The 55,377-nt window shown below is 72.2% G+C and carries 54 protein-coding genes, 6 tRNA genes and 1 pseudogene (2 of these 61 cut by a window edge); 42 read left to right on the top strand and 19 right to left on the bottom strand.

Annotated elements, in window-relative coordinates; translation table 11 throughout:
• From Sfulv_RS04265 to Sfulv_RS04210, 12 genes are all read left to right on the top strand, one after another.
• Positions 1–262, top strand: partial view of an aldehyde dehydrogenase family protein gene (locus Sfulv_RS04265; protein WP_173317575.1) — the 3' end only. The gene continues 1,352 nt to the left of window position 1, outside the view; only the last 262 of its 1,614 coding nucleotides appear in the window; the start codon falls outside the window, past its left edge; the stop codon is at positions 260–262.
• Between the two features lie 77 nt (positions 263–339).
• Positions 340–1,476: an acyl-CoA dehydrogenase family protein gene (locus Sfulv_RS04260; protein WP_173311550.1), complete on the top strand. Its 1,137-nt coding sequence runs from the start codon at positions 340–342 to the stop codon at positions 1,474–1,476.
• Between the two features lie 8 nt (positions 1,477–1,484).
• Positions 1,485–2,783, top strand: coding sequence for an aspartate aminotransferase family protein (locus Sfulv_RS04255; RefSeq protein ID WP_256668806.1), 1,299 nt, complete (start codon positions 1,485–1,487; stop codon positions 2,781–2,783).
• Positions 2,770–3,285, top strand: a complete 516-nt coding sequence (locus Sfulv_RS04250) for an SRPBCC family protein (RefSeq protein WP_173311544.1) — start codon at positions 2,770–2,772, stop codon at positions 3,283–3,285. The genes Sfulv_RS04255 and Sfulv_RS04250 overlap by 14 nt, the downstream gene beginning before the upstream one ends.
• Positions 3,285–3,770, top strand: a complete 486-nt coding sequence (locus Sfulv_RS04245) for a hypothetical protein (protein ID WP_173311541.1) — start codon at positions 3,285–3,287, stop codon at positions 3,768–3,770. The genes Sfulv_RS04250 and Sfulv_RS04245 overlap by 1 nt, the downstream gene beginning before the upstream one ends.
• The gene (locus tag Sfulv_RS04240) at positions 3,767–3,952 is read left to right on the top strand and encodes a flavin reductase family protein (protein WP_173311539.1); all 186 of its coding nucleotides are present in this window, start codon (positions 3,767–3,769) and stop codon (positions 3,950–3,952) included. The genes Sfulv_RS04245 and Sfulv_RS04240 overlap by 4 nt, the downstream gene beginning before the upstream one ends.
• A complete protein-coding gene (locus Sfulv_RS04235) occupies positions 3,940–4,338 on the top strand; it encodes a flavin reductase (RefSeq protein WP_173311536.1) in 399 nt (132 codons plus the stop codon). The genes Sfulv_RS04240 and Sfulv_RS04235 overlap by 13 nt, the downstream gene beginning before the upstream one ends.
• A complete protein-coding gene (locus tag Sfulv_RS04230) occupies positions 4,338–5,312 on the top strand; it encodes a VlmB-like protein (RefSeq protein ID WP_173311533.1) in 975 nt (324 codons plus the stop codon). The genes Sfulv_RS04235 and Sfulv_RS04230 overlap by 1 nt, the downstream gene beginning before the upstream one ends.
• Positions 5,309–6,388, top strand: a complete 1,080-nt coding sequence (locus tag Sfulv_RS04225; protein WP_173311530.1) for a fatty acid desaturase family protein — start codon at positions 5,309–5,311, stop codon at positions 6,386–6,388. Before Sfulv_RS04230 ends, Sfulv_RS04225 begins: the two co-directional genes overlap by 4 nt.
• The gene (locus Sfulv_RS04220) at positions 6,385–7,389 is read left to right on the top strand and encodes a beta-ketoacyl-ACP synthase III (protein WP_173311527.1); all 1,005 of its coding nucleotides are present in this window, start codon (positions 6,385–6,387) and stop codon (positions 7,387–7,389) included. Before Sfulv_RS04225 ends, Sfulv_RS04220 begins: the two co-directional genes overlap by 4 nt.
• 65 nt (positions 7,390–7,454) lie before the next feature.
• Entirely contained in the window at positions 7,455–7,694 is a 240-nt protein-coding gene (locus Sfulv_RS04215) for an acyl carrier protein (protein WP_173311524.1), read from the top strand.
• The gene (locus tag Sfulv_RS04210; protein ID WP_173311521.1) at positions 7,694–8,932 is read left to right on the top strand and encodes a beta-ketoacyl-[acyl-carrier-protein] synthase family protein; all 1,239 of its coding nucleotides are present in this window, start codon (positions 7,694–7,696) and stop codon (positions 8,930–8,932) included. The genes Sfulv_RS04215 and Sfulv_RS04210 overlap by 1 nt, the downstream gene beginning before the upstream one ends.
• 234 nt (positions 8,933–9,166) lie before the next feature.
• On the opposite strand, the gene Sfulv_RS04205 is transcribed toward Sfulv_RS04210, so the two are convergent.
• The 6 genes from Sfulv_RS04205 to Sfulv_RS04180 all read right to left on the bottom strand — a co-directional run bounded on the left by Sfulv_RS04205 (position 9,167) and on the right by Sfulv_RS04180 (position 14,182).
• Positions 9,167–10,279 (bottom strand): ferritin-like domain-containing protein, encoded by a 1,113-nt coding sequence (locus Sfulv_RS04205; protein ID WP_173311518.1) that lies wholly within the window; start codon positions 10,277–10,279, stop codon positions 9,167–9,169.
• 34 nt (positions 10,280–10,313) lie between these two features.
• Positions 10,314–11,255: a diacylglycerol/lipid kinase family protein gene (locus Sfulv_RS04200; protein ID WP_218578033.1), complete on the bottom strand. Its 942-nt coding sequence runs from the start codon at positions 11,253–11,255 to the stop codon at positions 10,314–10,316.
• 44 nt (positions 11,256–11,299) lie between these two features.
• Positions 11,300–11,390: transfer RNA gene (locus tag Sfulv_RS04195), tRNA-Arg, on the bottom strand.
• Between the two features lie 483 nt (positions 11,391–11,873).
• The gene (locus Sfulv_RS04190) at positions 11,874–12,731 is read right to left on the bottom strand and encodes a 3-hydroxybutyryl-CoA dehydrogenase (protein ID WP_173311515.1); all 858 of its coding nucleotides are present in this window, start codon (positions 12,729–12,731) and stop codon (positions 11,874–11,876) included.
• Positions 12,732–12,946: 215 nt separating this feature from the next.
• Positions 12,947–13,150: a DUF1918 domain-containing protein gene (locus Sfulv_RS04185; RefSeq protein WP_173311512.1), complete on the bottom strand. Its 204-nt coding sequence runs from the start codon at positions 13,148–13,150 to the stop codon at positions 12,947–12,949.
• Positions 13,151–13,192: 42 nt separating this feature from the next.
• A complete protein-coding gene (locus Sfulv_RS04180) occupies positions 13,193–14,182 on the bottom strand; it encodes a DMT family transporter (protein WP_173311509.1) in 990 nt (329 codons plus the stop codon).
• Between Sfulv_RS04180 and Sfulv_RS04175 the strand changes: the two genes are divergently transcribed.
• The 8 genes from Sfulv_RS04175 (at position 14,181) to Sfulv_RS04140 (ending at position 22,681) form a co-directional block, all read left to right on the top strand.
• Complete coding sequence (locus Sfulv_RS04175) at positions 14,181–15,656, top strand: aminotransferase-like domain-containing protein (protein WP_173311507.1); 1,476 nt, start codon at positions 14,181–14,183, stop codon at positions 15,654–15,656. The genes Sfulv_RS04180 and Sfulv_RS04175 overlap by 2 nt on opposite strands.
• Positions 15,657–15,764: 108 nt before the next feature.
• A complete protein-coding gene (locus tag Sfulv_RS04170) occupies positions 15,765–16,340 on the top strand; it encodes a histidine phosphatase family protein (RefSeq protein WP_173311504.1) in 576 nt (191 codons plus the stop codon).
• Positions 16,341–16,435: 95 nt separating this feature from the next.
• On the top strand, positions 16,436–17,587 hold the full coding sequence (locus tag Sfulv_RS04165) for a serine hydrolase domain-containing protein (protein WP_173311501.1): 1,152 nt from the start codon (positions 16,436–16,438) through the stop codon (positions 17,585–17,587).
• A gap of 254 nt (positions 17,588–17,841) precedes the next feature.
• Positions 17,842–18,870 carry an N-acetyl-gamma-glutamyl-phosphate reductase gene (argC, locus tag Sfulv_RS04160; protein WP_173311498.1) on the top strand — a complete coding sequence of 343 codons (1,029 nt, stop codon included), beginning with the start codon at positions 17,842–17,844 and terminating at the stop codon, positions 18,868–18,870.
• A complete protein-coding gene (gene argJ / locus Sfulv_RS04155) occupies positions 18,867–20,021 on the top strand; it encodes a bifunctional glutamate N-acetyltransferase/amino-acid acetyltransferase ArgJ (RefSeq protein ID WP_173311495.1) in 1,155 nt (384 codons plus the stop codon). The genes argC and argJ overlap by 4 nt, the downstream gene beginning before the upstream one ends.
• Entirely contained in the window at positions 20,018–20,935 is a 918-nt protein-coding gene (argB, locus tag Sfulv_RS04150; protein ID WP_173311492.1) for an acetylglutamate kinase, read from the top strand. The genes argJ and argB overlap by 4 nt, the downstream gene beginning before the upstream one ends.
• Complete coding sequence (locus tag Sfulv_RS04145) at positions 20,932–22,128, top strand: acetylornithine transaminase (protein WP_173311489.1); 1,197 nt, start codon at positions 20,932–20,934, stop codon at positions 22,126–22,128. Before argB ends, Sfulv_RS04145 begins: the two co-directional genes overlap by 4 nt.
• A 22-nt stretch (positions 22,129–22,150) precedes the next feature.
• Complete coding sequence (locus tag Sfulv_RS04140; protein WP_173311487.1) at positions 22,151–22,681, top strand: arginine repressor; 531 nt, start codon at positions 22,151–22,153, stop codon at positions 22,679–22,681.
• Between the two features lie 9 nt (positions 22,682–22,690).
• Here Sfulv_RS04140 and Sfulv_RS04135 read toward each other — a convergent pair whose 3' ends face one another.
• The 3 genes from Sfulv_RS04135 to Sfulv_RS04125 form a co-directional block, all read right to left on the bottom strand.
• Complete coding sequence (locus tag Sfulv_RS04135) at positions 22,691–23,392, bottom strand: L,D-transpeptidase family protein (protein ID WP_173311484.1); 702 nt, start codon at positions 23,390–23,392, stop codon at positions 22,691–22,693.
• Positions 23,393–23,456: 64 nt separating this feature from the next.
• Complete coding sequence (locus Sfulv_RS04130) at positions 23,457–24,056, bottom strand: pyridoxamine 5'-phosphate oxidase family protein (protein WP_173311481.1); 600 nt, start codon at positions 24,054–24,056, stop codon at positions 23,457–23,459.
• Positions 24,057–24,063: 7 nt separating this feature from the next.
• Positions 24,064–25,344: a hypothetical protein gene (locus tag Sfulv_RS04125; protein ID WP_173311478.1), complete on the bottom strand. Its 1,281-nt coding sequence runs from the start codon at positions 25,342–25,344 to the stop codon at positions 24,064–24,066.
• A gap of 169 nt (positions 25,345–25,513) precedes the next feature.
• Between Sfulv_RS04125 and Sfulv_RS04120 the strand changes: the two genes are divergently transcribed.
• The 3 genes from Sfulv_RS04120 (at position 25,514) to Sfulv_RS04110 (ending at position 29,287) form a co-directional block, all read left to right on the top strand.
• Positions 25,514–26,707 (top strand): argininosuccinate synthase, encoded by a 1,194-nt coding sequence (locus Sfulv_RS04120; protein WP_173311474.1) that lies wholly within the window; start codon positions 25,514–25,516, stop codon positions 26,705–26,707.
• Positions 26,708–26,795: 88 nt separating this feature from the next.
• A complete protein-coding gene (argH, locus tag Sfulv_RS04115; RefSeq protein ID WP_173311471.1) occupies positions 26,796–28,223 on the top strand; it encodes an argininosuccinate lyase in 1,428 nt (475 codons plus the stop codon).
• 92 nt (positions 28,224–28,315) lie between these two features.
• Positions 28,316–29,287 (top strand): aldo/keto reductase, encoded by a 972-nt coding sequence (locus Sfulv_RS04110; RefSeq protein WP_173311468.1) that lies wholly within the window; start codon positions 28,316–28,318, stop codon positions 29,285–29,287.
• Between the two features lie 128 nt (positions 29,288–29,415).
• Here Sfulv_RS04110 and Sfulv_RS04105 read toward each other — a convergent pair whose 3' ends face one another.
• Positions 29,416–29,994 (bottom strand): dienelactone hydrolase family protein, encoded by a 579-nt coding sequence (locus tag Sfulv_RS04105; RefSeq protein WP_173311465.1) that lies wholly within the window; start codon positions 29,992–29,994, stop codon positions 29,416–29,418.
• A gap of 158 nt (positions 29,995–30,152) precedes the next feature.
• On the opposite strand from Sfulv_RS04105, the gene Sfulv_RS04100 reads away from it, so the two are divergent.
• Both Sfulv_RS04100 and Sfulv_RS04095 read left to right on the top strand, forming a co-directional pair.
• A complete protein-coding gene (locus tag Sfulv_RS04100; RefSeq protein ID WP_173311462.1) occupies positions 30,153–30,704 on the top strand; it encodes a TetR/AcrR family transcriptional regulator in 552 nt (183 codons plus the stop codon).
• Positions 30,701–32,245, top strand: coding sequence for an MFS transporter (locus Sfulv_RS04095; RefSeq protein WP_173311459.1), 1,545 nt, complete (start codon positions 30,701–30,703; stop codon positions 32,243–32,245). The genes Sfulv_RS04100 and Sfulv_RS04095 overlap by 4 nt, the downstream gene beginning before the upstream one ends.
• Before the next feature lie 76 nt (positions 32,246–32,321).
• On the opposite strand, the gene Sfulv_RS04090 is transcribed toward Sfulv_RS04095, so the two are convergent.
• Positions 32,322–32,993 carry a lysophospholipid acyltransferase family protein gene (locus tag Sfulv_RS04090; protein WP_173311456.1) on the bottom strand — a complete coding sequence of 224 codons (672 nt, stop codon included), beginning with the start codon at positions 32,991–32,993 and terminating at the stop codon, positions 32,322–32,324.
• A 232-nt stretch (positions 32,994–33,225) separates the two neighbouring features.
• Between Sfulv_RS04090 and Sfulv_RS04085 the strand changes: the two genes are divergently transcribed.
• The 3 genes from Sfulv_RS04085 (at position 33,226) to Sfulv_RS04075 (ending at position 35,592) form a co-directional block, all read left to right on the top strand.
• Positions 33,226–34,386, top strand: a complete 1,161-nt coding sequence (locus Sfulv_RS04085) for a glycerophosphodiester phosphodiesterase (RefSeq protein WP_173311453.1) — start codon at positions 33,226–33,228, stop codon at positions 34,384–34,386.
• A gap of 119 nt (positions 34,387–34,505) precedes the next feature.
• On the top strand, positions 34,506–35,045 hold the full coding sequence (locus Sfulv_RS04080) for an RNA polymerase sigma factor (RefSeq protein WP_173311450.1): 540 nt from the start codon (positions 34,506–34,508) through the stop codon (positions 35,043–35,045).
• A 46-nt stretch (positions 35,046–35,091) separates the two neighbouring features.
• The gene (locus Sfulv_RS04075) at positions 35,092–35,592 is read left to right on the top strand and encodes a GNAT family N-acetyltransferase (RefSeq protein ID WP_173311447.1); all 501 of its coding nucleotides are present in this window, start codon (positions 35,092–35,094) and stop codon (positions 35,590–35,592) included.
• Between the two features lie 21 nt (positions 35,593–35,613).
• On the opposite strand, the gene Sfulv_RS04070 is transcribed toward Sfulv_RS04075, so the two are convergent.
• Positions 35,614–36,045, bottom strand: a complete 432-nt coding sequence (locus Sfulv_RS04070; RefSeq protein ID WP_173311445.1) for a hypothetical protein — start codon at positions 36,043–36,045, stop codon at positions 35,614–35,616.
• Positions 36,046–36,047: 2 nt separating this feature from the next.
• On the bottom strand, positions 36,048–36,407 hold the full coding sequence (locus tag Sfulv_RS04065) for a hypothetical protein (protein WP_173311442.1): 360 nt from the start codon (positions 36,405–36,407) through the stop codon (positions 36,048–36,050).
• Between the two features lie 578 nt (positions 36,408–36,985).
• Here Sfulv_RS04065 and Sfulv_RS04060 point away from each other — a divergent pair.
• The 8 genes and pseudogenes from Sfulv_RS04060 to Sfulv_RS04025 all read left to right on the top strand — a co-directional run bounded on the left by Sfulv_RS04060 (position 36,986) and on the right by Sfulv_RS04025 (position 48,267).
• A pseudogene (locus tag Sfulv_RS04060) lies at positions 36,986–38,046 on the top strand (methionine ABC transporter ATP-binding protein).
• The gene (locus Sfulv_RS04055) at positions 38,043–38,714 is read left to right on the top strand and encodes a methionine ABC transporter permease (RefSeq protein ID WP_173311439.1); all 672 of its coding nucleotides are present in this window, start codon (positions 38,043–38,045) and stop codon (positions 38,712–38,714) included. The pseudogene Sfulv_RS04060 and the gene Sfulv_RS04055 overlap by 4 nt, the downstream one beginning before the upstream one ends.
• Positions 38,715–38,786: 72 nt before the next feature.
• Positions 38,787–39,653: a MetQ/NlpA family ABC transporter substrate-binding protein gene (locus Sfulv_RS04050; protein WP_173311436.1), complete on the top strand. Its 867-nt coding sequence runs from the start codon at positions 38,787–38,789 to the stop codon at positions 39,651–39,653.
• A gap of 102 nt (positions 39,654–39,755) precedes the next feature.
• Positions 39,756–40,442, top strand: a complete 687-nt coding sequence (locus tag Sfulv_RS04045; protein WP_173311433.1) for a GNAT family N-acetyltransferase — start codon at positions 39,756–39,758, stop codon at positions 40,440–40,442.
• Positions 40,443–40,549: 107 nt separating this feature from the next.
• A complete protein-coding gene (gene cbiE, locus Sfulv_RS04040; protein WP_173311430.1) occupies positions 40,550–41,788 on the top strand; it encodes a precorrin-6y C5,15-methyltransferase (decarboxylating) subunit CbiE in 1,239 nt (412 codons plus the stop codon).
• Positions 41,789–42,583: 795 nt separating this feature from the next.
• A complete protein-coding gene (gene cobT, locus Sfulv_RS04035) occupies positions 42,584–45,802 on the top strand; it encodes a nicotinate-nucleotide--dimethylbenzimidazole phosphoribosyltransferase (RefSeq protein WP_443098603.1) in 3,219 nt (1,072 codons plus the stop codon).
• 326 nt (positions 45,803–46,128) lie between these two features.
• Complete coding sequence (gene cobA, locus Sfulv_RS04030) at positions 46,129–47,382, top strand: uroporphyrinogen-III C-methyltransferase (RefSeq protein ID WP_173311427.1); 1,254 nt, start codon at positions 46,129–46,131, stop codon at positions 47,380–47,382.
• A gap of 66 nt (positions 47,383–47,448) precedes the next feature.
• Entirely contained in the window at positions 47,449–48,267 is an 819-nt protein-coding gene (locus Sfulv_RS04025; RefSeq protein ID WP_173311424.1) for a TrmH family RNA methyltransferase, read from the top strand.
• A 10-nt stretch (positions 48,268–48,277) separates the two neighbouring features.
• On the opposite strand, the gene Sfulv_RS04020 is transcribed toward Sfulv_RS04025, so the two are convergent.
• Positions 48,278–49,618 carry a serine/threonine-protein kinase gene (locus Sfulv_RS04020; protein ID WP_246352998.1) on the bottom strand — a complete coding sequence of 447 codons (1,341 nt, stop codon included), beginning with the start codon at positions 49,616–49,618 and terminating at the stop codon, positions 48,278–48,280.
• A 590-nt stretch (positions 49,619–50,208) separates the two neighbouring features.
• On the opposite strand from Sfulv_RS04020, the gene Sfulv_RS04015 reads away from it, so the two are divergent.
• From Sfulv_RS04015 to Sfulv_RS04005, 3 genes are all read left to right on the top strand, one after another.
• Positions 50,209–50,415: a hypothetical protein gene (locus Sfulv_RS04015; RefSeq protein WP_173311422.1), complete on the top strand. Its 207-nt coding sequence runs from the start codon at positions 50,209–50,211 to the stop codon at positions 50,413–50,415.
• Between the two features lie 233 nt (positions 50,416–50,648).
• Positions 50,649–51,635 carry a phosphotransferase family protein gene (locus Sfulv_RS04010; protein WP_173311419.1) on the top strand — a complete coding sequence of 329 codons (987 nt, stop codon included), beginning with the start codon at positions 50,649–50,651 and terminating at the stop codon, positions 51,633–51,635.
• Between the two features lie 64 nt (positions 51,636–51,699).
• Complete coding sequence (locus Sfulv_RS04005) at positions 51,700–52,002, top strand: TFIIB-type zinc ribbon-containing protein (protein ID WP_173311416.1); 303 nt, start codon at positions 51,700–51,702, stop codon at positions 52,000–52,002.
• A 110-nt stretch (positions 52,003–52,112) separates the two neighbouring features.
• On the opposite strand, the gene Sfulv_RS04000 is transcribed toward Sfulv_RS04005, so the two are convergent.
• The 5 genes from Sfulv_RS04000 to Sfulv_RS03980 all read right to left on the bottom strand — a co-directional run bounded on the left by Sfulv_RS04000 (position 52,113) and on the right by Sfulv_RS03980 (position 52,558).
• Positions 52,113–52,187 (bottom strand) — tRNA-Val (locus Sfulv_RS04000).
• 23 nt (positions 52,188–52,210) lie between these two features.
• A tRNA-Val gene (locus Sfulv_RS03995) sits at positions 52,211–52,282 on the bottom strand.
• Between the two features lie 19 nt (positions 52,283–52,301).
• Positions 52,302–52,373 (bottom strand) — tRNA-Val (locus tag Sfulv_RS03990).
• Between the two features lies 1 nt (position 52,374).
• A tRNA-Cys gene (locus Sfulv_RS03985) sits at positions 52,375–52,448 on the bottom strand.
• Between the two features lie 37 nt (positions 52,449–52,485).
• Positions 52,486–52,558 (bottom strand) — tRNA-Gly (locus Sfulv_RS03980).
• Positions 52,559–52,721: 163 nt separating this feature from the next.
• Between Sfulv_RS03980 and Sfulv_RS03975 the strand changes: the two genes are divergently transcribed.
• The 3 genes in view from Sfulv_RS03975 to Sfulv_RS03965 are tightly spaced (at most 49 nt apart) and all read left to right on the top strand, a layout consistent with a single transcriptional unit that may run on beyond the window.
• A complete protein-coding gene (locus Sfulv_RS03975; RefSeq protein ID WP_173317569.1) occupies positions 52,722–53,759 on the top strand; it encodes a chorismate-binding protein in 1,038 nt (345 codons plus the stop codon).
• Complete coding sequence (locus tag Sfulv_RS03970) at positions 53,756–54,577, top strand: aminotransferase class IV (RefSeq protein WP_173311413.1); 822 nt, start codon at positions 53,756–53,758, stop codon at positions 54,575–54,577. The genes Sfulv_RS03975 and Sfulv_RS03970 overlap by 4 nt, the downstream gene beginning before the upstream one ends.
• 49 nt (positions 54,578–54,626) lie before the next feature.
• On the top strand, positions 54,627–55,377 hold the 5' portion of the coding sequence (locus tag Sfulv_RS03965) for a GNAT family N-acetyltransferase (RefSeq protein WP_173311410.1). It continues 86 nt past the right edge of the window; 751 of the gene's 837 nt are visible here — the first part of the coding sequence; the start codon lies at positions 54,627–54,629; the stop codon falls past the right edge of the window.

The following is a 55,377-nucleotide window of genomic DNA, read 5'->3' as shown; positions in this document are numbered from 1 at the left end:
GGCGAAGGACGCCTGGGTCGTCGACACCTTCGTCGCCCGTGTCCGCACCGGCGGCCTGTTGAAGGTGAACGACTCGCACATCGGCTTCCTGCCCTATCTGCCCACGCACGGCGGGACGGGCCTGACCGGAGGGGTCTTCGGCGAGGCCAACTACCCCATCCTGCGGACCTCGCACCTCCAGGGCGTGAGCATCAGCACCGGGTCCCGGCCCAGGGACGCGGTCTTCGGTGCCTGGCAGACGCTGATCAACGAGCGCCACTGAAGGGCGGCCCTTCCGGGGGACCGGGGCCGGACCGGGCCCCGGGGTCCGCACAGAGATGTTCCCAAGGAGACGACGTCATGCGCTCAATGAACACGGCCCGGCGCACCTGCGAGAAATACCTGCCCGGCCTGCTGGGCAAGCTCGAAGAGGTGCCACTGGCCGACCTGGAGAAGCCGGGCAGCCCGGCCATCGGCCTCTTCCGCTCGCACGGGGGCCCGGGGCTCGTCATCCCCTGCGCGTACTCGGGAAGCGGCGCCACGCCCCTGGAGGCCGTCGCCGTCACCATCGCGCTGGGCGCCACCGCCCCCTCCCTCGCGGTGGCCACCACCATGCACCACTTCTCGGTGGCCACACTCTTCTCGCTCGCCGACAGCCTGCAGAGCGGCGGAGTCGAGTGGGCCCTGCTCGAAGGCATCGTCGAGCAGCGGCTGCTGGTCGCCTCGGGATTCGCCGAGGGCCGCCCGGGCCGGGGCATCCTCAGCCCCACCGTCCAGGCGCGGCCCGCCGAGAAGGGCTACTTCATCAGCGGGTCCAAGAAGCCCTGCAGCCTCTCCGGTTCGATGGACCTGCTCACCGCGAGCGCCGCCCTGCCGAACGCGGACGGCACCACCGACATGGCGGTACTCCTGGTGCCCCGGCAGGCGGAGGGCCTGACGGTGGAACCGTTCTGGTCGAGCTGGGCCCTGGCCGGCGCCGAGAGCGACGAGGTGCGGCTGGAGGACGTCTTCGTCGACGAGCAGCAGGTCATGCGCACCGAACTCGGCGACGCAGGCGAACTGGACGAGCTCCAGACGGTCGGCTTCATCTGGTTCGAACTGCTCATCACCGCCTGTTACGTCGGCATGGCCGGAGCGCTGGTCGAACGGGTCGTCGAGGGCCGCCGCGGCACGGACACCGAACGCGCCGAACTCCTCGCCCGCTACGAGACGGCCACCCTCCTCACCGAGGGCACGGCCCGCATGATCATGGACGGTTCGGTCGGCAACGAGGGCCTGGGCCGGGCCCTGGTCGCGCGGTACGGGGCGCAGGACGCGATCCGGGACGCCGTGGGCCGCGCGGTGGAGCTCCTCGGCGGGATGGCCTTCATCGGCTCCGGCGACGTCGCTTATCTGGCGGCCGCCTCACACGGCCTCTCCTTCCACCCGCCGTCCCGTTCCACCTTCACCGAGCCCTTCATCGAACACACCGATGGCCGGCCGCTGCGTCTGGCATGAGGAGCGTCGTGACCACTGTCCTGCCCGCACAGACACCCGGCCGTGAAGAGATCGGCCGGCTGTACCGCACTCGCCTGAGCAAAGGGCGTGCCACTCTCGGCGAACTCCTCGGCGGCGAACTGGAGACCGAGTCCCAGGGTGCCTGGGTGACCACCGCGTCCGGCCGTCGGCTGCTCAACTGCGGCGGCTACGGCGTCCTCCTGATGGGCGCGCGCCACCCCACCGTCGTACGGCACGTCGTCGAGCAGTTGCACCGCAACCCGGTGGCGACCCGGGTTCTGCTCGAACCGCAGGCGGCGCTGGCCGCCGACGCACTGGTGGCCAAGGCCCCGCCGGGGCTCGACCGGGTGCACTTCGCCTGCTCGGGCGCCGAGGCCGTGGAGACGGCCATCAAGATCGCCCGCACCCGGGGCAAGGACCGGCTGATCGCCACCCACGGCGGCTACCACGGCAAGACCATGGGCGCGCTCAGCCTCACCGGCAAGGCGCTGTTCCAGGAGCCGTTCCGTCCGCTGCTCCCCGGCACCGCCCACGTGCCCTACGGCGACGCGGAGGCCCTGGCCGAGCAGCTCGAAGCGGCATCCGGCCGGGCCTGTGTGGTGATCGAGCCGGTGCAGGGCGAGGCGGGTGTGGTCATCCCGCCCCCCGGTTACCTGCGGACGGTCCAGGAGCTGTGCCGCACCCACGACGCGCTCTTCGTGCTGGACGAGATCCAGACCGGGCTCGGCCGCCTCGGCGCCTGGTGGGGTGCGGACGAGCAACAGCTGACCCCGGACGTGCTGCTCAGCGGCAAGGGCCTGGGCGGCGGCATCATGCCGGTCTCCGCGGTCATCGCGCGGGCGGAGGTCTTCGCAGCCTTCGACCGGGACCCCTACCTGCACACCTCGACCTTTTCCGGCATGCCCCTGGCGATGGCCGCCGTACGCGGCGCGATCGAGGCCATCGAGGAGGAGGACCTGATCACCCGGGCCCGCGACCTGGGCGCCGAGATCCTCGACGGCCTGCGCCGGATCGCCCAGGAGACCTTCGGCGACCTCGTACGGGAGGTACGGGGCCGGGGACTGCTTCTGGGCATCGAGTTCACCGAACCGGGGCCGGCCGGAGACCTGCTGGTCGAGCTGATCCAGCAGGACGTGGTGGCCAACCACTCGCTCAACTCCCATCTGGTGCTGCGCTTCACCCCGCCCGCCGTCCTCTCGCCCGCCGAGGTGCAGTTCCTCCTCGCGGCGTTCGAACGTGCCTGCCGTGTGCAGGCAGCCCGGTATGTCCCGACTTCCGAAGGTGGCACCGCCCATGCGTGGCGTTGACGTGACCATCGGCGTGCCCGGTATCGCTCCGCACGCCGTATACGACCGGGTGACGGAGTTCGCCCGCTATCCCGATTACGCGCCGGTGGTCCGCTCGGTCACCGTCCACGGCATCAGCGGGGTGGAGGAGACCAGCGCCTGGGAGGTGTACTTCCGCAACGGCATCCTGCGCTGGACCGAGTCGGACCACTTCGACCATCAGGCCCTCACCGTCACCTTCGCCCAGCTCGACGGGGACTTCGAGTCGTTCGACGGTGTCTGGAGGGTCTCCTCCGACGGTGACGAGGTACGGGTCGTCTTCCGCGCGGAGTTCGACTTCGGCATCCCCAGCCTCGCCGGCATCCTGGAACCGGTCGCCGAGCGGGTCATCAAGGAGACCATCGCCCGGGTGGTGCTCGGTCTCTTCCCCACGGGTTCGGTGCTGGGCGACGAGGCGCTGGCCCGCGCGGTCGCCGCCGCCGCGCCGGCCGTGCCCGCGGCTCCCGTGGCACAGGTCGGCTGATGGACACCAAGAACCTGTTCATGACGCCGGTGACCGCACGGCTCGTCCGGGCGGAGTACGGGCTTGGTCTCGTCGTCGCCGCGGTCGCGTTCCTGACCCACCTCGGAGAGGTCCGGTGGCTGCCCGCCATCGCACTGTTCCTGTACATCGACCTGATCGGCTACATCCCGGGCGCGATCCAGTACCGGCGCCACAAGGGCGAGCTCAGCAAGACCTACTACATCCTCTACAACGTGATGCACTCCCTGGTGGTCCAGGGGCTCGTGATCCTGGCATGGATCTGGCTCTGGGGTTTCGAGTGGGCGCTGCTCGCGATTCCCATCCACCTCTTCGGGGACCGGGCGCTGTTCGGGAACTACCTCAAGCCGTTCGGCGTGCGCTTCGAACCCGAGATCCACCAGGCGTACCGCCGCTTCCGCAGCGACTTCGAGGCCGCGGAGACGGCCGGCGGGCACGGCGCCAAGAGGCTGGGAGCGATGACATGACCCTGGCCACGCGACGTCCGCCCGCGTCTGCCCCGGCGACAGCCGAGGCCGCCGTCATCAACACGATGCGCCACTTCGTCACCGGGGTGACGGTGCTCACCTGCGGAGTGGGTGACGAGGCCGAGGGTGTGACGGTCAGCACCTTCGGGACCGTCCCGGGGAACCCCCGATGGTCTGCGTGATGCTGCGGGCCGGCAGCCGCGGCCTGCGGGCCGTAGCCGGCAGCGGGGTCTTCGTCGCCAACAGCCTCGCGGCCGGGCAGGAGCCGCTGGCCCGGCACTTCGCCCGCCGCACCCGCCCCAGCGGACTGGGCCAGCTGCCCCCGGAAGCATGGCTCGGCGTCCGCGCCGACGAGGTGCCCCGGATCAGTGGCGCCGTGGCCTGGCTGGAGTGCAGCCCGGAACTCACCGTCCCGGTCGGCGACCACGAGCTGGTGGTCGCACGGGTCGTCGCCGCCGTGCACCGCGGCGGCGCCCCGCTGGTCAATTTCGCCGACGAGCTGCACGCAGGCCCGTCCGCGTCCGCGTCCACCTTCCGCCACGCGGGAAGGGATGGAGAGGAAACCTGATGACGACACCGACGACCGCGACGCCGGGCATCCCCGCCGAGGCCGACTGGGAGCGGGCCCCCTCGCTCCTGGACGGTGCGGAGAGCCTCGAACTCACCCCGGCCGACTGCAATCTGCGGTACTGGCTGAACGCCGTTCCGCACGGGACCCTGCGCGGCAACCTCCTCGGCCACGCGCCGGACGTCCGGCCGCTGGACGTGGTCAGGAGGCCCGGCCCGCTCAACGACGCGCTCACCCGGGAGCTCGCCTACCGCTCGGTCGCCGAGGAGAAGGCAACCCGGGCGATCGGCTATCTGACCGCGCTGGCGCCGGACAACGACACCCTGGAGTTCTACGCGACCCAGCTGATCGACGAGGCGCGCCACGCCATGGTGTTCCGCAGCCACCTGCTCGAACTCGGCGTCCCCGAGGAGGAGTTGTTCAGTACGGTGGCCCGCCTCGCCGCCACCGACGAGGAACAGATCCTCGTCCCCCTGGAGAATCTCGGACTGCGCCTGCTGCGCGACGAGCGGGACTTCATCGGCGGCGTCCTGGTCCTGACCGTTCTCGTCGAGGGCGTCCTGGCACCGGCCGCCGAACTCAGCGAACGCAAGTGGCGGGTCTTCGACCCGGCGGCCGCCGACATCGAACGGGGCGCCGGCATCGACGAGATCCGTCACCTGACGGTCGGCAGCGCCATCGTCCGCGACCACCTGCGCGCCAACCCGCACGACCGGCCCCGCCTCCTGGAGCTGATCCGGGAGGGATACGCCCTGTGGGACAAGCTGCCGACGACCGAACAGCTGATGGGCCGCGAGGAGATCTTCCAGCAGGGCGTCGAGCAGCACCGGGACCTGCTGGGCGACTACGAGATCTGGCCCGGCCGGCGTCTGGCGGACACCACCGCCCAGGAGCGGCTGGAGACCGGACACGAGTGGGCCACGCGCATGCAGCGGTCCCGGCTCACCCACATGGGTCTCGAGGAGGCGATATGAGCGCCCTGGACAGGACCTCCGGCCCCGCGTCGGCCGAGGAGGCGGAGACCGCCAGCCTTCAGGAGGTCACCCGGCTGGTGCGGCAGGCCGGGCTCATGGACGCACAGCCCGTCTACTACACGCTGAAGATCATCGCGAATCTGGTGCTCCTCGCCGCCGGCTGGACCCTCTTCGCACTGATCGGCGACAGCTGGTGGCAGCTGGCCGTCGGCGTCTACCTCGCGGTCTGCTTCGGCCAGACGGACCTGGTCGGACACGACGCCGGGCACCGCCAGATCTTCCGCACCCGCAAGGCCGGCGACGTGATCGGCTACCTCCACGGCAACCTGCTCACGGGGGTCAGCTTCGGGTGGTGGGTCAGCCACCACACCAAGCACCACAACCACCCCAACCACCTCTCGCTGGATCCGGACGTCCTGCGCCGGCAGGTGATCTTCGACGCGAAGGACCGGACGAAGCGGACCGGCACCGTCGGCCGGTTCATCGTGCGCCACCAGGCGTGGATGTTCTACGTACTGATCCTGATGGAAGGGCTGCGCCTGCACGCCGCGGGATACGTGGCGGCACGCAAGGGCGCCCTGAAGCGCTATGTCGCCATGGACCTGGGTCTGCTGACGCTGCACCTGGCGGTCTACCTGACCGTGGTCTTCACAGTCCTCCCGGCAGGCATGGGCATCGCCTTCGTCGCAGTCCACCAGGGTGTCTTCGGCTTCTACATGGGGCTGATGTTCGCGCCCAACCACAAGGGGCTGCCCGTGCGCGACGGCGAGGAGGAGGAACTGGACTGGCTCACCCGGCAGGTGATCACCTCCCGCAACCTGGTCCCCAACCGCGTCACGGACTTCTTCTACGGCGGGCTCAACTACCAGATCGAGCACCACCTGTTCCCGTCCATGCCCCGCAGGAACCTGCGCCGCGCCCAGCCGCTGGTGAAGGACTACCTGGTGCGCAACGGCCTGCCGTACGCGGAGGAACGGCTGCTGCGGTCCTACCTGAACGTGGCCGACTACCTCGGCGACGTCAGCCAGGAGGTGGCCACGCTGGAGCGTGCGGAGCCGGCCCGGGGAACCCGTTGAGCGCCGGCGCCGCGGTGCTCTGCGGCCTCGGCACCTGGCTGCCGCCGAACGCCGTCACCAACGACGACCTCGCCCGGGAGCTGGACACCTCCGACGAGTGGATCCGCAGCCGTACGGGCATCGGGACGCGTTACGTCGCTGACCCGTCCACAGCCACCTCGGACCTCGCTGTGGAGGCCGGCCGGCGCGCGCTGAAGTCCGCCGGGACCGAATCAGTGGATGCCGTGGTGCTGGCCACCACCACTCCGGACCGCCTCTGCCCGGCCACCGCGCCACTGGTGGCGGCTCAGCTGGGCCTGGGAACCGTGGCCGCCTTCGACGTGGGGGCGGTCTGCACCGGCTTCCTGTACGCCCTGGCCGCCGGGGCCGGACTGATCGCCGCCGGCACGTCGGACAGCGTGCTGGTCATCGGGGCGGACATGTACTCCGGCATCCTCGACCCGGCCGACCGCTCGACCCGGGCGATCTTCGGCGACGGTGCCGGTGCCGTGGTCCTGCGGTCCGGGGACGCCGGCGAACCCGGCGCCCTCGGCAGGCCGGTGCTCGGCAGCGACGGCACCGGGAGCGACCTGATCAGCGTCCGCTCGGGCGGCTCGCGCGAACCGCTGCGCGCACACACCGCGGACGAGGCGGACCCGTACTTCCGGATGGCGGGCAAAGCCGTCTTCCGCAACGCCGTGGAACGCATGGCCGAGGTTTCGCTGACCGCGGCGCAGCGGGCCGGCTGGGAGATCGGCGACATCGACCGGCTCATCGCCCACCAGGCCAACCTGCGAATCCTGCACGCCACCGCGGACCGGATGCGGCTGCCGCGCCATCGGTGCCCCGTCCACCTCGATCGGGTCGGCAACACGGCGGCCGCCTCCATCCCCCTGGCCCTCTCGCACGCCGTGACCACGGGCGAGCTGCTCCCCGGCCACCGCACCGTGCTCACCGCCTTCGGCGGCGGTCTCACCTGGGGCGCCTGCACCCTCCGCTGGCCCGCGCTCACCCCCGCATGACCCCGCGAGTCCCACCCGCCGGCCGTTACTCCCTCCCACCCACCCCACCCGTTGAGGAGCATCACATGAGCAGCACGTACGACCGTCTTGTGGGCCTGCTGGCCAAGAGCTTCGGCATCGAGCCCGACGAGGTCGCACCGGAGGACACCTTCGAGAGCCTGGAACTGGACTCGCTCGCGCTCGTGGAACTGACTCTCGTGGCGCAGGAGGAGTTCGGCATCAGTCTCACCGACGACGACCTGCACGCGAAGAGTTCCCTGACCGAGGCAGCCGGTGTACTCGACGCCAAGCAGGTGACCGTCTGATGAGCGCGGGCGACGGTCGGTTCGATGCGGCGGTCACAGGCATCGGCATGGTGACCCCCGCCGGCGTCGGCACCGCCGCGTCCTGGGAGCGGATCAAGGCCGGGGACGGCACCGCCGCGCAGCCGGTGCCCGCGCTGGCCGGCATCCCGGCCGACTTCGGCTGCTGGATCCCCGACTTCGACCCGGCCGCCGTCGTCGGCAAGCGCAAGGCATGGCGGCTGGACCGCAGCAGTCAGTTCGCGGTCGCCGCGGCGGCCGAGGCGCTGGCCGACGCCGGCCTCGACCCGGCCGGCTGGGACGGCGCCCGGGTGGGCGTGGTGCTCGGAAGCGGCATCGGCGGGGCCGCGTCCTGGGAGAAGCAGCACCACGTCCTCCTGGGACAGGGCTCGGAGAAGGTCTCCGCCATGTTGATCCCGATGCTCGCGATCAACATGTCGGCCGGATACATCGCCATGGAGTTCGGGGCCCGCGGACCGAACTTCGTGACGGCCACAGCCTGCGCGTCAGGCGCCACCGCCGTGGGCACAGCACGCGAACTGCTGCGCTCCGGGCGGTGCGACGTGGTGATCACGGGCGGCACCGAGGCATGTCTGATCCCCTCGATCATCTCCGGCTTCCAGCAGATGGGCGCACTCTCCTCGCGCCGCGGTGACCCCAAGGCGGCCTCCCGGCCGTTCGACGTGGACCGCGACGGCTTCGTGCCCGCCGAGGGCGCCGCCGTCCTGATCCTGGAACGCCCCGAGAGCGCGCGGGCCCGCGGCGCACGTATCCGCGCGCACATCAGCGGCTACGGGGCGTCGGCCGACGCCTACAGCGCGACCGCGCCGGAACCCAGCGGCGCCGGCGCGGAGCTGGCGCTGCGTGCGGCCCTCGACGACGCGGCAGCCGATCCGCACGCGGTCGACCACGTCAACGCGCACGGCACCTCCACCCCGCTCAACGATCTGATGGAGGCGAGGCTGATCCGCCGAGTCCTCGGGGACGGGCCCGCGGTGACCTCCGTGAAGGGGGTGACCGGCCACTCGCTGGGCGCCGCGGGCGCGATCGAGATCGCGGTGGCGGCCCTCACGGTGGAACACGGGCTCATCCCACCGACCGCGAACCTGGACAGCCAGGACCCGGAGATCGAACTGGACGTCGTCGCCAAGGCGGCACGCCCCGCCGACGTCGAGGTGGCCGTCAGCCACTCCTTCGGATTCGGCGGCCAGAACGCCGTGGTGGTGCTCACCCGTGCATAGACCGCGGGCCCCTGGGCCGGACCCCCTGGACCGGGTCCGCTGAACGGCCCCAGGAACCGGGCAGGCCGCCGCACGTCTCCCACGTGCGGCGGCCTCTTGGCGGGGCGTACACCGGCGCAGAAAGCGGCGGGGTCTACATCCGGCGCAGACAGCAGACAGCGGACAGCAACTGCCGGGCCACACCCCCTCGTGGGGTCCGGTCCGGCAGTTGCTGTCCGCGCCGCGGCGGGTGGCTCAGCCCTCGTCCGCGAGGAGCCGGCCATGGGTGATGGCGTGATGAACCTCGCTCTGCCGCGCCGCCAGTTCGCGGCGCTCGGCGTCCATCGCCTCCGCCTGGGCCTCGTCGTCCTCCATGAGCTTGACCAGGTCGTGGTCGGCCAACTGGAGCACGCCCATGGCCTCGTACGCCTGCCGCACCTTCGGACCCCATAGCCCGATGTCCTTGACGCAGGGCACGATCCGGGTGAACAGACGCGAGCGGAAAGCCTGCATCCGGGGACCCCGGTTCATGTACTCCATGCACTCCTTCATGTCGTAGCCGAGCGTCTCCCACACCTCCTGCATGCGCAGCCGGTCACGCATCAGATAACAGCCCTCGACGATGAAGTCCTCGCGCTCCGCGAGCTCCTGGCTGGTCAGTTCCTTGTAGTAGTCGCGCAGGGCGATGCGCCCGAAAGCCACGTGCCGTGCCTCGTCCTGCATGATGTAGGACAGGATCTGCTTCGGCAGCGGCTTGTCCGTCTTGTCGCGCAGGATGCCGAAAGCGGCGAGGGCGAGCCCCTCGATGAGCACCTGCATACCGAGGTACGGCATGTCCCAGCGCGAGTCGTTCAGCGCCTCACCCAGCAGGGCCTTCAGATGCGGGCTGATCGGATACGTCATGCCGATCTTGTCGTGCACGAAGCGCGTGAACAGCTCCGCGTGGCGCGCCTCGTCCATGACCTGGGTCGCCGCGTAGAACTTCGAGTCGATGTCAGGTACCGACTCGACGATCCGCGCGGCGCAGATCATCGCGCCCTGCTCGCCGTGGAGGAACTGGCTGAACTCCCAGGAGGCCATGTGCCGCCGCAGTTCCCGCTTCTCCCGCTGGTTCAGCCGGGAGTACTGCCGGGAGCCGTACAGGGCGAGGGTGTTCTCCGGGGTGCCCAGGACGTCACAGGGGTCGACCTCCAGGGACCAGTCGATGCGCTTCGTGCTGTCCCACTGCTTGTCCTTGCCCTTTTGGTAGAGGTTGAGCAGATTCTCCCGGTCGGTGTCGTACTCCCAGGTGAAGGTGTTCCGCCCCTGCATGGGGAAGGACCAGGCGATGCTGGTGTCCGAATCCGGGGCATCGACGGTTCCACTCATGAGCAGTGTCCTTACATGGTAGGGAAGGGTGGTCCTACACGGTCACGAAGGGCTCAGGCGGGGAGAGGACCGGCAGCACCGCCGGAAGTACGTCCAGCGTGTAGCGCGTGCGTCCGCGCTGGACCTCGCCGTCCCGTTCGAAGGTGAGGGGGGCGCCGTCGGTGCGCTCGATCTCGATGCGCCGGCCGCGCCGGTAGATGACCTCGGGCCGTTCGAGATGGCGCCCGTCCCGGGTCAGTCCCGGCAGCTCTCGCAGATCGAGGCCGTCGGTGACCACGCAGACGTCGAGCAGGCCGTCGTCCAGCACGGAGTGCGGCAGCAGGAGGAACCCGCCACCCCGGTAGCGGCCGCCGCCGACGTTGGCGAGGACGACTCCGCCGTCGTGGATCACCTCGCCGTCCACGATGACCCTGGCCGGATGCGGTGCGAAGCCGCGCAGCGTGGCGGCGACCGCCTCCTGGTAACGGGCGCGCCCGGTGAGGTGGGTGAGCCCCGCAGCCGTCTCCAGCGCCTCGGCGACGAGACCGGAACAGGCGCCCAGCAGCACGGTGTCCCGCGTCTCCAGGACGCGCGCCATGTCCACGTTCCTGATCCGCGGCCGCCGGGTAGCGAGGGCGGTGGTGAGCGACTCGAGCCAGGGACGGTCCTGCCAGATCTCCTTGTAGAAGGAGTTGCCGGTACCGGCCGGAACGCAGAGCAGGGCCGGGCGGCCGTTCGCCGGCTCCGCCGCGGCCACGAGCCCGTCCGCCACCTCGCTCACGGTGCCGTCGCCGCCGACCGCGAGAATCGCGTCGGCGCCGTCCCGCGCGGCTTCAACGGCGAGAGTACGGGCATGGCCCGGATACGCGGTGTGCACCACGCTCAGCTCCCCGACCAGCGCCTGACATGCCTCGGTGACGGCCGCGAGCGGCACTGAGGCCGCGCTTCCCGCCCGGCCATTCGCCACGATCACCGCGGTGCGTGCCCAATGGCTCATGCGTCGGTTCCTGTTCGCGTCGACGGGCGTTGCCGGTACGGAGGCGGAGAGAGCAGGATTCGAACCTGCGTGGGGCGTGAACCCCAGGCCGGAGACGAGCTCCGGCCCCCACTGGGCCGCTGTGGGTATCTCTCCTCGCCGGCCTCTTCGGCCGACGTGCAGACCATGACACCCGCCGCTTGCAGGGCGCTGAAACGCCCGTCTCAGCCCCGCGGGCCCACGGCGCGCGCCCCGTCGAGGCTGCCGCCGAACCGGCACCGCCCGCCACGTCGACGGCCTCCCACCGGGCCGACGTCCGCGCGGACCGTCCCAGGCACCTGCCGCAGGCTCGAACGCCATGACCTGCCGTCCGTATGGTCATCACGCCTGCGTACGCCCACCTCCGGAGGCCGAACGGACACGGCAGGCAAGCGAGTTGTCGCTGTGACTGGCGGAGGGGCAGACATCGGGGCCGCTACGGCACGCGGGTTGCGCGCGGCCGGTTGCCATGTGCTCCGATCAGACAGAACATCACTCAGCAGTACGACCAGGCGCCATGCGGCACGAACGCTCACGGTCTCGTGACGCATGGGTCCGGCGGGCCCGGCGGCGTGAGCGCCGGGCCCGCCGGTAGGACGGTCAGTACGGGTAGAAACCCGAGCCCGTCTTGCGGCCGAGCCGGCCCGCGTCGACCATCCGCTGGAGCAGCGGGGGAGCGGCGTACAGCGGCTCCTTGTACTCGGCGTACATGGAGTCGGCGACCGAGGCCACGGTGTCCAGGCCGATCAGGTCGGCGAGCTTGAGCGGGCCCATCGGGTGGGCGCAGCCCATCTCCATGCCGTTGTCGATGTCCTCGCGGCTGGCGATGCCCGACTCGAACATCCGGATCGCCGAGAGCAGGTACGGGATCAGCAGGGCGTTCACGACGAAGCCGGAGCGGTCCTGCGCGCGGATCGGGTGCTTGCCCAGGACGTCCTGGACCAGCGCCTCGGCGCGCTTTATGGTCTCGTCGGACGTCGTCAGCGCGGGGATCAGCTCGACGAGCTTCTGCACCGGTGCCGGGTTGAAGAAGTGGATGCCGATGACCTGGTCGGGGCGCGAGGTCGCGACCGCCAGCTTCACGAGCGGGATCGAGGAGGTGTTGGAGGCGAGGATCGCGTCCTGCCGGGTCACCACCTGGTCGAGCACCTGGAAGATCTCGCTCTTGACCTGCTCGTTCTCCACGACGGCCTCGATGACGAGATCGCGGTCGGCGAACTCCCCGAGGTCGGTGGTGAAGCTGAGGCGGCCGAGGGTCTCGTCGCGCTCGGCCACGGTGATCTTGCCGCGTTCGGCGGCCTTCGAGAGGGAGTTGTGCAGCCGGGTGCGGCCGATCTCCAGCGCCTCGCCGGTGGTCTCGGCCACCATGACCTGAAGGCCGCTGCGGGCGCACACCTCCGCGATGCCTGCGCCCATCTGGCCACAGCCCACCACTCCGACGCGTGCAATGTCGGCCATAGAGTCCGTCACCTCGTGCCTTTCGCTGATCCCTGAGTCGCAGGTTCCCGTCCGGTCCGGTGCCCGCCTCGACCCCACGACGTTACTCCGCGAGCCGTCGGCGGTGACCCGGGGGTGGTACGGCCGGCTTCCGGGCGTGATGCCCGCCACGCGCGGGGTGCGCCCGACATGGGCCGGGGGCCCCGCGCGGAGGTCCCCGGCGTCCGGCCCCCGTCCTACCGCCGGTCGTCGCGCGCGGGCGTGTGCCGCACCACGCAGTCCGGTCCGGGAGACTTGACCGACTCGTGTCCGTCGTCGTGGCGCACCCGGTACGGAGGAGCGCCCCCGGCACCGAGCACCTCGATGATCTCCGCGACCCTGTCGTGCTGTCCCACGGTCCTGCCGTGCATCAGCAGCCGGTCGCCGGTGTGTGCCTCCATCGGGAGTGACCTCCTCACGGGTGGTGGTCCCTGTCGACAAGTCTATGACCGGCGAGCGGCCGCGACCCCTGCGCGCTGGGTGACCGCGATGCAGACGAGCACGGCCACCGCGGCCACCGGAGCGGCCGGCGGGATGTCCTCGCCGAGCAGCAGCACCGACCACGCGAGGGTCAGCAGCGGCTGCGCCAGCTGGAGCTGGCTGGCCCGTGCCACCCCGATCCCGGCCATGCCCCGGTACCAGACGTACAGGCCGAGGAAAGTGGAGCCCGCGGCTACCCAGAGCAGACCGATGACGCCGTGGGCCGTCAGCCGCACCGGTTCGAAGGGCAGCGCGATCGCGGCGCCCGCCACCGCGAGCGGCAGGGCGAGGATCAGGGCCCAGCCGATCACCTGCCAGCCCGGCATGGCCCGGGCCAGCCTGCCGCCCTCGGTGTATCCCGCGGCGCACACGAGCAGAGCGCCGAACAGGTAGAGGTCACCCGCGGAGAGGGCCCCGCCGCTCTGCCGCACGGTGAACGCGATCACCACGGCGGCGCCCGCGAGCGCCGCCGCCCAGAACGCGCGCGGCGGGCGCGAGCCGGTGCGCAGGGAGGAGAACACCGCCGTGGTCAGCGGCAGCAGGCCGACCACCACGGCCGCGTGTGAGGTCGTCGTGGTCCGCAGCGCCAGCGTGGTCAGCAGGGGGAAGCCCACCACCACACCGCCCGCGACGACGGCGAGGCCGGCCCAGTGGCGGCGCTCTGGCAACGGCACCCGGCCCGCCAGGAGCACACCACCGGCGATGGCCGCGGCGAGCAGACTGCGCAGGGCCACCAGCGACCAGGGGCCGAAGCTCTCCAGGCCCCAGGCCGTGGAGGGAAAGGTCAGGGAGAAGGCGACCACGCCGAGTACGGCGAGCAGCGTTCCACCGCCCCCGGAGGGCGCCTGCGCGGCTGTGGACCGGGTTCCGCTGACGGCTCCGGCGGAACGGTCGGACGCAGGGGCCGTGACTGCTATCGCTGAGTGGTGAGTAGCGCTATTCTCTGTTGTCATGCATCAGCGTAGCAGTGTGGCAGAGCTGGCAGAATCCCTCCGCGGCGAACTCGACCGCTACTCTCCTGGTGAGAAGCTGCCATCGAGCCGCGCTCTGGTGGAGCGCTTCAGGGCAAGCCCGGTGACCGTCTCCCGGGCCATCGCGCAGCTCGCCGCCGAAGGGCTGGTCGTCACGCGGCCCGGTGCCGGGGCCTTCCGGGCGCAGCCCCGTACCGCCGCCGGTCCGCCGGGTGACACCTCCTGGCAGGAGGTGTCCCTCAGTGCCGACGGCGGCCCCGAGGTGGTGCCGCGCACCGTGGACGCCTCCGGTGTGCTGGTCACACTCGCCGCTCCCTCGCCCGGCGTCATCGAGTTCAACGGCGGCTACCTCCACCACTCGCTCCAGCCCGAGCGCGCGATGGCCGCGGCACTGGCCCGCGCCGGGCGCCGCCCGGGGGCCTGGGGCCGCCCGCCCACGGACGGGCTCCCCGAGCTGCGGGCCTGGTTCGCGCGGGAGATCGGCCCCGCCGTGACCGCCGCCGACGTACTGATCACCGCGGGCGGCCAGAGCGCCCTGTCCACCGCCCTGCGCGCGCTCGCCCCGCCGGGCGCCCCCGTCCTCGTCGAGTCACCCACCTACCCGGGCATGCTCGCGGCGGCCCGCGCCACCGGGCTGCGGCCGGTGCCGGTGCCGGGCGACGCGGACGGTGTACGGCCCGATCTGCTGGCCGCCGCGTTCCGGGCGACGGGCGCCCGGGTGTTCGTCTGCCAGCCGCTGTTCCAGAACCCGACCGGCACCGTCCTCGCCCCCGACCGCCGGGCCGAGGTCGTCCGGATCGCACGGGAGGCGGGTGCCTTCGTCGTCGAGGACGACTTCGCCAGGCGCCTCGCCCACGACGACGCGGGCCCGCTGCCCGAACCGCTCATGGCGCAGGATGAGGACGGCGTCGTCGTCCACGTCTGCTCCCTCACCAAGGCCACCTCGCCGAGTCTCCGCGTCGGTGCCCTCGCCGCGCGCGGACCCGTGCTGGAGCGCCTGCGCGCCATCCAGGTCGTCGACAGCTTCTTCGTGCCCCGGCCGCTCCAGGAGGCCGCGCTCGAACTGGTCGGCTCCCCGTCGTGGAGCCGCCATCTGCGCACAGTCGCCACCGCGTTGAAGGACCGTCGCACCGCGATGACCGCCGTGCTCCGGCGCGAACTCCCCGCACTCACCCTGCCGCTCGTCCCTTCCGGCGGCGGAAGCCTCTGGCTCGCGCTGCCCGATGGCTGGACCGGCGCCGAGGAGTCGGCCGTGGTCTCGGCCGCGCTGCGCGCGGGCGTCGCCGTCGCGCCCGGCCGCCCGTACTTCTGCGCCGAGGCACCGGCGGGCCGCATCCGGCTGAGTTTCGCCGCGGTCGGCGGACCCGCGGAGATCGCCGAGGGCGTACGTCGGCTGCGTACCGCCTGCGACGCACTCGGCGGTGGGCCGGACGGGGGTTCGCGCCCGCCGGTATGAGCCGACCGCCGGCGCTTCCGTCAAGAGGCGCCCGGCCCGTCCCGCCCCTTCCGACCGGCCCGGTCCGTCCCCTTGACCGCCGTGGCGTTCGGCTCCACGATCGCGGCCATGAGTGTTCGAGTCTCTCTGGTGGCTGCGGCGCGCAGCTCCGCCCTGCTCGCCGAGCGCTTCGACGACGACCGGCCGCTCGACCACGCCGGCTGGCACGAGATCCAGCTCGTCGCCCACACGCTCCTGCCCCTCGGCGCCGCCGAACTGCGCTACTGCTCACCCACCCCGCGCAGCCGCGCCACCGCCGACGCGCTCGGCTTCGCGCCGATGGCGCAGCCCGCGCTGCGCGAGTGCGACATGGGCCGCTGGCGGGGCTGGACCCTGGCCGAGGTCACGGCCCGCGAACCGGCCGCGGTGGACACCTGGCTCTGCGATCCGCGCTCCGCCCCGCACGGCGGCGAGCCCTTGCTGGCCTTCATCTCCCGGATAGGGGGCTGGCTCGACACCCGGCCCGCCTGCGACGGGCTCATCCTCGCGGTCGCCGAGCCCTCGGTGGTGCGCGCCGCGCTCATCTACGCGCTGAGGGCGCCGCCCGCCTCGTACTGGAACGTCGACGTACGGCCGCTGTCCACGGTCACGCTCACCGGCGGGCGGGGCCGCTGGAGTCTGAGCCTGGAATCGGCGTCCCGCTGAGCGGAAGTGGGTACGCCTCTTCCGGCCGGTCCGACCAGTCGGTATGTTGCCGCTCACCGGAGCCACCAGGCTGTGCGCGAGACGAGGAGCCCGACGTGCCGCAGATCCACGGTCACTGCCACGACAGATTCGCCGCGGTGCGCGCCGCCTTCGAGGAGAACTTCGCGGAGCGCGAGGAGCTGGGTGCGGCCGTCACCGTCCTCGTCGACGGCGTCGCGGTGGCCGACCTGTGGGGTGGCTGGGCCGACTCCGCCCGTACCCGCCCCTGGGAGCGGGACACCCTGGTCAACGTGTGGTCCACGACCAAGGGCCCGACCGCCCTGTGCGCGCACATCCTCGTCGACCGGGGCCTGCTCGACCTCGACGCGCCCGTAGCCGCGTACTGGCCCGAGTTCGCCGCGGCCGGCAAGGGGTCCGTCCGCGTACGGGACCTGCTCTCGCACCGCGCGGGCCTGGCCGGGCTGCGGGAGCCGCACACCCTGGCCGAGCTCTACGACTGGGAGCTGACCACCGCCCGGCTGGCGGCGACCGAACCCTGGTGGGAGCCGGGCACCCGCTCCGGTTACCACGCGTTCACGTACGGCTTCCTGGTCGGCGAAGTCGTCCGCCGGATCACCGGCCTGCTGCCGGGTGCCTTCCTGTACCAGGAGGTCACCGGCCCGCTCGGCATCGACTTCACCATCGGCCTCCCGGAGAAGGAGGAGGGGCGGGTCGCCGAGCTGGTCCAGTCGAGAACGCGGACGGGTGAGGCGTCCGCCTTCTACGCGCAGCTGGAGCCGGTGGCCCTAGCCTCGCTGGCCAACCCGCCGACCGGCGCGGCGGCGGCGAACACCAGCGCGTGGCGGGCGGCCGAGCTCCCCGCGGTCAACGGCCACGGAACGGCCCGCGCGGTGGCCGCGCTGTACGGAATCCTCGCCGGGCGCGGCATCCTCGACGGTCGGCGGGTCCTGTCCGATGAGGCTGCCGAGCGGGTCCGCGAGGGTCAGGGGAGCTGCCGCGACCTGGTGCTCGGCGCGGGTTTCGCGCACGACACCGAGTTCGCACTCGGCCTCTGGCTCAGCGGCCCGAACCGCTCGTACGGCCCCAACCCCCGCGCCTTCGGCCACGACGGCGCGGGCGGTTCCTGCGGTCTGGCCGACCCGGAAGCGGGCGTCGCGCTCGGGTACGTGATGAACCGGATGGGCCCCGGCGTCGCCGACGACCCGCGCAAGAGGGCGCTGGTCGAGGCGGTGTACGAGGCGCTGTGAGGGTCCCGGCCGCCGGGGGTGTGGAGGGATCAGGTCCCGGGCGCATCCGCTGGCTCCGCCGTACCGAAAGGGTTGTCGATGACGTACGTATGGGTCAAGCGAATCAGTGGGGCATGTCCACCGGCGATGAGCACTTCCCCCTGCCCCCTGGCCTGACCCGGTGGAGGCCCTGCCTCTGCGGCCGGGCCCAGCAAGGCCACTTTGCATAAAACTGCGGCGCTGCGTATAGTCATGCCATCAACGAGGAGGGTTCGATGGTGGTACGCGCAGCGGTGGCCGGGGCGAGCGGATACGCGGGCGGGGAACTGCTCCGTCTCCTGCTGGTCCACCCCCGGATCGAGATCGGGGCCCTCACCGCGCATTCCAACGCGGGGCAGCGGCTCGGGCCCCTCCAGCCCCACCTGCGGCCGCTCGCCGACCGGGTACTCCAGCCGACCACCGCCGAGGCGCTCGCCGGGCACGACGTCGTCTTCCTCGCCCTTCCGCACGGGCAGTCCGCCGCCGTGGCCGAACAGCTGGGGGACGAGGTGCTCGTGGTCGACATGGGCGCCGACTTCCGGCTGAAGGACGGCGCCGACTGGGAGAAGTTCTACGGCTCGCCGCACGCCGGCACCTGGCCCTACGGCCTGCCCGAACTCCCCGGCGGCCGCGCCGCCCTGGCCGGTTCGAAGCGCATCGCGGTGCCCGGCTGCTACCCCACCGCCGTCACCCTCGCGCTCTTCCCCGCGTACGCGGCCGGGCTCGCCGAACCCGAAGCCGTGATCGTCGCCGCCTCCGGTACCTCCGGGGCGGGCAAGGCGCTCAAGCCCCACCTCCTCGGCTCCGAGGTGATGGGCAGCATGTCCCCGTACGGCGTCGGCGGCGGGCACCGGCACACGCCCGAGATGATCCAGAACCTCAGCGCCGCCGCCGGTGAACCCGTGACCGTGTCCTTCACCCCGACGCTCGCCCCCATGCCGCGCGGCATCCTCGCCACGTGCAGCGCGAAGGCGAAGCCGGGTGTGAGCGCGGAGACCCTGCGCACGGCGTACGAGAAGGCGCTCGCGGACGAACCGTTCGTGGACCTGCTCCCCGAGGGGCAGTGGCCCGCCACCGCGTCCGTCCACGGTTCCAACGCCGTACAGATCCAGGTCGCCCACGACGAGGCGGCGGGCCGGATCATCGTGATCAGCGCCATCGACAACCTCGCCAAGGGCACCGCGGGCGGCGCCCTGCAGAGCATGAACATCGCCCTCGGCTTCCCCGAGGACACAGGTCTTTCCACGATCGGAGTCGCACCGTGAGCGTCACGGCAGCACAGGGGTTCTCGGCGGCCGGCATCGCCGCCGGGATCAAGGAGAGCGGTCAGCCGGACCTGGCCCTCGTGGTCAACCGCGGGCCGCGTCGCGCCGCCGCCGGCGTCTTCACCTCCAACCGGGTCAAGGCCGCCCCCGTCCTGTGGTCGGAGCAGGTGCTCAAGGGCGGCGAGGTCACCGCCGTCGTCCTCAACTCCGGCGGCGCCAACGCCTGTACGGGTCCTCAGGGCTTCCAGGACACCCACGCCACCGCCGAGAAGGCCGCCGAGGTCCTCGAAGGCCACAGCGCGGGCGAGATCGCGGTCGCCTCGACCGGACTCATCGGGCTGCCGCTCCCCATGGACAAGCTGCTGCCCGGCGTCGAACGGGCCGCTGCGGCGCTCAGCGAGCACGGCGGCGAGAAGGCCGCCATCGCCATCAGGACCACCGACACCGTGCACAAGACGAGCGTGGCCACCCGGGGCGGCTGGACCGTCGGCGGCATGGCCAAGGGCGCGGGCATGCTCGCCCCGGGCCTCGCCACCATGCTGGTCGTCCTCACCACCGACGCCGACGTGGCGGCCCCCGCGCTCGACTCCGCCCTGCGCGACGCCACCCGCACCACCTTCGACCGGGTCGACTCCGACGGGTGCATGTCGACCAACGACACCGTGCTGCTGCTCGCCTCGGGGGCGAGCGGGATCACGCCCCCGGGGGAGGAGTTCGACGAGGCCGTACGGACGGTCTGCGCCGACCTGGCCCGCCAGCTGATCGGCGACGCCGAAGGTGCCTCCAAGGACATCCGCATCGAGGTGGTCAACGCCGCGACCGAGGACGACGCCGTGGAGGTCGGCCGGAGCATCGCCCGCAACAACCTCCTCAAGTGCGCCATCCACGGAGAGGACCCCAACTGGGGCCGCGTCCTCTCCGCGATCGGCACCACGAAGGCCGCGTTCGAGCCGGACCGCCTGAACGTCGCCATCAACGACGTGTGGGTGTGCAGGAACGGCTGCGTGGGCGATGACCGGGAACTCGTCGACATGCGCTACCGCGAGGTGAAGATCACCGCCGACCTCTCCGCCGGTACGGAGTCGGCCGTCATCTGGGCCAACGACCTGACCGCGGAGTACGTCCACGAGAACAGCGCGTACAGCTCATGAGCACGCCGGCGCGGAAGCACACCGCACTGCCGAAGGCGCAGATCCTCATCGAGGCGCTGCCCTGGCTGACCCGGCACAACGGCAGGACCGTCGTCATCAAGTTCGGCGGCAACGCCATGATCGACGAGGACCTGAAGGCGGCCTTCGCCCAGGACGTCGTCTTCCTGCGGCACGCCGGCCTCAAGCCCGTCGTCGTGCACGGCGGCGGGCCGCAGATCAGCGCCCAGCTCGACAAGCAGGGCCTGGTCAGCGAGTTCAAGGCCGGACTGAGGGTCACCACGCCCGAGGCGATGGACGTGGTACGGATGGTGCTCGCCGGACAGGTCCAGCGCGAACTGGTCGGGCTGCTCAACCAGCACGGCCCGCTCGCCGTCGGCATGACCGGCGAGGACGCCCACACCATCACCGCCGTCCAGCACCGGCCCACCATCGACGGCGAACTCGTCGACATCGGCCGGGTCGGCGAGATCACCGCGATCGACACCGGCGCCATACAGGCACTGCTGGACGACGGCCGCATCCCGGTCATCTCCTCCATCGCCCGCTCCGCCGACGACGACCACGTCTACAACGTCAACGCGGACACCGCGGCGGCGGCGCTCGCCGCCGCGCTGGACGCCGAGACGCTGATGGTCCTCACCGACGTGGAGGGCCTGTACGAGGACTGGCCCAACAGCGACGACGTGATCAGCCGGATCACCGCCACCGAGCTGGAGAAGCTGCTGCCCAGCCTGTCGAGCGGCATGGTCCCCAAGATGCAGGGCTGCCTGCACGCCGTACGCAACGGCGTCCAGACCGCCCGCGTCATCGACGGCCGGGTCCAGCACTCGATCCTGCTGGAGATCTTCACCGACGAAGGAGTCGGCACGATGGTCGTGCCCGACGCAGCGACCGGCACCCAGGGGGAGTCATGAGCAACGAGGAGCTTCCGCAGCGCTGGCAGGGCGCGCTGATGGACAACTACGGCACCCCCCGGCTTCCCCTGGTCCGCGGCGCCGGCGCCCGCGTGTGGGACGCCGAGGGCAGCGAGTACCTCGACTTCGTCGGCGGTATCGCGGTGAACGCGCTGGGCCACGCCCACCCCGCGGTCGTCGAGGCGGTCTCCACGCAGATCGCCGCCCTCGGCCACGTCTCCAACCTCTTCGTCGCCGAGCCGCCCGTCGCGCTGGCGGAGCGGCTGCTCCAGCTCTTCGGCCGGGCGGGCCGGGTCTTCTTCTGCAACTCGGGCGCCGAGGCCAACGAAGCCGCATTCAAGATCGGCCGGCTGACCGGGCGTACACACATGGTCGCCACCGACGGCGGCTTCCACGGGCGGACCATGGGCGCGCTCGCCCTCACCGGCCAGCCGGGGAAGCGCGAGCCGTTCCTCCCGCTGCCCGGCGACGTCACCCACGTGCCGTACGGGGACGCCGACGCCCTCCGCGCCGCGGTGACCACCGGGACGGCACTGCTGATCATCGAACCAGTACAGGGTGAGCGCGGCGTCGTCGTCCCGCCCAGGGGTTATCTGGAAGCGGCCAGGGAGATCACCCGGGCCACCGGCACCCTGCTCGTGCTCGACGAGGTGCAGACGGGTATCGGCCGGTGCGGCCACTGGTTCGAGCACCAGGCCCACCAGGGCGTCGAACCCGACGTCGTCACCCTCGCCAAGGGCCTCGGCGGCGGGCTGCCGATCGGCGCGACCGTCGCGTTCGGCGCGGCGGCCGACCTGCTGAAGCCCGGCCACCACGGCACGACGTTCGGCGGCAACCCGATCGCCTGCGCGGCCGGACTCGCCGTCCTGGACACGCTCGCGGCCGAGGGGAGACTCGACGAGGTCAAGCGCCTCGGCGAGCGGATCAGGGATGGTGTGGAGGGCCTCGGCCACCCCCTGGTCTCCCACGTCCGCGGCTCCGGCCTGCTGCTGGGTATCGTGCTCACCGGACCCCTCGCACCGAAGGTGCAGCAGGCGGCCCAGGGAGCCGGACTCCTGGTCAACGCGCCCGCCCCCGACGTCGTACGGCTCATGCCACCGCTGATCATCGGCGACGCGGAGGTGGACGCGTTCCTGCGCGTCCTGCCGGGCGCTCTCGACGCGGCATACGGGGACGGACGATCCGGAGCGTGACGTTCCGGAGAATGAGGCGACGATGACCGAGGAATCCGAGCACGGCGGGCCGTCCGTGCCGCAGACCCGCACGGCCCGCCACCGCCGGATCGTGGACATCCTGAACCGGCAGCCGGTGCGCTCGCAGAGCCAGCTGGCCAAGCTCCTCGCCGACGACGGGCTGAGCGTCACCCAGGCGACGCTCTCCCGGGACCTGGACGAGCTGGGCGCGGTGAAGATCCGCAACACCGGGGGAGAGCTGATCTACGCGGTGCCGAGCGAAGGGGGATTCCGCACCCCGCAGGCACCGCTGGGCGGCTCCGCCAAGGAGGAGCGGATGCGCAGGCTCTCCGCCGAACTGCTGATCTCGGCGGAGGCGTCGGCCAACCTGGTGGTCCTGCGCACCCCGCCGGGCGCGGCGCAGTTCCTCGCCTCGGCCATCGACCAGGCCGAACTGCACGACATCCTCGGCACCATCGCGGGCGACGACACCCTGATGCTGATCAGCCGCGACCCGGCGGGCGGCAAGGCGCTCGCCGACCACCTCCTGCGACTCGCCCAGAACGACCGCTGAGCCTGTTCCCTAGTAGCGGGTGACCGCCGTCCGCCCCGAGCGGGTCCCGATCGCGATGTGGGGGTGGCGGCCCGGGTCGGCCCAGGCCAGGATGCGGCTCATCGAGGCCGCCGGTACCGAGACGCAGCCGGCGGTCGCCCCGGCCCCGTCGACGTGCAGGAAGATCCCGGCGCCCCGGCCCCGTACCGGCCGCTCGTAGTTGAAGCCGATGACGAGCGCGTGCGCGTACTGCGTGCCGTACGTGACCAGGTGCTCGGCCTGGTCGGCCCGGCAGTCCGCAGGCCGCGGTTCCACCCACCGGTTGTAGGAGCGGGCGGCGTTGTCCTGGCACCACCAGGAACGCTCGTTGACCCGGCGGTAGGGGTAACCGGTCCCGGCCGGGGCCTCCTCGATCCCGAAGGCGTACGGCAGGTCGTACAGACCGGTGGGCGTGGTGTTGGTGCCCTGGTCACGGGTGCTGCCCTCAGCCAGCCCGTTCGCCCCGAAGCGGGCCGGCGCGGACCCGGCCTCGGTCCAGCCGCCCCGCCGCCGTTCCCACCACGTGAGTGTGCCGGTGGTGGAGCCCTCGGAAGGGGCGACGGCGGTGATCAGCTGGGAGCCGCCTCCGGTGTCGGCGAGCCGCTCCGGAAGGGGGGCCGCGCCGGGATCGCCGGCCGCGACCGATCCCAGCAGAGCCAGCAGTGCCGAACCGGTCACCAGAAGTCTGCGCATGCTCCGGACCGTACGGGCCCGGCGCCCGGGCCACCGCCGGGCCTGCTCCGTTCGGCCCAGCGGGTCACCCGGCGGGCGGCACGGGCATCGGAGGCAGCGGGAGGGGAAGCCCCGGCAGCCCGTCGATGCTGGTGGCGATGTCGGCCTTGCTCTCGAAGTACGCGCCGAGGCTGTCGTCGTCCTCGCGCCCGAAGCGGTCGGAGTGCAGCGAGCGGTCCTCGTCGTACGAGAGGTAGGGCACCGCGAAGCCGCAGGTGTCCCGGATCAGCTCCGCCGTCACCACGATGACGGCCCGCAGCCCGTGGGGCGAGGGGTCCACGGCGGGGAAGTGGCTCAGCAGCCCGGTGAAGCGGGGGTCGTCCCGGAACACCGGTTCACCCCGCCCGTGCACCCGGACGATGTTCGGCGGCCCCTGGAAGGCGCACCACATCAGTGTGATGCGGCCGTTCTCGCGGAGGTGGGCGATGGTCTCCGCGTTGCTCCCGGCGAAGTCCAGGTAGGCCACGGTCCGTTCGTCCACGACGGCGAACGATCCGCTCACCCCCTTGGGAGAGAGGTTGACGGTTCCCCCGGCGTCGAGCGGAGCGGTCGCGGTGAAGAAGACGCGCTGCTCCTCTATGAAGGTTCTGAGCCGTCCATCGATGCGCTCGTATGTTTTTCCCATGCGGGGATTATCGCGTGACTCCCGTCCGGTCGCGGACGTTTTCACCGGTGGGACGGCCATCGTGCCGGGCGCGCGCACGCAGCAGCCGCTCGGCCGCCACCCGCAGCCGGCGGGGTCGCTCCGGAGCGAGGCACGCACGCAGCCAGTGCTCGTCGAAGCGGTCGGCGTCCGGGAGCAGCGCGAGCGTCGCGGCCCGCACCACGGCGGACGCCGGGTCCTCCAGGAGCGGGCGCATCCGCTCGTAGGACACCGCGTCGAGCGCACGCAGACCGGTGACCGCGTGGACGCGTACGGCGGGGAGCGGGTGCGCGGTCAGCACCCACAGCGTGCCGGCGTCCGCCCGTTCACCGCACTCGCCGAGCCCGGCGGCCGCCCCCGGGCACGCGGCCGGATCGCGGCACAGCGCCCGGTAGCGCGGCAGCGGGTCGATACCGGCCTGCCGGAGTACGTAGCGTGCGCAGGCCCGTACGAGCCCGGCGCGGTCGCCGAGGAAGCGTTCCGCTTCCGCGTGCCGCCCGGCCCGGCGCAAGGCGGTGACACCCGCCGCGCGGACCCGGGGCGCGCGTGCGCTGAGCAGCCGGTCGAGTACGGCGGGCCCGGCGCCGGGCCGCAGGCCGGCGAGGGCCGCGTCCGCACACAGGTCCTGGAGGGTGACATCGCCTTCGGTGGTGGCGATGACGGCCAGCCGCACGGGCGACAGCAGCCCCCGGCCGACCGCGATGCGGTGGGCGAACCGCCGTGTGGAACGGTCCTGGTGCGCCATCAGCGCCTCGACGTCACCCGGCGGGCCCTCGCGCAGACTGCTCTCCAGCAGCGCGTGGGCGAAGCCGCCCTGGGCACGCCTGTCCAGCCGCAGGATCAGCTCGGCCAGGGGTGCCAGCTCGGGCCCGGGCACCTCGGCGAGCAGGGCCCGGGCGCGCTCGCGTACCGGCCCCGCCCAGTCGGCGCAGCGCAGCACCAGGAGCGGGCGCAGCTCGGGAGCGTGACGCACCGACTCCAGCGCCGCCTCACGGATGCGGCCGTCGGGGTGGCACAGGAGGAGCGGGAGCGGGGGGCGCCGGCCCGGCGTGCTCGGCCGGCCGATCCGGGGCAGCGGGTCCTGCCGGTCCCAGCTCAGCCACCGGCGGCGCACCGGTGGCTCCATTCGCAGCGGTGCCCACGACAGCCAGGGAAGTGCCCGTACGTCGGCGTCGAGACGCACCCACGCCTCGGCCGAAGTGGTGTCCAGGGCCTCGCGCAGCGGGGCCCCCAGGGCCAGCCGCTCCGCGGCACCGTCGTCGTCGTACATCGCGCCCTCACCCCTCGTAGGGCGCCGATGGTAGACGGGACCGCCACCACACGTCGCCGCCATTTACCCCGCCCACGGGTTCGGGACCGCCCTGACCTGGCGCTTTGACAAAGCATACGGAGGATTGCATAGTTATACCCATCAGTGATTGCACCGTAAGGAGAAACCCGTGACCGAGCGCGTCGTACTCGCCTACTCGGGCGGCCTGGACACCTCCGTCGCCATCGGCTGGATCGCCGAGGAGACGGGCGCCGAGGTCATCGCCGTCGCCGTGGACGTCGGCCAGGGCGGCGAGGACCTGGACGTCATCCGCAAGCGCGCGCTCGCCTGCGGCGCCGTCGAAGCCGAGGTCGCGGACGCCAAGGACGAGTTCGCCGAGGAGTACTGCCTCCCGGCGATCAAGGCCAACGCCCTCTACATGGACCGCTATCCGCTGGTCTCGGCGCTCTCCCGGCCGACGATCGTCAAGCACCTCGTCGCCGCTGCCAGGAAGCACAACGCGGGCGTCGTCGCCCACGGCTGCACCGGCAAGGGCAACGACCAGGTCCGCTTCGAGGCCGGTATCTCCGCCCTCGGCCCCGACCTGAAGTGCATCGCCCCGGTCCGCGACTACGCGATGACCCGCGACAAGGCGATCGCCTTCTGCGAGGAGAAGAACCTCCCGATCGCGACCTCCAAGAAGTCCCCGTACTCCATCGACCAGAACGTCTTCGGGCGCGCGGTCGAGACGGGCTTCCTGGAGGACATCTGGAACGCGCCGATCGAGGACATCTACGAGTACACGCAGAACCCGGCCACCCCCCGCGAGGCCGACGAGGTCGTCATCTCCTTCAAGGAGGGCGTCCCGGTCGCCATCGACGGCAAGCCCGTCACCGTGCTCCAGGCGATCCAGCAGCTCAACGAGCGCGCCGGAGCCCAGGGCATCGGCCGGATCGACATGGTCGAGGACCGGCTCGTGGGCATCAAGTCCCGCGAGGTGTACGAGGCCCCCGGCGCGATCGCGCTGATCACCGCGCACCAGGAGCTGGAGAACGTCACGGTCGAGCGCGAGCTGGCCCGCTACAAGCGGCAGGTCGAGCAGCGCTGGGGCGAGATGGTCTACGACGGCCTGTGGTTCTCCCCGCTCAAGCGCGCCCTGGACGGCTTCATCAACGAGGCCAACCAGCATGTCACCGGAGACATCCGGATGACCATGCACGCGGGCCGCGCGGTCGTCTCCGGCCGCAGGTCCGAGCAGTCCCTCTACGACTTCAACCTCGCCACCTACGACTCGGGCGACACGTTCGACCAGTCCAAGGCGCAGGGCTTCATCGAGATCTTCGGACTGTCCTCGAAGATCGCGGCCAAGCGCGACCTGGCCTGACACAGTCCTGGGGCGCAGCCCCCGGTTACGGGAAGGGGCGGGCGGGGAGAGAACCCCGCCCCGCCCCGACGCACGACAAGGAGCAACCGTGAGCAGCAACACCAGCGACGTACGCCTCTGGGGCGCCCGCTTCGCCGACGGCCCGGCCGAGGCGCTGGCCAAGCTGTCCGCCTCCGTCCACTTCGACTGGCGGCTCGCCCCGTACGACATCGCCGGCTCCCGCGCCCACGCGCGCGTCCTCCACAAGGCGGGGCTGCTCAGCGAGGACGAGCTGACCCGGATGCTGAGCGGCCTCGACCAGCTGGAGGCCGACGTGGCCGACGGCTCGTTCACCGGCTCGATCGCCGACGAGGACGTCCACACGGCGCTTGAGCGCGGTCTCCTGGAGCGTCTCGGCCCCGACCTCGGCGGCAAACTGCGCGCGGGCCGCTCCCGCAACGACCAGGTCGCCACCCTCTTCCGGATGTACCTGCGCGACCACGCCCGGATCATCGGCACTCTCCTCGCCGAGCTCCAGGACGCCCTGGTCGGTCTCGCCGAGGCCCACCCGGACGTGGCCATGCCCGGCCGTACGCACCTCCAGCACGCCCAGCCGGTCCTCTTCGCCCACCACGTACTGGCCCACGCGCAGGCCCTTTCCCGGGACGCCGAGCGGCTGCGGCAGTGGGACGAGCGGACCGCCGTCTCGCCCTACGGCTCCGGCGCGCTGGCGGGATCGTCCCTGGGCCTCGACCCCGAGGCGGTCGCGGCCGACCTCGGATTCGAGCGCGGCTCCGTCGGCAACTCCATCGACGGCACGGCCTCCCGCGACTTCGTGGCCGAGTTCGCGTTCATCACCGCGATGATCGGGATCAACCTCTCCCGCATCGCGGAGGAGATCATCATCTGGAACACGAAGGAGTTCTCCTTCGTCACCCTGCACGACGCCTTCTCCACCGGCTCCTCGATCATGCCGCAGAAGAAGAACCCGGACATCGCCGAGCTGGCGCGCGGCAAGTCGGGGCGGCTCATCGGCAATCTGACGGGCCTGATGGCCACGCTCAAGGCCCTCCCGCTCGCGTACAACCGCGACCTCCAGGAGGACAAGGAGCCGGTCTTCGACTCCTGCGACCAGCTGGAGGTCCTGCTGCCCGCCTTCACCGGCATGATGGCGACGCTCACCGTGAACCGGGAGCGCATGGAGGAGCTGGCCCCGGCCGGCTTCTCGCTCGCCACCGACATCGCCGAGTGGCTGGTCAGGCAGGGAGTCCCGTTCCGGGTCGCGCACGAGGTCGCGGGTGAGTGCGTCAAGGAGTGCGAGCAGCACGGCATCGAGCTGGACCAGCTCACCGACGAGCAGTTCGCGAAGATCTCCGAGCACCTCACCCCGGAGGTCCGCACGGTCCTCGACGTGAAGGGCGCCCTGGCCTCCCGCGACGGGCGCGGCGGTACGGCCCCGTCCGCCGTCGCCGTCCAGCTCGCCGAGGTGAAGGCCGACCTGGCCGCGCAGCACGCCTGGGCGACAGCCCGCGGTTAGGCCGGGCAGGCGGCGCCGGTCCGGGGCGGCGACGGCATCGCGGGCTACGTTGGTCGGGACGGACCACCGCCCCGACCCACGAGGAGCCCGCGATGCCCTTCGCCAGGCTGGCCACCGCCACGACCCCGACCGCCCACATCGGTGTGGGCCTGGCCGCCGTCGCCAGACCCGGCTACATCACCCTCCACCGCGACCGCGACCTTCCCCAGGAGCGCAGTGTCGAGGCCCTGCGCGCCCGCACGCACGAACTCCTGGACGCGGCCTACGCCCAGGGCGTCCGCTACTTCGACGCCGCCAGGTCCTACGGGCGCTCCGAGGAGTTCCTCGCCGACTGGCTGGCGAGGCGCCCCGAGGCCGCGGACGTCGTCATCGGCAGCAAATGGGGCTACACCTACACCGCCGGCTGGCGGGTGGACGCCGAGGACCACGAGACCAAGGACCACGGACTCACCACGTACGAGCGCCAGCGCGCGGAGACCCACGCTCTGCTGGGGGACCGGCTCGACCTCTACCAGATCCACTCCGTGACCGCCGACAGCCCGGCCCTGACCGACAAGGAGCTGCACGCCCGCCTCGCCGGGCACGCGGCCGAGGGCCTCACCGTCGGGCTCTCCACCAGCGGACCGGGACAGGCCGACGCCATCCGGGCCGCGCTCGCCGTCACCGTCGACGGTGAACCCCTCTTCCGTACCGTGCAGGCCACCTACAACGTGCTGGAGACCTCCGCGGGCTCCGCGCTCTCCGAGGCCCATGACGCCGGGCTCACCGTGATCGTCAAGGAGGGCATGGCCAACGGCCGGCTCGCGGGCACCGAGGCCCCCGCCGTCCTGCGGGAGATCGCCGCGCAGGAGGGTCTCGACAGCGACGCCGTCGCGCTCGCGTTCGTCCTGCACCAGCCGTGGGCCGGTGTCGTCCTCTCCGGCGCGGTCACGGTCGCCCAGCTCTCCGGCAACCTGCACGCCGCCGTCCTGGGCCTCGACGAGGAGCGGCGGGCCCGGCTGGACGCGCTGGTCGAGGAGCCCGGGGCGTACTGGCGCCACCGCGCCTCCCTGCCCTGGAGCTGAGCCCGCGTACCCCCGGGTGCCGTCACAGGTGGCGCCGCCGGTCCGTCAGAGTGGTGACGCACAGGCGACGGAGGACGGGGCGGTGGACGACGACGCGTACCTCGCGGAGAGGATCGAGCAGTGCCGGGCTACCTGACGCGGTCGAGGAACTCCAGCACACGATGGGAGACCTGCGCGGCGGCCTGTTCGTCGTAGGCCGGCAGGCTGCTGTCGGTGAACAGGTGTCTGTCGCCGGGGTAGAGGAAAAGCTCGGCATCTGCCGCTGTCTCGACGAGTGCGTGAGCCGCGTCCACATCGCCCTCCCTGGCGAAGAACGGATCCGCGTCCATGCCGTGGACCTGGACCGGGACGTCGTCGGGCCAGGCGCCGCCGAACTCCGCGACCGGGACGCATGCCTCCAGCAGCAGCGCCCCCTTCGCGCCGGGGCGGGTCTGGGACAGCTTCTGCGCCGGCAGGACGCCGAGCGAGAAGCCGAGGTAGACGAGTTCCGCGGGCAGCTTCTCGGCGGCGGCGGTTCCGCGCGCGATGAGCGTGCCGAACCCGGCGTCCTGGACGTAACCCATCCCCTTCTCGAGACTGTCGAACACCTGCCCCTCGAACAGGTCCGGGACGTGGACGGTGTGTCCGGCCCGTCGCAGCTGCTCGGCGAAGTCACGGACGCCGACGGTCAGCCCGTGCCCGTGGTGGAAAACCAGCACCTCAGCCATGTCGCTCCCCTCGCGCTGCGGTGCCCGGGCGGCGCCGCAGCTCGAGTATGGCCCGCACCACTGACATCTCGTCGTCGGCCGCGTCGGCGAGGTCGGCGGGCACGGCGATCGATCACCGTGCTGAGACGCTGATGTCTCATACGGGTTACACTCGTCTCATGACTCTGGACCGTGAGCAGGTGCTGCGCAGCGCCGCCGCCCTGCTGACCCACAAATCAACCGCCACCATGGACGAGGTCGCCAAGGCGGCGGGCATCGGCCGGGCCACGCTGCACCGTCACTTCGCCGGGCGGGACGCGCTGGTCAAGGCACTGGAGAACCTGGGCATCCAGGAGTTCGAGGCGGCCCTTGACGCCTCCGCGCTGGACGAGGGCCGCGCCGAGGACGGCCTGCGCCGGTTCGTCGCCGCCGTCGAACCCAGCGCGGGGCTCCTCTCCTTCCTCGTCACCGAGAACCAGCTCTTCGAGGGCGACCAGGTGAACGAGGGCTGGAGCAGGCTCGACGCGCGGGTCGCCGCCTTCTTCAGGCGCGGCCAGGAGCGCGGTGAGTTCCGCATCGACCTCACGCCCGCCTGGCTGACCGAGGCCCTCTACGGGCTCATCGGCACCGGCGCCTGGGCCGTACAGGTCGGCCGAGTCGCACCCAAGGACTTCCAGTACATGATCGTCGAACTGCTGATCGGCGGAGTGCGCCGGAGCGTGGAGCAATGACCAGCGTCGCCAGGACATCGCACACCACTGACCTCGTGCGCAGGCCGGGACGGTGGCTCGCCCTGGCCGTCCTCGTCCTCGCCGTGCTGCTCGTGGCCGTCGACGCCACCGTCCTCGGGCTGGCCACGCCGTTCCTCAGCGAGGACCTCGCGCCGACCGGCACCCAGCTGCTCTGGATCGGTGACGTCTACTCCTTCGTCATCGCCGGACTGCTCGTCTCCATGGGCAGCCTCGGAGACCGTATCGGCCGCAAGAAGCTGCTGCTGACCGGCGCCGTCGCCTTCGGCGCGGTCTCCGTGCTCAACGCCTACGCGACCAGCCCGGAGATGATGATCCTGGCCCGGGCGCTGCTCGGGGTCGCGGGCGCCACCCTGATGCCCTCCACCCTGGCCCTGATCCGCAACCTCTTCCACGACCCGCGCGAACGCAGCCTCGCCGTCGGCATCTGGGGCGCCATGGCCTCCGCCGGAGCGGCCGTCGGCCCCGTCATGGGCGGCTTCCTGCTCGAACACTTCTGGTGGGGCTCGGTCTTCCTGATCAACCTCCCCGTGATGGCCGTTCTCGTCGTCGTCGGCATCAGGCTGATCCCCGAGTCCAAGAACCCGGCGCCGGGCCCCTGGGACCTCCTCAGCGTCGGACTCTCGCTCGTCGGCATGATCGCCCTCGTGTACGCCATCAAGGAGCTGGCCGCCCACGGCGGCAGCTGGGAGGTGGCGGCCTCGGCCGTCATCGGGGCGGGGGCGCTCGCCTGGTTCGTGCGCAGGCAGCTGAAACTGCCCGCACCACTGCTGGACATGCGGCTCTTCCACCACCGGGGCTTCTCGGGCGCCGTCCTCGCCGACCTTCTGACCATCCTCGGCCTCGCCGGGCTGGTCTTCTTCCTCTCCCAGTTCCTGCAACTGGTCCAGGGCAGGGGCCCGCTGGAGGCGGGACTCGCCGAACTGCCCGCGGCCATCGGCGCCGTGGCCGCCGGTCTGACGGCCGGAGTGATGGCCCGCCGCTACTCCGTACGCTCGGTGGTGACCGGGGGACTCGCCGCCGTGGGGCTGGCACTCGCCTCGGTGACCCTGCTGAGCAAGGACACCGGATACCCGATGCTCGGCGCGATGCTGCTGGTCGTCGGGGTCGGAGCCGGATTCGCCTTCACCGTCACCGCCGACGTCATCCTCTCCACCGTCCCCAAGGAGCAGGCGGGTTCCGCGTCCGCGGTCTCCGAGACGGCGTACGAACTCGGCGCGGCCCTCGGCATCGCCCTGCTCGGCTCCATCGTCACGGGCGTCTACCAGGGCTTCCAGACCCCGGCCGGCATCGGTTCCGGTACGGCGGCGGCCGCTCACGAATCGCTGGGCGGCGCCGTCGAGGCGGCCTCCACGCTTCCCGCCGCCCAGGCGGCACCCCTGGTGGCGGCCGCCCAGGAGGCGTTCGTCGAGGGACTGCGGTACGCGGCGGGCATCGGCGCCACCGTCCTGCTGGCGACCGCCGTGGCCACCTGGTTCCTGCTGAAGGGCCAGAAGCTGGAGGACGGCGTCGAGCACCCGTGACCCGCGCCGGCACACGGAAGGGCCCGTATCCCTGTCGGTCCAGGGGTACGGGCCCTTCGGCGCGGAGCGGGTCAGCTCACGCGGCCTTGGCCTTGGTGGCGTACATGTCGACGTACTCCTGGCCCGACAGCCGCATCACCTCGGCCATCACCGAGTCCGTCACCGCGCGCAGCACATAGCGGTCGCGGTCCATGCCCTCGTAGCGCGAGAACTCCATCGGCTCGCCGAAGCGGACGGTGACCTTGCCGGGGCGGGGCAGTCCGGCGCCGCCCGGCTGGAGCTTGTCGGTGCCGATCATGGCGAACGGGACCACGGGGGCGCCGGTCATCAGGGTCAGCCGAGCGATGCCCGTACGGCCCCGGTAGAGCCGGCCGTCGGGGGAGCGGGTGCCCTCCGGGTAGATCGCGAAGGCGTGGCCCTCGTCCAGCACCCGGCGGCCCGTCATCAGCGCCGCGACCCCGCCGCGCCCGCCGTCCCGGTCCACCGGGATCATGCCGCAGCCCGTGAAGAACCACGCCATGAGCTTGCCCTTGAGCCCCTTGCCCGTGACGTACTCGTCCTTGCCGATGTAGAACACCGGCCGGCCGCAGCAGATCGGCATGATCATCGAGTCGATGAACGTGAGGTGGTTGCCCGCGAGAATCACCGGCCCGGTCCCCGGAATGTTCTTGGCGCCTTCCACCTGTGGGCGGAACATCAGGCGCAGGATCGGTCCGAGCACTGCCTTGATGACCGTGAGACGGGACAACGGTTCCTCCGGTGTCGTGGCCGGGCGGCCGGGGCGGGTGCGAATGAGGTCCGTGCAGGTGAGGACGATACTCGCGGGTACTCCCTGATCGCACATCGGGTTCGCGGGATGGATACGCAGTGTTGACGTGTGTTTCCGCCACGTTCGTCCAGAAGCAGCCCCGCCGCCTGCGTGACTGCCTACGATCGGGCCTCGCCCGGCCAGACGCCGACATCTCAGCGAGGAGCGATTCATGACAGAGCGTGAGCGGACGAGTCCCGGCAGACGGGCCCTTCTGGGGGCCGCGGTGCTCGGCACGGCAGCCCTCGGCATGACCGGGAAGGCCGCCGCCACCGAGCGCGGGACCGGTGGGCCGGGCGGGGGCCGCGGCGGCTACCGCGACCTGCCCGTGCCGACCGTCATCGGCCACCGCGGTGCCAGCGGCTACCGGCCCGAGCACACCATCGGCGCGTACCAGCTGGCCCTGGACATGGGCGCGCACATCGTCGAGCAGGACCTCGTGCCGACGAAGGACGGCCACCTCGTCTGCCGTCACGAGAACGACATCACCGGCACCACGGACGTCGCCGAGCACCCCGAGTTCGCGAGCCGCAGGGCGACGAAGGAGGTCGACGGCGTCCCGCTCACCGGCTGGTTCACCGAGGACTTCACCCTCGCCGAGCTGAAGACGCTGCGAGCCAAGGAGCGCATCCCGGGCACGCGCCAGGAGAACACCCTCTACGACGGCCGCTGGGAGATCCCCACCTTCGAGGAGGTCCTGCGCTGGGCCGACCGGGAGGGGCGCAGGCGCGGCGCGCCGGTCTGGCTGTACGTCGAGACCAAGCACCCCACGTACTTCCGGTCCCTGGGCCTCGGCCTTGAGGAGCCTCTCGCGCGCCTCCTGCGGCGCCACGGCCGGCACCGCGAGAACTCCCCGCTCATCCTGCAGTCCTTCGAGCCGGGCTCGATGCGGCGGCTGGCGAAGCTCGTCGCCACGCCCCGGGTCGTCCTGCTGTCGGGTGCCGCCACGCGCCCCTGGGACTTCGTCGAGGCCGGCGACCCGCGTACCGTCGCGGACCTCGTGCGGCCCGAGGGCCTGAAGTGGATGGCCTCCTTCGCCCAGGGCATCGGCCCCACCCTGGACCTGGTCATCCCCAGGGACGCCGCGGGACAGCTCACCACGGCGACCACCCTGGTGCGGGACGCGCACCGGCAGGGTCTGATCCTGCACCCGTACACCCAGCGCAACGAGAACAGCTTCCTGCCCGCCGAGTTCCGCCGGGGCACCGACCCCGCCGCGTTCGGTGACGCGTTCGGCGCGCTCCGGGCGTACTTCGAGACGGGTATCGACGGCGTCTTCTCCGACCACCCGGACACCGCGCTGCTGGCGGCGGCCGACTTCGCCCGTAACTGATCCGCGCGGGACCGGCACACCGGGTGCGGAGGCGTCAGCACCCGGCCGGGCCGGCCCCCGGTCGGGTGGCACTCCCCGCACCCGGCAACCGGCCGCCCGCACGGCACGTCGGGTGGGGCATGACGCTCATCGACCACGCCCCGCCCCCGGCCGGCCCGGCCCTCGTCCACGCCCTGCTCCCGCTGATCCGCGCGGAGGCGAGGGCCGAGGCCCCGGCCGCGTCGGCCGACCCCGCCGACCTCGAACAGGCCGTATGGCTACGGCTCTTCGAGCGCCTCGACGCGCAGGGCCCGCCCGCCGCCCCGGCCCGCTGGGTGCGCGACGCGGTACGCGCCGAAGCGCGGCGGACCAGGCGAACAGCCCGTCACGAACGCCCCTACGGCAGCTCCGAGCCACCCGCGGCCCCGCATGGCTGCCCGGAGCGTACGGCCGTCCGCGCCGACACACGGCGGGTGTTACGCACGGCGGTGGGACGCCTGCCCGGGGGTTGCGCGCGGCTGCTGGAGGCGTTGCTCTCCCCGGCCGATCCCACCTACCGGGAGATCGCAGGAAGGTTGGGTATGTCACAGGGGAGTTTGGGTCCGATGCGTTCCCGTTGCCTTGGATGTCTGCGCAGAATGCTCGCGGCGGAGGTTGCGGCTCCTGAACGGCGGGGATAGGAGCACTGGACAACCGGCGGATCAGGTGAGCGGGAGGCATACACACATGGGCATGAGTGTGACCATCTCGGCGGCAGCCACACAGGACGTCGAGCAGATATTCAGACTCCGGTACCTCTGTTTCCAGAGCGAGGCGGAGCTCTACGGCAACTACCGGATCGACCCGCTCGTGCAGACCCTCGACGCGGTCCGCGCGGAAGTCGAAGCGGACCTGGTGTTCGTGGCCAGACTCGGTGACGAAGTGGTCGGTTCCGTGCGCGGTCTCACCGACGCGGAGGGCACCGGGCAGATCGGCGAGCTGTGCGTGCACCCACGGCTCCAGGGGCACGGCCTCGGCGCCCGTCTGCTGCGCGCCGTTGAATCGGGTCTCACGGCCGGCCGCGCGACCACCCGCTTCCGCATCCACACAGGACACCGCAGCGAGGGCAACCTGCGGCTGTACCGCAGGGAGGGTTACGCACGCGTGGGGGACACCACCGGGCCGGACGGCGTCCGGATGATCCTGCTGGAGAAGGAGAGCGCCGCCCCCGTCGCGGCCGGCGTCTGACGGACCGCCGTACGCGAGCGGCTACGCGCTCGCGGCGCGCCGCAGCCAGATCATCCCGGTGACCGGCAGGATCACCGGGATGAGCAGGTAGCCCGTACCGAAGTCCGACCAGACGGTGGCGTCCGGGAAGGCCGAGGGCTCCACCAGCGTCCACGTACCGACGACGAGCACACCCGCGAGCTCGGCGGCGCAGCACACCAGCGCCGCCCTGCGCGCTTTTTCCCCGCCGCGCACCAGCGAGTACGTGATGAAGCCGTACACGACCGCGGCGACGGCCGACAGCAGGTAGGCCAGCGGTGCCCGGTCGAAGTCCAGGATCATCTGGACCAGGGAACGGGAGGCGGCGGCCACGGTGAACACCCCGTAGAACCAGACCAGTACGCGCCCCGGCCCGGAGCCGAGTTCGAACGGCTGCTTACGGGCGGGCCCGGTGGTGCGCTCGGTGCCGGTCACGGTCAGCCTCCCCAGATGCCGTAGAGCCGTACTTCCAGGACGGCCAGCACGACCGCCCCGGCCGCCACCGTCACCGAACCCCAGCGGGTCCGCTCGGTCAGTGACAGGAAACCGGCCGCGGGCACGGCGGCGAAGGCCCCGACGAGATAGGCGATGAACACGGTCATCCCCTGTTCCGGCCGCTCGCCGCGGGCCAGCCGCACGATTCCGACGACCAGCTGCGCCAGCGCCAGGACGGAGACGACGGCCATCCCGATGAAGTGCCAGTCCTTCGTCGGCTGGTCCCGGGAAGCGGCGAGTCCGCACCAGGCGGCGAGGGCGAGCGCGGACACGGCGACCGCGACCGTCAGGGCGTCAAGCATGAGGCGAGGATATTACGTGCGGACGGCCACCCCGCGTGGTGGCCCCCCGGGCGCGGCCCGGGGGCCGCGCCGGTGACACGGACCGTGGCCTTCGCCACAGCGGGCCCGGCCGCCGGACCCCGCCCGGCCCGGCCCGCCGGGTGCCGTCTCCCGTGTGCTGCCAGGGTCGGCGCAGGTCACAGCCCTGTCCTCGGCGTCTCACGCAGCGATCCAGACCTGTCCGTTATCCGGACAGGCTGGTCGCTGCGGAGCTGACGTCTGTTTTACTTGGCCCATGACCACGACGAGCTGCCGCATCCCTGCGACCGAGGCGATCACCGCGCCCGGTGCTCGTTGTATGTGTCGAATGCGCGCCTTCTGAGGGCCCCCGCCTGAGTCTCACGCCCCGAAGCGAGACCGAGCCCGCGCCGTCCGCGACCAGCGGGACGAGCCGGCCCGGACACGTGCTGCCCGCCGGCCCGTCCGCCGCGCTCAGCCGTGCCGGGACCACCCGGTCAACCACTGCGAACAGTCTCATCAGACGAACGCCCCGTGCCCGGCGGACACCGCGCCGCGCACTCGACAGTGACGGAAACCCTGTGATCACCACTACGGGCCTCACGAAGGTCTACCAGTCGCGCGGCCGAGAGGTCACCGCCCTCGACGGCGTCGACCTGCATGTCCGCGAGGGTGAGGTGTACGGCGTCATCGGACAGAGCGGCGCCGGGAAGTCCTCCCTGATCCGCTGCGTCAACCTGCTGGAACGCCCCACGTCCGGCACCGTGACCGTCGCGGGACAGGACCTCACCGCGCTCGCCGGCCGGGGCCCCGCGCCGGCAAGGAGCTCCGCCAGGCGCGCAGCCGTATCGGCATGGTCTTCCAGCACTTCAACCTCCTGGCCTCCCGCACCGTCCAGGACAACGTCGAACTCCCGCTGGAGATCCTCGGAGTCTCCGGCCGGGACCGCGCCCGCAAGGCCCTCGACCTGCTCGACCTGGTCGGCCTCTCCGACAAGGCGAAGGCGTACCCCGGCCAGCTCTCCGGCGGCCAGAAGCAGCGCGTCGGCATCGCCCGCGCCCTGGCGGGCGATCCGAAGGTCCTGCTCTCCGACGAGGCGACCTCCGCCCTCGACCCCGAGACCACCCGCTCGGTCCTCCAGCTGCTGCGCGACCTCAACCAGCAGCTCGGCCTCACCGTCCTGCTCATCACGCACGAGATGGACGTCGTCAAGACGGTCTGCGACTCGGCCGCGCTGATGCGCCGGGGGCGGGTCGTCGAATCCGGCACCGTCCGCGAACTCCTCGCCACCCCCGGCTCCGAACTGGCCCACGAACTGTTCCCCGTCGGCGGTACGGCGTCGGGCCCGGACAGCACGGTCGTCGACGTCACCTTCCACGGCGAGGCCGCGGGCCGGCCCGTGATCTCCCAGCTCTCCCGTACGTACAACATCGACATCTCGATCCTCGGCGCCGCCATGGACACCGTCGGCGGCAACCAGATCGGCCGGATGCGCATCGAGCTCCCCGGCCGCTTCGAGGAGAACGTCGTCCCGATCGGCTTCCTCCGCGAGCAGGGCCTCCAGGCCGTGGTCGTGGAGCCCGAAGCCCCCGCCGTACCCGTGCGGACTTCCGCCCCGCTCACCAAGGAGGCCGTCAAGTGACCTGGTCCGAAATGCAGCCGCTGCTGACCCAGGGCACCGTCGACACCCTCTACATGGTGCTGTGGTCCGCGCTCGTCACCGTCCTGGCCGGCCTGCCGCTCGGCGTCCTGCTCGTCCTCACCGACAAGGGCGGCCTGCTCGCCAACACCCCGGTCAACAAGGTCATCGGCGTGATCGTGAACATCGGCCGCTCGCTGCCCTTCATCATCCTGCTGATCGCGCTGATCCCCTTCACCACCTGGGTCGTCGGCACGTTCATCGGCCCCACCGCCATGATCGTCCCGCTCGCCGTGGGTGCCATCCCCTTCTTCGCCCGGCTCGTCGAGACGGCGATCCGCGAGGTCGACCACGGTCTCGTGGAAGCCGTCCAGTCCATGGGCGGTTCCATACCGACGATCGTCCGCAAGGTCCTCCTCCCGCAGGCCCTGCCCTCGCTCGTCTCCGGCGTCACCACCACCGTCATCGTCCTCATCGGCTACTCCGCGATGGCCGGTGCCGTGGGGGGCGAAGGGCTCGGCTCCAAGGCCGTCACCTACGGATTCCAGCGCTTCGACAACCAGTTCATGCTCGTCACCGTCGTGCTCCTGGTCGTCATCGTCACCGTGGTGCAGCTGATCGGCGACGGAGCCGTACGCCTCCTGGCCCGCCGGGGACGCACCACCACCTGAGACCTTCCTCCCCACCGAGCCCGAACTCCTTGTCCGGGCGCTCCACCATCACCACCGAAAGAGGCACTCTTCGTGCGCAGGAACATCAAGACCACCGCGGCTGCCGCCGCCACCGCCGCCCTGGCCCTCGGCCTCACCGCCTGCGGTACGGACTCCGACCCCGCGGCCAAGGGCGCGACCGGTGCCAAGAACGACACCTCGAAAGCGCTCGTCGTCGCCGCGTCCCCGACGCCGCACGGCGACATCCTGAACTTCGTCAAGAAGAACCTGGCCGGCAAGGCGGGCCTCAAGCTGGAGGTCAAGGAGTTCACGGACTACGTCCTGCCGAACACCGCGACCGAGACCGGCCAGGTCGACGCCAACTTCTTCCAGCACAAGCCGTACCTGGACGACTTCAACAAGCAGAACGACACCCACATCGTCCCGGTCGTCAACGTGCACCTGGAGCCCCTCGGCCTCTACTCCAAGAGCGTCAAGAGCCTCAAGGACATCAAGCCCGGCCAGACCGTCGCCGTCCCCAACGACACCACCAACGAGGGCCGCGCCCTCCATCTCCTCGCCGAGAACGGCCTGATCACCCTCAAGCCCGGGGTCGGCACCAACGCCGCGCTGAGCGACATCACGGACAAGAAGGGCCTGGAGTTCAAGGAGCTGGAGGCCGCCACCGTGCCCCGCGCCCTGAGCGACGTGGACGCCGCCGTCATCAACGGCAACTACGCCATCGAGGCCGAGCTCACTCCCGGCAAGGACTCGCTCGCGCTGGAGAAGTCCGAGGGCAACCCGTACGCCAACTTCCTGGCCGTCAAGGAGGGCGACGAGAAGGACGCCCGAGTCCGGAAGCTCGCCGGGCTCCTCAACTCCGCCGAGGTCAAGAAGTTCATCGAGGACACCTACCAGGGCTCCATCGTCCCGTCCTTCGGCAGCCCCGCCAAGTCCTGATACTCCGGCGGCACTTGCCCCACCTGGCCCCGCACACCCCTTCAGGGTGCGCGGGGCTCCGCCGTAGCGACCCGGCCATGCGCGACGCCGGCCGGATGCTGCATGCTGTGCCTTTACACGGTCTTCGGCATGGAGCTGCGCATGACTACCACCTTTCCGTCCATCTCCATCAGCACGGACAGGTTGGTGCTGCGCCCCTTCGACATGGCGGACGTGCCCGCGTACCTGGAGATGATGAACGACGACCTCGTCACCGCCTGGACCGAGAGCCCTCTCCCGTACACGCAGGTCGACGCCGAACGGTGGGTCCGCAGGATCGCTCCCGCGGAGCGCACGCAGGGCAACGGCATCGTCTTCGCCGTCACCGAGTTCCTCACCCAGCGCCTCGTCGGATCGGTCCGGCTCCTCAACACCGACTGGCGCACCCTCGCCACCGAGGTCCGCTACATCACCGCGCCCTGGGCGCGCGGCGAGGGATACGCCACCGAATCCGTGCTGGCCCTCGCCGAATGGCTCTTCCGCGACCAGCGGTTCGAACGCATCGAGCTGCGCACCCCCGCCGACAACACCGCCTCCCAGCAGGTCGCCCAGAAACTCGGCTGTATCAGCGAAGGCGTCCTGCGCAACGCGCGCATAGCGCGCACGCGGACCGAGAACGGCACCGACGGCGGCTGGACCGACATCAGGACCGACCTCATCGTCTGGGGTCTCCTTCCCGAAGACCTCGAAGGGGTGGCCGAGGAGCTCGCCGACGCCGGCGGCTACGGCGGCCCCCACGACTGGAGCTGACAACCGGAAGCCGCCTGAACCCGGCCGGGTAGGGACCCGGTACTCTCACCGTGCCCGCCACCCGCGGGCAGCGCCCGCCTGCGACACCCCCCAGGAGACTGACGACGATGGCCGACCGGGTCACGGTGATCGGCTGGGACGGCTCGCCCCTGAGCAGGGCCGCCACCGCCGCCCTCTCGGCCGCCACGCTCGTCGCCGGAGCCACGCACCACCTCGCCCTCGCCGAAGTCCCGGAAGGCGCCGAACTCGTCCGCCTCGGCAGCGTCGACCTCGCCGCCGACAGGATCGCCGGACACCGCGGCAGTGCGGTCGTCCTCGCCGACGGCGACCCCGGCTTCTTCGGCGTCGTACGGACCCTGCGCGCACGCGAGCACGGCCTCGAGGTCGAAGTGGTCCCCGCCGTCTCATCCGTCGCAGCCGCCTTCGCCCGCGCCGGAATGCCGTGGGACGACGCCCAGATCGTCGTCGCCCACCCGCGCACCCTGCGCCGCGCCGTCAACGTCTGCCGCGCCCACCACAAGGTCGCCGTCCTCACCTCGCCCGGTGCGGGCCCCGCCGAACTCGCCCTCCTCCTCGACGGAGTCCACCGCACCTTCGTCATCTGCGAGGAACTCGGCACCGACCGCGAACAGGTCACCGTCCTCACCTCGGACAAGGCCGCCGACCACACCTGGCGCGACCCGAACGTCGTCATCGTCATAGGCGGCGGCCCGGAGACCACCGCCCCCGGCGCCTGGATCGCCGGCCGCCAGCCCGCCTACCCGCTGGGCGTACGCGGCTGGGCGCTGCCCGCCGACGCGTACCGCGACGGAGCCGCCGGGCCGGCGGGGGAGAGCGGCGAGGGGGAGTTCCCCGGGCTGCGCGCCGCCCAGCTGGCCCACCTCGGCCCGCGTACCGGCGACCTCCTCTGGGACATCGGCTCCGGGAGCGGAGCCCTGGCCGTGGAGGCCGCCCGCTTCGGCGCGGCCGTCCTGGCCGTGGACAGCGACCCGGCAGCGTGCGCCCGTACCACCGCCGCGGCCCGCGCCTTCGGTGTCCCGGTCCAGGTCGTCCAGGGCCGCGCCCCGCACGTCCTGGAACGCCTGCCCGAGCCGGATGTCGTACGGATCGGGGGCGGCGGTGTCCCCGTCGTCACCGCGGTGGCGGACCGCCGCCCCGAACGCGTCGTCACACACGCCTCCACGCGCGACGAGGCGGAAGCACTGGGCGGCGCGCTCGCGGCGAACGGATACCGGATCGACTGCGCCCTTCTCCAGATGGTCGAACTCGACACGTCCGCCTGGACGGAGCGTGAGCGCTCCGTGGTCTTCCTGCTCTCCGGCGTGCGTTCGGACCTCGCCCCCTGACCCGTTCGGAGACGGCGGGAGGTAGGCTGGCCGATCGTTGTACCGCGCCCGGACGTTCGTCGCTTCGTTCGTCAATGTCCGGAAAAGGAAACCGTTTTGGTTCCCGCTGTGGTACGGCACCACCGGGGGACGCGCGCGACGTGGCGCAGTCCACAGCGAGCCGTGGCGGAAGTAGCTGCCGTGGCGGCGAACGGCCGCCAGAATGGGTAGCTCCACGGGCGGTTCGTGCCGCGCGGCCAGCCTGCTCGTTCTTGTGGACGAGCGGCGGCGTGCCGTGGTTTGGGCGTCCCGGGCGAAGGGCCGAAGGAGCACTGACGATGGGCGAGGGGTACGCATGACTGACACCGGCCAGATCCCGGGCGAGGGACTGCCGGAGAAGGCAGGCATGGTGGAGCAGCCGGGCGTCCCCGCCCCGGACGCCTACACCTTCCTCGACCCCTCCGAGCACTCATCCGAGGACGACGACCTTCTCCTGATGCCCACCTCCCAGGGCGCCTGGAGCGACCCGCAGCCGGCCCAGACCGAGCCCGCGGCGTACGCACCAGCGGCCGGGCAGGCCGCGTACCAGCCGCAGAGCTATGTCCAGGCTCCCGTGCGGAGTGCCCCCAGGCCCCGCCGCAGGACCACTCGTACGGACATCAGTTCCAGCCCGCGCCCCCGGCCGAGCAGGTGGAACAGCTCGCGGGAACCCACGAGTCCGGTGGCCGCGACACCGGTTCGGTCGACCTCAACGGGGTACGCGTCCCGCCTCCCGCGTCCGCCCCGGCTCAGGCCCAGGCACCCGCGCCGGTCCCGGTGGGCGCCCAGGCCGCCGCTCCCACGCGCAGGCCGCTGCACCGTGGCCCCGCCTCCACCGAGGCGCCTTCCTTCGGCGGTACGCCCAGCGGGGGTACGCCGAGCGGCGGCGTGGTCCGCTCGCTGGCCGACCGGGGGCCCAGCGCCTCACCGCAGACCCCGGCACCGGCCCGGCACGCGGGACCGCCGCCCATGGGCCCCGAGTACTTCGAGGCGCCGGCCGAGGTGGTACCGCAGCCCGGCCCGCAGCTGAGCGAGATCCCGCCGCAGGCACCGGCCCCGTGGGCCGCACAGCCCCCGCAGCCGGTCGCCGCTCAGGCACCCCAGGACCCGCAGGCGCTTACGGCATCTCAGCCCCAGCCGGAGCCTGAGCAGGCTCCCCAGCCGGAGCCGGCGGCCGAGGCCGTCGCCCCGGTGGTCCCGTCGGCCCCAGTCACGGTGGAGCCGGAACCGGTCGTCGAGGCTCCCGCGGAGGCACCGGCCGAAACACCCGAGGCGCCCGCAGAGCTCGTGGCCGAGGTGGTCGCGCCCGCACCCGCCACCGCTCAGGTGGCTGAGGCCGACCCCGCGGACCGGTTCGCGCCGGTCGAGAATTCCGTGCAGACGACGCCGACTCCCGCCCCGACACCGGCGGCCGAGCAGCATGTGGCCCCCGAGGCGGCAGCCGCCGAGCAGCCCGCACCGCCGGAGGCCGTGCCCCCCGCCACGGCCCCGCAGCCGGAGGCCGTGAGCGGACCGGAACCCGTGACGGAGCCCGCACCGGTGGCGCCGCCCGTCGCCGAGGCGGCCCCGGAGCCGCAGCCGGTCGTCGAGGCGGCCCCGGCCCCGGGGGCCCCCGCGGAGATTCCCGGCGTCGAGGAGACAGCGGCAGAGCCCGAGCCGCTTCCTGCCGTGGAACCGGCGGTGGCCGTGGACGCGGGCTCGACCCCTGAGCCCGTCCTGACCTCGGAGCCTGCCCCGACCCCTGAGCCCGTGCCGGCCCCCGAGCCGGTCCCGTGGGCAGTGGCCGAACCTCAGCTCGCCACGGGCCCCGAGCACATCGAGACCCTGGATACCACGGAGACCCCGGAAACCCCTGCGACCGCGCAGACCCCGGAGATCGCGGAGCCTGCCGTGACCGCCACCCCGGAAGAGCTCCCGGCGGAGCTCCCCGCGGAGCAGCCGGCCCCCGCAGAGGCAGCCGCACCGGTCATCGCCGAGGCCCCGGCTCCCGCCGAGGAACCGGCTCCCGCCGAGGAGGCCGCCGAGGCCCCGGCTCCCGCCGAGGCCCCGGCTCCCGCCGAAGAACCGGTACCCGCCGAAGAGGCCACGGAGGCACCGGCCCCCGCCGAGGAGCCCGCCGAAACCCCGGCTCCCGCCGAGGAGCCCGCCCCCGCCCCGGCGGCCGAAACGGCCGAAACCGTCGTAACGACCGAAGCGCCGCAGCCGGCCGAGGAACCCGACGAAGCCGACGAACCCGGCGAATCCACCGAACTCGCCGCGATCTCCCCGCCCGCTCCCGGATACGGCGACGCCGAGCGCGAAGCCGTCTTCCGTGTGATGCGGGAGCGCCGGGACATCCGCAACGGTTTCCGCAGCGACCCGATCCCGCACGAGGTGCTGCTCCGCGTCCTGGAGGCGGCCCACACGGCGCCCAGCGTCGGCCACTCGCAGCCCTGGGACTTCGTCGTCATCCGCTCGGCGGAGACCCGGCGGTCCATGCACGAACTGGCACAGCGCCAGCGCGACGCGTACGCCCAGTCGCTTCCCAAGGGCCGCGCCAAGCAGTTCAAGGAACTGAAGATCGAGGCCATCCTCGACACCCCGGTGAACATCGTCGTCACCGCGGACCCCACCCGGGGCGGCCGCCACACCCTGGGCAGGCACACGCAGCCGCAGATGGCCCCCTACTCCTCGGCCCTCGCCGTGGAGAACCTCTGGCTCGCCGCCAGGGCCGAGGGGATCGGCGTCGGCTGGGTCAGCTTCTTCGACGAGCGCGAGATGGTCCGCGCGCTGGGACTCCCCGACCACCTTGAGGTCGTCGCGTACCTGTGCGTCGGTTACGTCGACGAGTTTCCGGAGGAGCCCGAGCTGATGCAGGCGGGCTGGTCCAAGCGCCGCCCGCTGGCCTGGGTCGTGCACGAGGAGACGTACGGCCGTCGCGCGCTGCCCGGTGAGGAGCCGCACGACCTGCTCCAGGAGACCATCTCCAACATCCGCCCGCTGGACGCCAAGGCGCTCGGCGAGGCGTGGGAGCGTCAGAAGCGGATGACGAAGCCGGCGGGCGCGCTCGGCATGCTGGAGATCATCTCCGCGCAGCTGTCCGGGCTGTCCAGGATGTGCCCGCCCCCGATCCCGGAGCCCGCGGCCGTCGCGATCTTCGCGGGGGACCACGGGGTGCACGCCCAGGGCGTCACGGCCTGGCCGCAGGAGGTGACCGCGCAGATGGTCGCGAACTTCCTGGGCGGCGGTGCCGTGTGCAACGCCTTCGCCGCCCAGGTGGGTGCCGAGGTGTGTGTGGTCGACGTCGGGGTGGCCGCCGAGCTGCCCGCGACGCCCGGTCTCCTTCCCCGCAAGGTCCGTGCGGGGACGGCGGACTTCACGACCGGTCCCGCGCTGAGCCGCGAGGAGGTGCTGGCGGCCATCGAGGTGGGTATCGAGACGGCCCGCGACCTCGTGTCGGCGGGCAACAAGGGCCTGCTGACCGGTGAGATGGGCATTGCCAACACGACGGCCGCATCGGCGCTGATCTGCGTCTACACGGGTCTCGACGCGGCTGAGGTCACGGGTCGCGGCACCGGCATCAACGACGAGATGCACGCCCGCAAGGTCGACGTGGTCCGCCGGGCCCTCGACCTGCACCGGCCCGATCCCGCCGACCCCATCGGCGTGCTCGCCGCGGTCGGCGGCCTGGAGCACGCGGCGATGGCCGGGTTCGTGCTCGGCGGCGCTTCGCTGCGTACGCCCGTCATCCTGGACGGAGTCAGCGCGGGAGCCGCCGCCCTGGTCGCCAGGGCGATCGCCCCCGAGGCCCTCGCCGCCTGCATCGCGGGCCACCGCAGCGCGGAACCGGGTCACGTCGCCGCCCTGAACAAGCTGGGTCTGCGCCCCCTGGTCGACCTCGACCTCCGCCTCGGCGAGGGGACGGGAGCGCTTCTGGCCCTCCCCATCGTGCAGAGCGCGGCCCGTGCGATGCACGAGGTGGCGACGTTCGACTCGGCAGGAGTGACGGAGAAGTAGAGCCCCCCGCCGGGCGGGCCCCAGCGGCCCGCCCGGCGTCCGAGGGCACTACGTGCGCACCGGGGGCCGGGCCCCGAAGCAGGGGGAGACGGAGTCACCCGGCGAGGGACCGTGTCCCGCAGGCTGGGGCGGCCCTCGGGCCCCGTCCCAGCGCCCCCGCACATCCCGCCCCCGGTCCACCACCCCGTATCGTGGTCCCACGCCCCACCCGCGCCCCGCGCGCCTCCAACCCCGCACGTCTCAGCCGCTCCACCGCCGCAGCGGCCAGCAGCACACCGCAGCACTCCGCATCTGCACTGCACCCTGCCCGAGGAGCCCGCACAGCCATGGCCGAGCACGCCGAGCACCCCGCCTACCCCGTCGGACTGCGCCTGCGCGGGCGCCGCGTAGTCGTCGTCGGCGGCGGACAGGTCGCGCAGCGCCGCCTCCCCGCACTCATCGCGGCCGGCGCCGACATCACCCTGGTGTCCCCGTCCGCCACCCCCTCCGTCGAGGCGATGGCCGACGCGGGCGAGATCCGCTGGGAGCGCCGCCGCTACCGGGACGGGGACCTCACCGACACCTGGTACGCCCTCATCGCCTCCACCGACGCCGTCGCGAACGACGCCGCGTCCGCCGAGGCCGAGCGCACCCGTACCTGGTGCGTGCGCAGTGACGACGCCGAGGCCGCCACCGCCTGGACCCCGGCGACCGGCCGCAGCGAGGGCGTCACCGTCGCCGTGCTCACCACCACCTCGCAGGGCCGCGACCCACGCCACTCCGCCGCGGTGCGCGACGCCATCGTCGAGGGACTGCGCGACGGCACCCTCGCCGCGCCCCACCACCGCACGCACACCCCCGGCGTCTCGCTGGTCGGCGGCGGCCCGGGCGACCCCGACCTGATCACGGTGCGGGGCCGCCGCCTCCTCGCCGAGGCCGACGTCGTCATCGCCGACCGGCTCGGCCCCCGCGACCTGCTCGACGAGCTCCCTCCGCACGTGGAGGTGATAGACGCCGCCAAGATCCCGTACGGCCGTTTCATGGCCCAGGAGGCGATCAACCAGGCGCTGATCGAGCACGCCAAGGCAGGCAAGGCCGTGGTGCGCCTCAAGGGCGGCGACCCGTTCGTCTTCGGCCGCGGCATGGAAGAGGCCCAGGCACTGGCCGCGGAGGGCATCCCCTGCACCGTCGTACCCGGCATCTCCAGCTCCATCTCCGTCCCCGGTGCGGCCGGAATCCCCGTCACCCACCGAGGGGTCGCCCACGAGTTCACGGTGGTCAGCGGCCATGTGGCCCCCGAGGACCCGCGCTCCCTGGTCGACTGGGCGGCCCTCGCGCAGCAGCGCGGCACCCTCGTCCTGCTGATGGCCGTCGACAAGATCGGCGCCATCGCCGCCGCGCTCATCGCCCACGGCAAGGCCCCCGACACCCCGGTCGCCCTGGTCCAGGAGGGCACCACGGCGGCTCAGCGCCGCGTCGACGCCACCCTCGCGACCGTGGGCGAGCGGGCCGTCGCCGAGGACGTCCGCCCGCCGGCCGTGATCGTCATCGGTGACGTCGTGAACGTCGGCCCCGGCCCTCTCGCCACCACCGCCGGGTGACCTCCGGCGGTCATCGATCCGCATCCGCGCCGTCGGCACCTCACACCGGACAAGGCAGTATCACCCGTGGCTGAACTCATCACGATCGACGACCCCGACGACCCCCGCCTGGGTGACTACACCGGCCTGACCGACGTCGAGCTCCGGCGCAGGCGGGAGCCGGCGGAGGGCCTCTTCATCGCCGAGGGCGAGAAGGTGATCAGACGTGCCAGGCACGCCGGGTACGAGATGCGGTCGATGCTGCTCTCCGCCAAGTGGGTCGACGTCATGCGCGACGTCATCGACGACGTCCCCGCCCCGGTGTACGCGGTCACCCCCGAGCTCGCCGAGCGGGTGACCGGCTACCACGTGCACCGCGGCGCCCTCGCCTCCATGCAGCGCACACCGCTGCCCACGTCCGGCGAACTGCTGCGTGCGGCCCGCCGCGTCGTCGTCATGGAGTCGGTCAACGACCACACCAACGTCGGCGCGATCTTCCGGAGTGCCGCCGCACTCGGCATGGACGCGGTCCTGCTCTCACCGGACTGCGCGGACCCGCTCTACCGCCGTGCGGTCAAGGTGTCGATGGGCGCCGTGTTCTCCGTCCCGTACGCCCGCCTCGACACCTGGCCCAAGGCGCTGGACGGGGTACGGGAGGCCGGCTTCAGGCTTCTCGCACTCACCCCCGACGAGAAGGCGTCGAGCATCGACGACGCCGCGCCGCACCGGCTGGAACGGGTGGCCTTGATGCTGGGCGCGGAGGGCGACGGCCTGTCCGCCCGGGCGCTCATGGCCGCCGACGAGTGGGTGCGCATCCCGATGGCGCACGGCGTCGACTCGCTCAACGTGGGCGCGGCCGCGGCCGTCGCCTTCTACGCGGTGGCGACCGGACGCGCCCTGAGCTGACGGGGCAGGGTCACCGCCCGGTCCGTGGCGGCTGCGGCGCGGTGGCGGGCCGCTCGTGCGGCTGGGCCCTGGCCGGTCCGGAGGTCTGCCCGTCGCCCAGCCCGCGCGCCGGCCCCTGGCATCCCTGAGCCGCGGCGATCCCCAGGGCCACCAGCAGAGTGACGACGACGAAGACGACCAGGCGCTGCCGCAGCAGAGGGGGATTGGCGGGCCGCCGCCCGGTGGAGGTGGTCCGCGCGCCGGGCCGCGTACCGGGGCGGCCCTGCCCGTTGGTCCCCTGCGTGCCGTTGGGCCGCTTCCCCGGACGGGTCGTGTTGCGGGCCGCCTGCCGCCGTGAGCCTCCGGGGCGGGGCGGGGCGGACGCGGCGGAGCGGGAGGAGGCTGAGCGCTGCCCCTGCGGCCGGGACGCCGACTCGGCCTCGCCCGCCCGGCGTGACTGCTGCTCCTGGTACGGGGCGTCCATCCGGCCGGTGGGCCGGTCGGGGTCTGGGGCGGAGCGCTGCGCCGGAGGCCGGCTGTCGTGCAGTCCCTGCGCCTCGCGCGCCGCGATCTCCTTGAGCCGCATGGACAGTTGCAGCGTGCTCGGCCGCTCCTCGGGGTCCTTCGCCAGACAGGCGCGGACCAGCGGGGCGAGCGCGTCGTGCACGTCGTACAGCTGCGGCTCCTCGTGCACCACGCGGTAGAGCATCACTTCGGAACTGCCGTGCCCGAAAGGCGAGTCGGCCATCGCGGCATAGGCCAGCGTGGCTCCCAGCGAGAAGACGTCGGTCGCCGGGGTCACCGCCGCGCCCCGCACCTGCTCGGGCGCGAGGAAACCGGGCGATCCCACCGCCGTACCGACGTGCGTGAGCGTGCTCGCCCCGGTCGCCCAGGCGATACCGAAGTCGATGATCCGGGGGCCCTTGGGGGAGAGCAGGATGTTCGACGGCTTCAGGTCGCGGTGGACGACACCGGCCTCGTGGACCGCCACCAGTCCTTCGGAGAGAGCCGCCCCGATCGAGGCCACCTCGGCGGCCGACAGCGGGCCCTCCTCGGCGACCTTGTCGTGGAGCGAGGGGCCCGGCACGTACTGCGTCGCGAACCACGGACGGTCCGCCTCCAGATCGGCGGCCACCAGGCGCGCCGTGCACCCGCCCCGAATCCTCCGGGCGGCGGACACCTCGCGCGCGAAACGCGAACGGAACTCCTGGTCCTCGGCCAGATCCGGGCGGATCACCTTGAGCGCCACGCGCTGTCCGCGCCGGTCGGAGCCCAGGTAGACGACACCCATGCCGCCCGCACCGAGCCGCCGGTGCAGCCTGAACGAGCCGACGAGACGCGGGTCCTCGCGCCGGAGCCGCATCATCGCCATGTCTGCCCATCCCCGCTGCCTGGTCCGCCTGACGAGGCACAGCTTACGTACCCGCCGCCCGGCACGCTCAGAGGCCGCGCCCTCGCCGCGGAATCGATTGCCGGCGCCGGGCGGTGGACGTGAGGAGCGGTCAGGAAGCGGCAGACGCGGGCGCCCCGGTCCGCGCGCGACGCCAAAGTCCCGCCGCGGAAAGGGGATTGGATCGGTGAGAGGCACTCGCGCCGAGACGGCCGGGCGGGCGAATGCCGCGACCCGAACATAGGGCACGGAGGTCGGCGGGGCAGGCCGCCGGGTGGCGCGGGCCGTCCGGCGGGGGGTGGCCGAAGTGAGTGAAGTCACTCGCCCGTGCCGTACACCCCCGGGGCCCGAAGGCATCCCCTCCGGGATGTCCCCAAGACCCGGCGCCGCGTCTCCACCCAGGGGAGTACGCCGACTACCGACAGCTCATCCTCCGGGAGGCCCGGCAATCGGTACGCGGGCATGACGACCCGTGCCCGGGAGCTCCCTACTGTTGAGATCAAGCGGCGGGCGAAGCACTCGTCCCCCGAGGCGGATGCCCGCCGCTCCACAAACAGGTCAGGAGAGGAACCATGTCGGACACGGCCACGCGGACCATGATCCGTACACAGGGACGCAGGGCGCACGCCTCGTCCGGTGCCCGTCCGTCCGGCACGCGCCACCCACTGGTGGCGACGGCCATGGTTCTTCCTCTGGCGGCCCTGCTCGCAGTCGTCTTTGGCGGCTGGGACGCGGTGGTCACACAAGCGTCGTCCGTGGGCGTGATGCTGGGGCGCTGAGCGGCGCCCCGGGTCCGGAAGAGCGGTCCGGACCGGGACATCCGGCCAACAACCCCGTGGGGACGGGGGTGCGGCGGACGGCAGCGTTTGCCCGGCCAGCTGGGGAGCTGGCCGGGCATCGCGCTGTCCGGGGCCCGCACCCTTCCCGCCGCACGTGTTCCCCGGACGCCCGGCACGTACGCTCGGGACCGGCACCGGCGACCGGACCGGGCCCGTGACCTCCGGGGGAGTCCATGACCACGACCGCGGTCGTACGCGCACTGGGCGACCTCGCGCACGAGAGCGCCCATCCCCGGGCCGCCTCCTGCGACTGCGCCCCGGCCCAGGTGCTGGCCGACCGCGCGGACGGGGCGGTCGTGCGCAGGGGCAGGATCGTGGCCAAGGCCCACGCCCCTGACACGGACGGCCCGGCCCTGACCTCCCGTCTGGCACTGGCCGCGACGCCCGCCCTGGCAGGCGTCCTGCTCCCGCCGCTCCCTGCGCCGCGCTCCGGTGACCCGTCCAGGCCGGGTCCCGCGCAGACGTACGTCCAGGGCCGGCCCGTCACGCTCTGGCCGCACGGCGCACCCGTCGACCCCTCCGATCCGGACGCCGCCCCCTGGGAGGCGGCTGCCGTCCTCCTCGCCCGGCTGCACGGCACGGCGCCGCCCGGGCCGCTCCCGCCGATGCGGGGCCCCGCCAAGGCCGCCCTCGCCGTCGCCCGGATGCGCGCGGCCCGGCCCGGCGACCCGGCGACCCGCCCCGTACTGGCGGCCTGGCACGGGCTGCCCGCCTGGGCCCGCGACGAGGGGCCCACGCCCGCACACCGCGCGGGCTTCCTCTGCCACGGGGACCTGCACCTCGGCCAGTTGGTCCGGCACCCCGCGCCCCACGGCCCCTGGCTGCTGATCGACGTCGACGACAGCGGTCTGGGCGACGCCGCCTGGGATCTCGCGCGCCCCGCGGCCTGGTACGCCGCAGGACTCCTGCCGCCCGGGATCTGGCTCCGCTTCCTGAACGCCTACCGCTCCGCGCGCGGCCCCGCCGTGCGGGGCGGGGGAGACCCGTGGCCGGAGCTCGACGTGCCGGCCCGGGCGCTCACCGTCCAGACCGCGGCGCTCGCCTTCGCCAAGTCCACCGCTGAGGGCCGTCGTCCGGATGAGGTGGAGCAGATGATGATCGACGCCTGTGCCCGAATAGCTTCCCTCCCGCCCGAGTTGGCCGTCGAACGCCCGTCGTAGGGTGAACCGACCGCAGCCGGGCAGGATGTCCGGCGACGCCCACCGACGGCGAGGAGCCGACCAGATGATGCAGTGCCCCAAGTGTCACGCCCAGATGCAGACGTACAACCGCAACGGTGTCCAGATCGAGCAGTGCGGCGGGTGCCGTGGGATCTTCCTCGACTACGGCGAGCTGGAGTCCCTGACCCGTCTGGAGTCGCAGTGGACGCAGCAGGCGCCGCCCGCTCCCGCGCCGCCGGTCGCCCCGCAGGCGTACCCCGCCGCCCCGGCCCCCGCGTGGGGCGCTCCGCAGCATCCGCAGCACCAGGGTGGCCACTACGGCCACCACCGCCAGAAGGGCTTCGGCCGGATGCTCTTCTCCTCCTGAGCCCCGGCCGCCCCGCGGCACGGCCCGGACGCGCCGCGTCCCGGCCGTGCCGCGGTTCGCGCGCTGACACGCGGAAACCCCCGGTCGTCGAGACGACCGGGGGTTTCGGATGGTGCGCGATACTGGGATTGAACCAGTGACCTCTTCCGTGTCAGGGAAGCGCTCTCCCGCTGAGCTAATCGCGCAGGGTGACCCCGCGTGTACTGCGTGCGCGATACTGGGATTGAACCAGTGACCTCTTCCGTGTCAGGGAAGCGCTCTCCCGCTGAGCTAATCGCGCGGGGATCCTTGCGGACCGGTGGACGATACTGGGATTGAACCAGTGACCCCTTCCGTGTCAGGGAAGTGCTCTCCCGCTGAGCTAATCGTCCTTGGAGGTGGAGACGGGATTTGAACCCGTGTAGACGGCTTTGCAGGCCGTTGCCTCGCCTCTCGGCCACTCCACCAGGAGTGAGGGCTCGGGAAGACCCCCCACTTTCTGCGAGCGGACGACCAGGTTCGAACTGGCGACCTCAACCTTGGCAAGGTTGCGCTCTACCAACTGAGCTACGTCCGCTTGTCACTCCCGGAGCGCTTGCACGTCCCGGCGACGTGTTGAACTCTAGCGGATTCCCGGGCCAGTACAAAAACGCGTTTGCGCAGCTTGCCGAGGTGAACTCGCCCCGGCGCAGGTCAGGGCGTGCCGTCCTAGACTCACCAGCGTGTACGACCTCGCTCCCATGGCCCGCTTCGGCGGCCTCGTCGCCTCAGGTCTGCGGGATGTGACCAGTGATCCCGCGGCTCTCGACTCCTCCGGCTTCTGGGCCGTCAGCGCCGACTTCGAAGGCGGTCTGGTCTGCGCCCGCTTCTCCGACGTACGGAGGGAGCAGGTGCCCGCGCCCCTGCCCGGGGCGTGGCGCGGACCGGCTGTCGGCGACTGGACCTCATCCCTTGACAAGGGCGCCTACATGGCCGGTGTGCGGCGCATCCGTGAACACATCGCGGCAGGTGAGGTGTACCAGGCCAACCTCTGCCGGGTGATGTCCGCGCCCCTGCCGGACGGGGCGGCCGGTGACGTGGACGCCCTCACCGCCCTCCTGGCACGCGGCAACCCCGCTCCGTACGCGGGCACTATCCGGCTGCCCGCACAGGGCGTCGAGATCGCCACCGCGTCCCCCGAACTCTTCCTGGAGCGGGACGGCAGGACCGTCGAGTCGGGGCCGATCAAGGGCACGGGGCGCACCGAGGAGGATCTGCTGGAGAAGGACCACGCGGAGAACGTGATGATCGTCGACCTGGTCCGCAACGACCTCGGCCGGGTCTGCGCCACCGGGAGCGTCACCGTGCCCGACCTCTGCGTGGTCGAGAAGCACCCCGGCCTCGTCCACCTCGTCTCCACCGTGCGGGGACGGCTCGCGGACGGCGCGGGGTGGCCGGAACTGCTCGGGGCCGCCTTTCCGCCCGGTTCCGTCACCGGGGCGCCGAAGTCCAGCGCCCTGCGGATCATCGAAGCCCTGGAGACCTCGCCGCGGGGGCCGTACTGCGGAGGGGTCGGCTGGGTGGACGCCGACCGGGCCACCGCCGGCCTCGCCGTGGGGATACGGACGTTCTGGATCGACCGCACCGGCGCCGCCCCGGCCCTGCGCTTCGGCACCGGCGCGGGCATCACCTGGGACTCCGACCCGGAACGCGAATGGCAGGAGACCGAACTGAAGGCGTCCCGGCTGCTCGCTGTAGCGTCGGGCACCTACGAGGAGACCGGAAGGACCGCACCATGATGATCTGGGTCAACGGCGAACTGCACGACGCCGACGACGCACGGGTGTCCGTGCTCGACCACGGGCTCACCGTCGGGGACGGCGTGTTCGAGACGGTCAAGACCGTCCAGGGCCGCCCCTTCGCCCTCACCCGGCACCTGGAGCGGCTGACCCGGTCGGCCAGGGGCCTCGGCCTCCCCGACCCGGACCACGACGAGATCCGCCGTGCCGCCCGGACGGTGACCGACGCCACGCCCCTGCCGCTCGGCCGGCTGCGCATCACGTACACCGGAGGGATCTCCCCGCTCGGTTCGGACCGCGGCGACAACGCGCCCGGACTCGTCGTCGCCCTGGGCGAGGTGAGCCGCCGCCCGGACTCCACGGCCGTGATCACCGTGCCCTGGACGCGCAACGAACGCAGTGCGGTCGCCGGGCTCAAGACCACCTCGTACGCGGAGAACGTCGTGGCACTCGCCCGCGCCCACGGCCAGGGGGCCTCCGAGGCGCTCTTCGCCAACACGGTGGGGCAGCTCTGCGAGGGCACGGGATCGAACGTGTTCGTGGTCCTGGACGGAGAGATCCACACCCCGCCGCTCGCCTCGGGGTGTCTCGCCGGGATCACCCGCGCCCTGGCCGTGGAGTGGACCGGGGCGCGGGAGACCGAGCTGTCGCCCGAGGTGCTGGAGCACGCGGAGGAGATCTTCCTGACCTCCACCACCCGTGACGTCCAGGCCGTTCACCGCGTCGACGCGCGGGAACTCCCCGGCGCCCCCGGACCGGTGACCGCGAAGGCCATGCGCGTCTTCGACGAGCGAGCGGGCGACGACCTCGACCCCTGAAGGTGCGAAAACGGGTGACGGGCCGCCGTGCGCGGTGGAACATCGTCTGATGACCACCACCCTGCGGCCGAGCGGGCCGAGCAAGCAAGGCGCCGACGGCGCACGGGAGCGCGCCTACGACGTGTGCGACAACGGGCGCCCCGTCGGCGCGGTCGTGATCGCCACCGACCCGGCGTTCGGAGCGGCGGCAGGAGTGCTCCGCTCGCTGCGCATCGACGCCTCGCAGCGCAGACGGGGCCGCGGCACCATCGCCGTGCTCGCCGCCGAGGAAGTGCTCAGGGGGTGGGGCTGCGTACAGGTCCGCGTGGAGATCCCCGCCGACGACGAGGGCGCCCAGCGGCTCGCGGCCGCGCTCGGCTACACGGAGCGCAGCCGCAACATGGTCAAGTCACTGCCGCAGGCCCCTCCCGAACTGCCCGGCGGGCTCGTCGCACGCCCGTTGTCCGATGACGAGTTCAGGCAGTGGGAGACCACCGCCGTCACGGCCTACGCCCAGGACTGGATCGACCGCGGAGTCCCCGCGGACCAGGCCCTGCGCAAGTCCGAGGCCGACCATGCCCGGCTGCTGCCCGACGGACCGGCCTCCCAGGGCGTCCGGCTGCACGTACTGCTCCACGACGGGGAAGCGGTCGGCCATATCTGGGTGGCACGGCACGAGAAGACCCCCGGGGAGTGGACGGGCTGGGTCTACGACGTCGAGGTGCGCGAGGAGTTCAGGGGGCGCGGCTACGGCCGTGCGCTGATGCTGGAGGCCGAGGGAATGGCGCTGGCCGCCGGCGTGGACCGTCTCGGGCTGCACG

The organism is Streptomyces fulvorobeus, assembly GCF_013167895.1.
In the GTDB taxonomy this organism is placed as follows: Bacteria; Actinomycetota; Actinomycetes; order Streptomycetales; family Streptomycetaceae; genus Streptomyces; species Streptomyces fulvorobeus.
The sequence above is the reverse complement of the archived record's forward strand: the minus strand, read 5'-3'. Positions and strand labels throughout refer to the sequence as shown.

Excerpts from the sequence above, each read along its gene's own strand:
- Sfulv_RS04190 (WP_173311515.1), bottom strand. The coding sequence starts at position 12,731 with ATGGCCGACATTGCACGCGTCGGAGTGGTGGGCTGTGGCCAGATGGGC.
- Sfulv_RS04100 (WP_173311462.1), top strand. The coding sequence starts at position 30,153 with ATGACTCTGGACCGTGAGCAGGTGCTGCGCAGCGCCGCCGCCCTGCTG.
- Sfulv_RS04210 (WP_173311521.1), top strand. The coding sequence starts at position 7,694 with ATGAGCGCGGGCGACGGTCGGTTCGATGCGGCGGTCACAGGCATCGGC.
- Sfulv_RS04135 (WP_173311484.1), bottom strand. The coding sequence starts at position 23,392 with ATGCGCAGACTTCTGGTGACCGGTTCGGCACTGCTGGCTCTGCTGGGA.
- Sfulv_RS04105 (WP_173311465.1), bottom strand. The coding sequence starts at position 29,994 with ATGGCTGAGGTGCTGGTTTTCCACCACGGGCACGGGCTGACCGTCGGC.
- Sfulv_RS04130 (WP_173311481.1), bottom strand. The coding sequence starts at position 24,056 with ATGGGAAAAACATACGAGCGCATCGATGGACGGCTCAGAACCTTCATA.
- Sfulv_RS03975 (WP_173317569.1), top strand. The coding sequence starts at position 52,722 with ATGGCCCGCTTCGGCGGCCTCGTCGCCTCAGGTCTGCGGGATGTGACC.
- Sfulv_RS04185 (WP_173311512.1), bottom strand. The coding sequence starts at position 13,150 with ATGGAGGCACACACCGGCGACCGGCTGCTGATGCACGGCAGGACCGTG.
- Sfulv_RS04225 (WP_173311530.1), top strand. The coding sequence starts at position 5,309 with ATGAGCGCCCTGGACAGGACCTCCGGCCCCGCGTCGGCCGAGGAGGCG.
- Sfulv_RS04145 (WP_173311489.1), top strand. The coding sequence starts at position 20,932 with ATGAGCAACGAGGAGCTTCCGCAGCGCTGGCAGGGCGCGCTGATGGAC.
- Sfulv_RS04235 (WP_173311536.1), top strand. The coding sequence starts at position 3,940 with ATGGTCTGCGTGATGCTGCGGGCCGGCAGCCGCGGCCTGCGGGCCGTA.
- Sfulv_RS04140 (WP_173311487.1), top strand. The coding sequence starts at position 22,151 with ATGACCGAGGAATCCGAGCACGGCGGGCCGTCCGTGCCGCAGACCCGC.
- Sfulv_RS04015 (WP_173311422.1), top strand. The coding sequence starts at position 50,209 with ATGTCGGACACGGCCACGCGGACCATGATCCGTACACAGGGACGCAGG.
- Sfulv_RS04085 (WP_173311453.1), top strand. The coding sequence starts at position 33,226 with ATGACAGAGCGTGAGCGGACGAGTCCCGGCAGACGGGCCCTTCTGGGG.
- Sfulv_RS04075 (WP_173311447.1), top strand. The coding sequence starts at position 35,092 with ATGGGCATGAGTGTGACCATCTCGGCGGCAGCCACACAGGACGTCGAG.
- Sfulv_RS03970 (WP_173311413.1), top strand. The coding sequence starts at position 53,756 with ATGATGATCTGGGTCAACGGCGAACTGCACGACGCCGACGACGCACGG.
- Sfulv_RS04230 (WP_173311533.1), top strand. The coding sequence starts at position 4,338 with ATGACGACACCGACGACCGCGACGCCGGGCATCCCCGCCGAGGCCGAC.
- cobA (WP_173311427.1), top strand. The coding sequence starts at position 46,129 with ATGGCCGAGCACGCCGAGCACCCCGCCTACCCCGTCGGACTGCGCCTG.
- Sfulv_RS04205 (WP_173311518.1), bottom strand. The coding sequence starts at position 10,279 with ATGAGTGGAACCGTCGATGCCCCGGATTCGGACACCAGCATCGCCTGG.
- Sfulv_RS04260 (WP_173311550.1), top strand. The coding sequence starts at position 340 with ATGCGCTCAATGAACACGGCCCGGCGCACCTGCGAGAAATACCTGCCC.
- cbiE (WP_173311430.1), top strand. The coding sequence starts at position 40,550 with ATGGCCGACCGGGTCACGGTGATCGGCTGGGACGGCTCGCCCCTGAGC.
- Sfulv_RS04005 (WP_173311416.1), top strand. The coding sequence starts at position 51,700 with ATGATGCAGTGCCCCAAGTGTCACGCCCAGATGCAGACGTACAACCGC.
- argB (WP_173311492.1), top strand. The coding sequence starts at position 20,018 with ATGAGCACGCCGGCGCGGAAGCACACCGCACTGCCGAAGGCGCAGATC.
- argC (WP_173311498.1), top strand. The coding sequence starts at position 17,842 with ATGGTGGTACGCGCAGCGGTGGCCGGGGCGAGCGGATACGCGGGCGGG.
- Sfulv_RS04065 (WP_173311442.1), bottom strand. The coding sequence starts at position 36,407 with ATGCTTGACGCCCTGACGGTCGCGGTCGCCGTGTCCGCGCTCGCCCTC.
- Sfulv_RS04180 (WP_173311509.1), bottom strand. The coding sequence starts at position 14,182 with ATGACAACAGAGAATAGCGCTACTCACCACTCAGCGATAGCAGTCACG.
- Sfulv_RS04200 (WP_218578033.1), bottom strand. The coding sequence starts at position 11,255 with ATGAGCCATTGGGCACGCACCGCGGTGATCGTGGCGAATGGCCGGGCG.
- Sfulv_RS04045 (WP_173311433.1), top strand. The coding sequence starts at position 39,756 with ATGCTGTGCCTTTACACGGTCTTCGGCATGGAGCTGCGCATGACTACC.
- Sfulv_RS04170 (WP_173311504.1), top strand. The coding sequence starts at position 15,765 with ATGAGTGTTCGAGTCTCTCTGGTGGCTGCGGCGCGCAGCTCCGCCCTG.
- Sfulv_RS04175 (WP_173311507.1), top strand. The coding sequence starts at position 14,181 with ATGCATCAGCGTAGCAGTGTGGCAGAGCTGGCAGAATCCCTCCGCGGC.
- Sfulv_RS04125 (WP_173311478.1), bottom strand. The coding sequence starts at position 25,344 with ATGTACGACGACGACGGTGCCGCGGAGCGGCTGGCCCTGGGGGCCCCG.
- Sfulv_RS04250 (WP_173311544.1), top strand. The coding sequence starts at position 2,770 with ATGCGTGGCGTTGACGTGACCATCGGCGTGCCCGGTATCGCTCCGCAC.
- Sfulv_RS04095 (WP_173311459.1), top strand. The coding sequence starts at position 30,701 with ATGACCAGCGTCGCCAGGACATCGCACACCACTGACCTCGTGCGCAGG.
- Sfulv_RS04110 (WP_173311468.1), top strand. The coding sequence starts at position 28,316 with ATGCCCTTCGCCAGGCTGGCCACCGCCACGACCCCGACCGCCCACATC.
- Sfulv_RS04010 (WP_173311419.1), top strand. The coding sequence starts at position 50,649 with ATGACCACGACCGCGGTCGTACGCGCACTGGGCGACCTCGCGCACGAG.
- Sfulv_RS04080 (WP_173311450.1), top strand. The coding sequence starts at position 34,506 with ATGACGCTCATCGACCACGCCCCGCCCCCGGCCGGCCCGGCCCTCGTC.
- Sfulv_RS04020 (WP_246352998.1), bottom strand. The coding sequence starts at position 49,618 with ATGGCGATGATGCGGCTCCGGCGCGAGGACCCGCGTCTCGTCGGCTCG.
- Sfulv_RS04215 (WP_173311524.1), top strand. The coding sequence starts at position 7,455 with ATGAGCAGCACGTACGACCGTCTTGTGGGCCTGCTGGCCAAGAGCTTC.
- Sfulv_RS04245 (WP_173311541.1), top strand. The coding sequence starts at position 3,285 with ATGGACACCAAGAACCTGTTCATGACGCCGGTGACCGCACGGCTCGTC.
- Sfulv_RS04240 (WP_173311539.1), top strand. The coding sequence starts at position 3,767 with ATGACCCTGGCCACGCGACGTCCGCCCGCGTCTGCCCCGGCGACAGCC.